At 64.8% G+C, this 56323-nt stretch carries 52 protein-coding genes (1 of these 52 running past the window's edge); 24 read left to right on the top strand and 28 right to left on the bottom strand.

Going from position 1 to position 56323, the window contains the following annotated elements:
- Nucleotides 1-337: 337 nt before the first annotated feature.
- Genes RA19_RS01520 through RA19_RS01550 form a run of 7 tightly spaced genes read left to right on the top strand, consistent with a single transcriptional unit; the run spans nt 338 to nt 6851 of the window.
- The gene (locus RA19_RS01520) at nt 338-1564 is read left to right on the top strand and encodes a glycosyltransferase family protein (RefSeq protein ID WP_241479003.1); all 1227 of its coding nucleotides are present in this window, start codon (nt 338-340) and stop codon (nt 1562-1564) included.
- On the top strand, nt 1561-2805 hold the full coding sequence (locus RA19_RS01525; RefSeq protein ID WP_039158906.1) for a glycosyltransferase family 4 protein: 1245 nt from the start codon (nt 1561-1563) through the stop codon (nt 2803-2805). The genes RA19_RS01520 and RA19_RS01525 overlap by 4 nt, the downstream gene beginning before the upstream one ends.
- 5 nt (nt 2806-2810) lie before the next feature.
- Complete coding sequence (locus RA19_RS01530; RefSeq protein WP_039158908.1) at nt 2811-3899, top strand: glycosyltransferase family 4 protein; 1089 nt, start codon at nt 2811-2813, stop codon at nt 3897-3899.
- Nucleotides 3896-4483: a histidine phosphatase family protein gene (locus RA19_RS01535; protein ID WP_039158910.1), complete on the top strand. Its 588-nt coding sequence runs from the start codon at nt 3896-3898 to the stop codon at nt 4481-4483. The genes RA19_RS01530 and RA19_RS01535 overlap by 4 nt, the downstream gene beginning before the upstream one ends.
- Nucleotides 4480-5616 carry a glycosyltransferase family protein gene (locus RA19_RS01540; RefSeq protein WP_039158912.1) on the top strand — a complete coding sequence of 379 codons (1137 nt, stop codon included), beginning with the start codon at nt 4480-4482 and terminating at the stop codon, nt 5614-5616. The genes RA19_RS01535 and RA19_RS01540 overlap by 4 nt, the downstream gene beginning before the upstream one ends.
- Entirely contained in the window at nt 5613-6371 is a 759-nt protein-coding gene (locus tag RA19_RS01545) for a polysaccharide deacetylase family protein (protein ID WP_039158914.1), read from the top strand. The genes RA19_RS01540 and RA19_RS01545 overlap by 4 nt, the downstream gene beginning before the upstream one ends.
- Nucleotides 6372-6851, top strand: coding sequence for a class I SAM-dependent methyltransferase (locus tag RA19_RS01550; protein ID WP_039158916.1), 480 nt, complete (start codon nt 6372-6374; stop codon nt 6849-6851).
- 222 nt (nt 6852-7073) lie between these two features.
- Here RA19_RS01550 and RA19_RS01555 read toward each other — a convergent pair whose 3' ends face one another.
- Complete coding sequence (locus RA19_RS01555; RefSeq protein WP_039158919.1) at nt 7074-8216, bottom strand: alpha-D-ribose 1-methylphosphonate 5-triphosphate diphosphatase; 1143 nt, start codon at nt 8214-8216, stop codon at nt 7074-7076.
- Nucleotides 8217-8266: 50 nt separating this feature from the next.
- Here RA19_RS01555 and RA19_RS01560 point away from each other — a divergent pair, with 50 nt between their 5' ends.
- Complete coding sequence (locus RA19_RS01560) at nt 8267-8950, top strand: DUF1045 domain-containing protein (protein WP_039158920.1); 684 nt, start codon at nt 8267-8269, stop codon at nt 8948-8950.
- On the opposite strand, the gene phnN is transcribed toward RA19_RS01560, so the two are convergent.
- The 4 genes from phnN to RA19_RS01580 are packed head-to-tail and all read right to left on the bottom strand — an operon-like array spanning nt 8932 to nt 11810.
- Nucleotides 8932-9492, bottom strand: a complete 561-nt coding sequence (phnN, locus tag RA19_RS01565; RefSeq protein WP_039158922.1) for a phosphonate metabolism protein/1,5-bisphosphokinase (PRPP-forming) PhnN — start codon at nt 9490-9492, stop codon at nt 8932-8934. The two genes, RA19_RS01560 and phnN, sit on opposite strands and share 19 nt — an antisense overlap.
- Nucleotides 9489-10172 carry a phosphonate C-P lyase system protein PhnL gene (gene phnL, locus RA19_RS01570; RefSeq protein WP_039158924.1) on the bottom strand — a complete coding sequence of 228 codons (684 nt, stop codon included), beginning with the start codon at nt 10170-10172 and terminating at the stop codon, nt 9489-9491. The genes phnN and phnL overlap by 4 nt, the downstream gene beginning before the upstream one ends.
- A 10-nt stretch (nt 10173-10182) precedes the next feature.
- Nucleotides 10183-10953, bottom strand: a complete 771-nt coding sequence (gene phnK / locus RA19_RS01575; RefSeq protein ID WP_039158926.1) for a phosphonate C-P lyase system protein PhnK — start codon at nt 10951-10953, stop codon at nt 10183-10185.
- Nucleotides 10953-11810: an alpha-D-ribose 1-methylphosphonate 5-phosphate C-P-lyase PhnJ gene (locus RA19_RS01580; protein ID WP_039158928.1), complete on the bottom strand. Its 858-nt coding sequence runs from the start codon at nt 11808-11810 to the stop codon at nt 10953-10955. Before RA19_RS01580 ends, phnK begins: the two co-directional genes overlap by 1 nt.
- A gap of 38 nt (nt 11811-11848) precedes the next feature.
- Between RA19_RS01580 and RA19_RS01585 the strand changes: the two genes are divergently transcribed.
- Nucleotides 11849-12088 carry a hypothetical protein gene (locus RA19_RS01585; protein WP_152615658.1) on the top strand — a complete coding sequence of 80 codons (240 nt, stop codon included), beginning with the start codon at nt 11849-11851 and terminating at the stop codon, nt 12086-12088.
- Nucleotides 12089-12090: 2 nt separating this feature from the next.
- On the opposite strand, the gene RA19_RS01590 is transcribed toward RA19_RS01585, so the two are convergent.
- The 3 genes from RA19_RS01590 to phnG are packed head-to-tail and all read right to left on the bottom strand — an operon-like array spanning nt 12091 to nt 14232.
- A complete protein-coding gene (locus RA19_RS01590) occupies nt 12091-13191 on the bottom strand; it encodes a carbon-phosphorus lyase complex subunit PhnI (RefSeq protein ID WP_039158931.1) in 1101 nt (366 codons plus the stop codon).
- 4 nt (nt 13192-13195) lie between these two features.
- Nucleotides 13196-13780 carry a phosphonate C-P lyase system protein PhnH gene (gene phnH / locus RA19_RS01595; protein ID WP_039158933.1) on the bottom strand — a complete coding sequence of 195 codons (585 nt, stop codon included), beginning with the start codon at nt 13778-13780 and terminating at the stop codon, nt 13196-13198.
- A complete protein-coding gene (gene phnG / locus RA19_RS01600) occupies nt 13780-14232 on the bottom strand; it encodes a phosphonate C-P lyase system protein PhnG (RefSeq protein WP_039158935.1) in 453 nt (150 codons plus the stop codon). The genes phnH and phnG overlap by 1 nt, the downstream gene beginning before the upstream one ends.
- 107 nt (nt 14233-14339) lie before the next feature.
- Between phnG and phnF the strand changes: the two genes are divergently transcribed.
- Complete coding sequence (phnF, locus tag RA19_RS01605) at nt 14340-15053, top strand: phosphonate metabolism transcriptional regulator PhnF (RefSeq protein ID WP_039158937.1); 714 nt, start codon at nt 14340-14342, stop codon at nt 15051-15053.
- 303 nt (nt 15054-15356) lie between these two features.
- Here the strand turns inward: phnF and RA19_RS01610 are convergent, their stop codons facing one another.
- Genes RA19_RS01610 through RA19_RS01620 form a run of 3 tightly spaced genes read right to left on the bottom strand, consistent with a single transcriptional unit; the run spans nt 15357 to nt 17571 of the window.
- Nucleotides 15357-16160, bottom strand: coding sequence for a substrate-binding domain-containing protein (locus RA19_RS01610; protein ID WP_039158939.1), 804 nt, complete (start codon nt 16158-16160; stop codon nt 15357-15359).
- Nucleotides 16157-16867: an ATP-binding cassette domain-containing protein gene (locus RA19_RS01615; protein WP_039158941.1), complete on the bottom strand. Its 711-nt coding sequence runs from the start codon at nt 16865-16867 to the stop codon at nt 16157-16159. The genes RA19_RS01610 and RA19_RS01615 overlap by 4 nt, the downstream gene beginning before the upstream one ends.
- Nucleotides 16867-17571 carry an ABC transporter permease gene (locus RA19_RS01620; RefSeq protein ID WP_039158943.1) on the bottom strand — a complete coding sequence of 235 codons (705 nt, stop codon included), beginning with the start codon at nt 17569-17571 and terminating at the stop codon, nt 16867-16869. Before RA19_RS01620 ends, RA19_RS01615 begins: the two co-directional genes overlap by 1 nt.
- A gap of 289 nt (nt 17572-17860) precedes the next feature.
- Here RA19_RS01620 and nadA point away from each other — a divergent pair, with 289 nt between their 5' ends.
- Genes nadA through nadC form a run of 3 tightly spaced genes read left to right on the top strand, consistent with a single transcriptional unit; the run spans nt 17861 to nt 21324 of the window.
- Nucleotides 17861-18913 (top strand): quinolinate synthase NadA, encoded by a 1053-nt coding sequence (gene nadA / locus RA19_RS01625; RefSeq protein ID WP_039158944.1) that lies wholly within the window; start codon nt 17861-17863, stop codon nt 18911-18913.
- Nucleotides 18914-18916: 3 nt separating this feature from the next.
- Nucleotides 18917-20473: an L-aspartate oxidase gene (locus RA19_RS01630; RefSeq protein WP_039158946.1), complete on the top strand. Its 1557-nt coding sequence runs from the start codon at nt 18917-18919 to the stop codon at nt 20471-20473.
- Nucleotides 20470-21324, top strand: a complete 855-nt coding sequence (gene nadC, locus RA19_RS01635) for a carboxylating nicotinate-nucleotide diphosphorylase (protein WP_039158948.1) — start codon at nt 20470-20472, stop codon at nt 21322-21324. Before RA19_RS01630 ends, nadC begins: the two co-directional genes overlap by 4 nt.
- A 16-nt stretch (nt 21325-21340) precedes the next feature.
- On the opposite strand, the gene RA19_RS01640 is transcribed toward nadC, so the two are convergent.
- From RA19_RS01640 to RA19_RS01660, 5 genes are all read right to left on the bottom strand, one after another.
- Complete coding sequence (locus tag RA19_RS01640; RefSeq protein WP_039158950.1) at nt 21341-22807, bottom strand: hypothetical protein; 1467 nt, start codon at nt 22805-22807, stop codon at nt 21341-21343.
- The gene (locus RA19_RS01645; protein WP_039158951.1) at nt 22804-23568 is read right to left on the bottom strand and encodes a class I SAM-dependent methyltransferase; all 765 of its coding nucleotides are present in this window, start codon (nt 23566-23568) and stop codon (nt 22804-22806) included. Before RA19_RS01645 ends, RA19_RS01640 begins: the two co-directional genes overlap by 4 nt.
- An 18-nt stretch (nt 23569-23586) precedes the next feature.
- The gene (locus RA19_RS01650) at nt 23587-23967 is read right to left on the bottom strand and encodes a GtrA family protein (RefSeq protein WP_039158952.1); all 381 of its coding nucleotides are present in this window, start codon (nt 23965-23967) and stop codon (nt 23587-23589) included.
- Between the two features lie 2 nt (nt 23968-23969).
- Nucleotides 23970-24950, bottom strand: coding sequence for a glycosyltransferase family 2 protein (locus tag RA19_RS01655; protein WP_039158954.1), 981 nt, complete (start codon nt 24948-24950; stop codon nt 23970-23972).
- A gap of 202 nt (nt 24951-25152) precedes the next feature.
- Nucleotides 25153-27138, bottom strand: coding sequence for a CocE/NonD family hydrolase (locus RA19_RS01660; protein WP_039158956.1), 1986 nt, complete (start codon nt 27136-27138; stop codon nt 25153-25155).
- Between the two features lie 144 nt (nt 27139-27282).
- Here RA19_RS01660 and RA19_RS01665 point away from each other — a divergent pair, with 144 nt between their 5' ends.
- Nucleotides 27283-28068, top strand: a complete 786-nt coding sequence (locus tag RA19_RS01665; protein ID WP_039158958.1) for a helix-turn-helix transcriptional regulator — start codon at nt 27283-27285, stop codon at nt 28066-28068.
- Nucleotides 28069-28152: 84 nt separating this feature from the next.
- Here the strand turns inward: RA19_RS01665 and RA19_RS01670 are convergent, their stop codons facing one another.
- Complete coding sequence (locus RA19_RS01670) at nt 28153-29256, bottom strand: CaiB/BaiF CoA transferase family protein (RefSeq protein WP_039158960.1); 1104 nt, start codon at nt 29254-29256, stop codon at nt 28153-28155.
- 568 nt (nt 29257-29824) lie between these two features.
- On the opposite strand from RA19_RS01670, the gene zwf reads away from it, so the two are divergent.
- From zwf to eda, 3 genes are all read left to right on the top strand, one after another.
- Nucleotides 29825-31273 carry a glucose-6-phosphate dehydrogenase gene (gene zwf, locus RA19_RS01675; RefSeq protein ID WP_039158963.1) on the top strand — a complete coding sequence of 483 codons (1449 nt, stop codon included), beginning with the start codon at nt 29825-29827 and terminating at the stop codon, nt 31271-31273.
- Between the two features lie 330 nt (nt 31274-31603).
- On the top strand, nt 31604-33412 hold the full coding sequence (edd, locus tag RA19_RS01680; RefSeq protein ID WP_039158964.1) for a phosphogluconate dehydratase: 1809 nt from the start codon (nt 31604-31606) through the stop codon (nt 33410-33412).
- Nucleotides 33413-33415: 3 nt separating this feature from the next.
- A complete protein-coding gene (gene eda, locus RA19_RS01685; protein WP_039158966.1) occupies nt 33416-34066 on the top strand; it encodes a bifunctional 4-hydroxy-2-oxoglutarate aldolase/2-dehydro-3-deoxy-phosphogluconate aldolase in 651 nt (216 codons plus the stop codon).
- A 12-nt stretch (nt 34067-34078) separates the two neighbouring features.
- Here eda and RA19_RS01690 read toward each other — a convergent pair whose 3' ends face one another.
- From RA19_RS01690 to RA19_RS01710, 5 genes are all read right to left on the bottom strand, one after another.
- Nucleotides 34079-35008, bottom strand: coding sequence for a carbohydrate kinase family protein (locus RA19_RS01690; protein ID WP_039158969.1), 930 nt, complete (start codon nt 35006-35008; stop codon nt 34079-34081).
- Nucleotides 35005-36030: a D-cysteine desulfhydrase family protein gene (locus tag RA19_RS01695; protein ID WP_039158971.1), complete on the bottom strand. Its 1026-nt coding sequence runs from the start codon at nt 36028-36030 to the stop codon at nt 35005-35007. Before RA19_RS01695 ends, RA19_RS01690 begins: the two co-directional genes overlap by 4 nt.
- 16 nt (nt 36031-36046) lie before the next feature.
- Complete coding sequence (locus RA19_RS01700) at nt 36047-36907, bottom strand: D-amino acid aminotransferase (protein WP_052261602.1); 861 nt, start codon at nt 36905-36907, stop codon at nt 36047-36049.
- Complete coding sequence (locus RA19_RS01705) at nt 36892-38031, bottom strand: amidohydrolase/deacetylase family metallohydrolase (RefSeq protein WP_039158973.1); 1140 nt, start codon at nt 38029-38031, stop codon at nt 36892-36894. Before RA19_RS01705 ends, RA19_RS01700 begins: the two co-directional genes overlap by 16 nt.
- A 314-nt stretch (nt 38032-38345) precedes the next feature.
- Nucleotides 38346-39980, bottom strand: coding sequence for a N,N-dimethylformamidase beta subunit family domain-containing protein (locus tag RA19_RS01710; protein ID WP_039158974.1), 1635 nt, complete (start codon nt 39978-39980; stop codon nt 38346-38348).
- A 137-nt stretch (nt 39981-40117) separates the two neighbouring features.
- On the opposite strand from RA19_RS01710, the gene RA19_RS01715 reads away from it, so the two are divergent.
- Entirely contained in the window at nt 40118-40783 is a 666-nt protein-coding gene (locus RA19_RS01715; RefSeq protein WP_039158976.1) for a DsbA family oxidoreductase, read from the top strand.
- 189 nt (nt 40784-40972) lie between these two features.
- On the opposite strand, the gene RA19_RS01720 is transcribed toward RA19_RS01715, so the two are convergent.
- Both RA19_RS01720 and RA19_RS01725 read right to left on the bottom strand, forming a co-directional pair.
- Complete coding sequence (locus RA19_RS01720) at nt 40973-42301, bottom strand: aspartate aminotransferase family protein (protein WP_039158977.1); 1329 nt, start codon at nt 42299-42301, stop codon at nt 40973-40975.
- Between the two features lie 2 nt (nt 42302-42303).
- Nucleotides 42304-43080, bottom strand: a complete 777-nt coding sequence (locus tag RA19_RS01725; protein ID WP_241479004.1) for a 3-keto-5-aminohexanoate cleavage protein — start codon at nt 43078-43080, stop codon at nt 42304-42306.
- 284 nt (nt 43081-43364) lie between these two features.
- Here RA19_RS01725 and RA19_RS01730 point away from each other — a divergent pair, with 284 nt between their 5' ends.
- Complete coding sequence (locus RA19_RS01730) at nt 43365-44762, top strand: aminotransferase family protein (RefSeq protein ID WP_039158979.1); 1398 nt, start codon at nt 43365-43367, stop codon at nt 44760-44762.
- A gap of 76 nt (nt 44763-44838) precedes the next feature.
- Here RA19_RS01730 and RA19_RS01735 read toward each other — a convergent pair whose 3' ends face one another.
- From RA19_RS01735 to RA19_RS01750, 4 genes are all read right to left on the bottom strand, one after another.
- A complete protein-coding gene (locus tag RA19_RS01735) occupies nt 44839-45594 on the bottom strand; it encodes an SDR family oxidoreductase (protein WP_039159017.1) in 756 nt (251 codons plus the stop codon).
- Nucleotides 45595-45850: 256 nt separating this feature from the next.
- The gene (locus tag RA19_RS01740) at nt 45851-46882 is read right to left on the bottom strand and encodes a permease (RefSeq protein ID WP_039158981.1); all 1032 of its coding nucleotides are present in this window, start codon (nt 46880-46882) and stop codon (nt 45851-45853) included.
- Nucleotides 46875-47186: an ArsR/SmtB family transcription factor gene (locus tag RA19_RS01745; protein ID WP_039158982.1), complete on the bottom strand. Its 312-nt coding sequence runs from the start codon at nt 47184-47186 to the stop codon at nt 46875-46877. The genes RA19_RS01740 and RA19_RS01745 overlap by 8 nt, the downstream gene beginning before the upstream one ends.
- A 93-nt stretch (nt 47187-47279) precedes the next feature.
- Complete coding sequence (locus RA19_RS01750; RefSeq protein WP_039159019.1) at nt 47280-48023, bottom strand: hypothetical protein; 744 nt, start codon at nt 48021-48023, stop codon at nt 47280-47282.
- A 106-nt stretch (nt 48024-48129) separates the two neighbouring features.
- Here RA19_RS01750 and pdxR point away from each other — a divergent pair, with 106 nt between their 5' ends.
- The 5 genes from pdxR to RA19_RS01775 form a co-directional block, all read left to right on the top strand.
- The gene (gene pdxR, locus RA19_RS01755) at nt 48130-49590 is read left to right on the top strand and encodes a MocR-like pyridoxine biosynthesis transcription factor PdxR (protein ID WP_039158984.1); all 1461 of its coding nucleotides are present in this window, start codon (nt 48130-48132) and stop codon (nt 49588-49590) included.
- A gap of 261 nt (nt 49591-49851) precedes the next feature.
- Complete coding sequence (xsc, locus tag RA19_RS01760; protein ID WP_019297253.1) at nt 49852-51624, top strand: sulfoacetaldehyde acetyltransferase; 1773 nt, start codon at nt 49852-49854, stop codon at nt 51622-51624.
- A 4-nt stretch (nt 51625-51628) separates the two neighbouring features.
- Nucleotides 51629-52375: a TSUP family transporter gene (locus RA19_RS01765; protein ID WP_039158985.1), complete on the top strand. Its 747-nt coding sequence runs from the start codon at nt 51629-51631 to the stop codon at nt 52373-52375.
- A gap of 44 nt (nt 52376-52419) precedes the next feature.
- Nucleotides 52420-53433, top strand: coding sequence for a phosphate acetyltransferase (gene pta, locus RA19_RS01770; protein WP_039158986.1), 1014 nt, complete (start codon nt 52420-52422; stop codon nt 53431-53433).
- A 111-nt stretch (nt 53434-53544) separates the two neighbouring features.
- Nucleotides 53545-56323 carry the 5' portion of a molybdopterin oxidoreductase family protein gene (locus tag RA19_RS01775; RefSeq protein ID WP_039158988.1) on the top strand. It continues 44 nt past the right edge of the window, so 2779 of the gene's 2823 nt are visible here — the first part of the coding sequence; its start codon is at nt 53545-53547; its stop codon lies beyond the right edge, outside the window.

The raw sequence follows: 56323 nt of genomic DNA on the forward strand, positions 1-56323 counted from the left end.
AAATAGCGCGGAGGCAAATTCCTGTGCGCTTTGCAACAAAGGCGCATGATTGCATGCACAGGGTCTCCGGGCTATACAATTTCAGACATCCGCCCCTTGGGCGGAGCGCCGCAATGCCCCGGCCCGGCACAGCCTGCCATGCCCCGAATGCGGCACAAGCAAAAACTGACCGCGCCTCCGCCGCAGCTGGCTGCGGGGCGCGCAAACTGAGGCGGAAGATGGCGGAGCACAAGAGCACGCGCCCGGAGACGAGCGACAGCAGCGGCTGGCCTGGTCCCGGCACTGCTGGAAATCTCCCTCTGCCAGGCTCAGCCCAGCACCCCAATCAGGCATCCCTATGACGGACACAGGCACCACACAGACAGCTGCGGACACCGGCACGCGCGGACCGCGGATCATGTTCTACAGCCACGACACCTTCGGGCTGGGGCATCTGCGCCGTTCGCGGGCGCTGGCCGGCGCCATCACCGCCGCCAATCCGGACGCCTCGGCACTGATCCTGACCGGCTCGCCGGTGGCCGGCCGTTTCTCCTTCCCGTCCCGGGTCGACCATGTCCGCCTGCCCGGCGTAATCAAGCGCTCGGATGGCTCCTATGCTTCGCGCACCATGGGCATGAGCATCGAGGAAACCGCCGAGCTGCGCGCCGCGCTGATCCGCTCCACGGTGGAGCAATACGAGCCGGATGTTCTGATCGCTGACAAAGAGCCGACAGGTTTTCGCGGCGAGCTGATGCCGGCGCTGGACCTGCTGAAATCCGAGGGGCGCTGCAAGATGGTGCTGGGCCTGCGCGACGTGCTGGACGATCCCGACGTGCTGGCCGCCGAATGGGAGCGCAAGCACGCGGTCGAGGCAACCCGCGATTTCTATGACGAGATCTGGGTCTACGGGCCCCGCTCGGTTTATGACCCCACCGCCGGGCTGCCCTTCACGCCAGAGATGCAGGCGCGGATGCATTGGACCGGCTATCTGCGCCGCGATCTCGGCCAGGTCGGCGAGCCGCCCGAGCAGCCTTACCTGCTGATCACCCCCGGCGGCGGCGGCGATGGCGAGATGATGGTGGACCTGGCGCTTGCCGCCTATGAGGCCGACCCGGAACTCACCCCGCGCGCGGTGCTGGTCTACGGGCCCTTCCTGTCCGGCGAAACCCGTGACGATTTTGAGGAACGCGTCGCCCGCCTCAATGGCCGCGTCACCGCTGTCGGCTTTGAATCGCAGATTGAGACCCTGTTTGCCGGCGCTCAGGGCGTCGTCTGCATGGGCGGCTACAACACCTTTTGCGAGGTTCTGTCCTTTGACAAACCCGCGGTGATCGTGCCCCGCACCACGCCGCGGCTGGAGCAGTGGATCCGTGCCAGCCGGGCCGAGGAGATCGGCCTCACCACCATGCTGGACGAGACCCGCGACGGCTGGAATGCCCCGGCCCTGGCTCAGGCCATCCGCGCGCTGGCCAAACAGAAACCGCCCTCCGCGGCCGGTTCTGAGGGCCTGCTGGACGGGCTCGACTATGTCACCCGCCGGATCGACGCCCTGCTGCAGAATACCCATCAAGAGGCCGCTGAATGAACACGCCCCGCCCGCCGCTGGCGGTGGTGGTCAAGGGCTGGCCGCGGCTGTCCGAGACTTTCATCGCGCAAGAACTGGTTGCCCTTGAGGCGGCCGGCCATGCGTTTGAGATCTGGTCGCTGCGCCACCCCACCGACGTCAAGCGCCACCCGCTGCACGCGCAACTCAAGGCCCGGGTAAACTACCTGCCCGAATACCTCTATGAGGAGCCGGAGCGGGTCTGGCGTGCCCGCAGCATTGCGCAATCCCTGCCCGGCTACGCCGAGGCCTACCGGATCTGGCGCGCCGATCTGCGCCGCGACCGCACCCCCAACCGCATCCGCCGCTTTGGCCAGGCCTGCGTGCTGGCCGCCGAAATGCCGGACGAGGTACTGGGGCTTTACGCGCATTTCCTGCACACGCCTTCTTCAGTGGCCCGCTACGCCGCCATCATGCGCGGCCTGCCCTGGAGCTTTTCGGCCCACGCCAAGGACATCTGGACCTCGCCGGAATGGGAGCTGGAAGAGAAACTCTCCGCGGCTCACCATGGGGCCGCCTTCGGCGCCACCTGCACCGGTTTTGGTGCCAAGCACCTGCAGGAAATGGCAGATACGCCAGAACAGGTCGACCTGGTCTATCATGGCCTTGACCTATCGCGTTTCCCGGAACCGCCGAAGCGCAGCCTGCGCCAGCCGCAGGATCCGGTGCATTTCATGTCCGTCGGCCGCCTGGTCGAAAAGAAAGGCTTCGATCGGCTGATCGCCGCGCTGGCGCTGCTGCCCGCTAGCCTGGACTGGCACTGGACCCATATCGGCGGCGGCGGGTTGGGAGATCTCTTGCAAGGCATCGCCGAGGACGCAGGCATCGCCGGCCGCATCACCTGGCGCGGGGCCTGCGATCAGCCCGAAGTGATCGAGGCGATGCGCAACTCAGATCTGTTTGTCCTGCCCAGCCGCGTGGCTGCAGACGGCGACCGCGACGGGCTGCCCAACGTGCTGATGGAGGCCGCCTCGCAATCCCTGCCGATCTTGTCGACCCCGGTCTCGGCAATCCCCGAGTTCATCGACCACGGCACCCATGGCCTGCTCAGCGAAGACAGCCCCGAGGCGCTGGCCGAAACCCTGCTTTACGCCGCCCGCCACCCGCAAAAGCTGGCAGCGATGGCGGACTCAGCCCTCACCCGTCTGCGCACCGACTTCGGTATGGACCCCGGCATCGCCCAGCTCTCCAAGCGGCTGAACGCGATGCTGCAGGGCGGCTGAGGCCGATGGCACCCGGAGCCGGAAAGCGGGTCGCCTTCTACGCGCCGATGAAGCCGCCGCATCACTCGGTGCCCTCCGGCGACCGTGAGATTGCCCGCAACCTGATGGGCCTGCTGAGCGGCAGCGGCGCGAACGTTCAACTGGCCTCAGATCTGCGGATCTATGACAAAGCGGGGGATGCCGGCTTTCAGGCCGGTCTGCGGCAGCAAGCAAAGACTGCCGCCGAACGGCTGATCCGCGAAATGCCCGAAACGGACCTCTGGGTCACATACCACAACTACTACAAGGCCCCCGACCTGATCGGCCCGGCTGTGGCCCGCGCCCGCGGCATTCCCTATGTGCAAATCGAATCCACCCGCGCCAAGAAGCGCTTGACCGGGCCGTGGAGCGGCTTTGCCGAAGCGGCCCACGCTGCCGCAGATGCCGCCGACGCAATTTTCTATTTCACCGAACAGGACCATTTCGCCTTGAACCGCGACCGCTGCGGCAGCCAGGTCCTGGCCCATCTGCCGCCCTTCCTGCCGCTGGACACCCTGCCTGCCGCATCCTCGCTGGACGGCCCGATGCTGGCCGCAGGCATGATGCGGGAAGGCGACAAGCTCAATTCTTACCGCTTCATCACCGAAACGTTGGCGCATCTGCCCGGCGGCTGGCGGCTGGATGTCGCGGGCGACGGCCCCGCGCGGCCCAAGGTCGAGGCGCTCATGGCACCGTTTGGCAGCAAAATCCGTTTCCTTGGCCAACTGTCCCGCCCGGAGCTGGCGGCAGCCTATGCCAAAGCCAGCCTGTTCCTATGGCCCGGCGTCAATGAGGCCTTCGGCATGGTCTACCTGGAAGCCCAGGCACACGGCCTGCCGGTGGTGGCCCAGAACCGCCCCGGCGTGCGCGATGTGCTGCAGCCCGGAACATACCCCTCGCCTGAAGACGGCCCGGAAGCTCTCGCAGCCTTTACCGCCCATCTGCTTGCAAATCCTGCGCTGCGCACCGAAGCTGGCCGCAATGCCCGGAACTATATCTCTTCCCGCCACCTTGCGCCCGCTGCAGCCCGGACCTTCTGGGAAACCGTTTTGCCGTTGATGGAGGCCTCCGCATGATCCGCCTCGCCCTGCTGCGCCACGGCCACACCGCCTGGAACCGCGCCGGCCGCATCCAGGGCCGCAGCGACATCCCGCTGGACGATCAGGCCCGCGAGGAACTGCGTGGCTATTCTCTCCCTGCCGAGTGGTGTCAGGCAGAGCTCTGGTCCAGCCCGCTGCTGCGAGCAGCAGAGACCGCGGAACTAGTGGCAGGCCGCAAACCCCGCACCGCGGCTGAGCTGACCGAAATGAACTGGGGTGATTGGGAAGGCCTGCACGGCCTGGACCTCAAGGCCGATCCGGACAGCGGCTTCCGCGATATCGAGGACTGGGGCTGGGACTACCGGCCGCCTGGCGGCGAGAGCCCGGCCGAGGTCTGGAACCGCATCGCGCCCTGGCTTCACAGCCTGACACAGGACAGCATTGCCGTCTGCCATATCGGCATCATGCGGATGATCCTGGCACGCGCCCATGGCTGGAACTTCGTCGGCACCGCTCCGTTCCGCATAAAACGCAACCGGTTGTTTGTGGTGGAGATTGAAGGGGCCTCCCTCTCACCCTGGCTCGAGCCCGTCCGTCTCATCCGCAAGGACGCAGCATGAAAGTCCTGATCGCCGTCACCCATCTGCTTGGCACCGGCCATCTGTCCCGCGCGCTGACCCTGGCCCGCGCCTTCACCGCGGCCGGACATCAGGCGCAAGTGGCCTCCGGCGGCTTCCCCGCCCCGCAGCTCAATGCCGATAGAATAGACCTGGTCCAACTGCCGCCGCTGCGCTCAGACGGGGTGGATTTCACCCGGCTGCTGGCGCAAGACGGGACCTTGGCCGATGACCCCTGTCTGAGCCGCCGCCGGGACACCCTCTGCAGAACGTTGCAGGTCCTGCAGCCGGATGTGCTGATCACCGAGCTTTACCCCTTTGGCCGCCGCTCCCTGCGCAAGGAGTTCCTGGCGCTGCTCGAAGCCGCCCATGCGATGCCTCAAAGGCCAGTGATCCTGTCTTCGGTCCGCGACATCCTCGCTCCGCCCTCCAAGCCGGAGAAGGCGGAAAAAGCCGATGCAGTCATTGCCAAATTCTATGACGCGGTGCTGGTGCATTCCGACCCCGCCGCCACCACGCTGGACGCAAGCTGGCCGGTCTCTGACATGTTGGCGGCCAAGCTGCGCTATACCGGTTACGTCGCCCCGCCCGCCGCCGGGCCGCACCCGCAGCAGGCGGGCGCCGGCGAGGTACTGGTCAGCGCCGGCGGCGGCAGCGTCGGCACCCCGCTATTTGAAACCGCGCTGGAAGCCGCCAAGCTGATGCCCGAGACCCCCTGGCGCCTGCTGGTCGGCGGCTCCGACGCGGCCGCGCGAATCGAGGCCTTTGCCAAGGCTGGCTCCCCTGCCCTGCTCGAGCCCGCCCGCAAGGACTTCCGGCAGATGCTCTCCCACGCCGCCGCCTCGGTCAGCATGTGCGGCTACAACACCGCACTGGATTTGCTGCAAGCCGGAACGCCCGCCGTCCTGGTGCCTTTTGACGCCGGAAACGAAACGGAACAAGGGCTTCGCGCCGCCAGCCTGGCGCCCTTGGACGGCATCCAGGTTGTGAAGACCGCAGACCTTTCCCCCGCCATGCTATGCACTGCGGTCAATTCGGCTTTGCGCGCATCCAGGCGGGTTGCAGGCGGTTTCAGGTTTGACGGAGCCGCCCGGTCTGTGGAAATTGCCGCAGAACTGGCGGGGGAGCGCGGATGATACCGGACTGGAGCGAGCTGGACAGGGAACTGGCCCATTGGCAGGAGGCGGGCATGACCCTGCCGCTGTGGTGGCGGGATGATGACGCGATGTCCCATTCAACCGAGCTGGAGCGGCTGGCCACGCTCGCCGCAGAGCTGGATCTGCCTGTGCATCTGGCGGTTATCCCGCAGGGTGTGACCCCGGACCTCAGCCGCTTTGTGGCGGACCATCCGTTGCTGATCCCGGTGGTGCACGGCTGGGCGCATCAGAACCACGCGCCCGCCGGCGAGAAAAAGGCCGAGTTCGGCGCCCACCGCCCGCTGGAAGAGCTTCTGGATGACGCCGAACGTGCCTTTTCCGCCCTGAAGGAAACCTTCGGCGCCAGCCTGCGGCCGATGTTCGTGCCGCCCTGGAACCGGATCTCGCCGGAAATGCTGACCTGGCTGGCAGGCGCCGGCTATACCGCTGTTTCCACCTTTACCCCGCGCAAAGCCGCTAAACCTGCTTCGGGCCTCTTGCGGGTGAACACCCACCTCGATCCGATCGACTGGAAGGGCAGCCGCAGCCTGCTGGCGCCAGAGCAGCTGATCGCGCAAGTTGCCCGCCAGATGCGCGACCGCCGCCTGGGCGAAGCGGACAATACCGAACCCTACGGCCTGCTCACCCACCACCTGGTGCATGACGAGGCCATCTGGGCCTTCACTGCTGCCCTCGCGCGACGCCTGCTTGATGGCCCGGGCGAAGCCTGGATCTATGACGAAAGGATGTCGTGAATGAGCCGCCTTGACTCGATGCTCCGCCGCCTCACTGCCCAGCGCGACGGGCTGAATTGGGCCGCGGACCAGATCAGCGCGATGGACGGCGATGTGCTCGACATGGGGCTGGGCAACGGCCGCACCTACGACCACCTGCGCGAGATCCTCGCCAGCCGCCGGATCTGGGTGATCGACCGGGTGCTGCAGTGCCACCCCTCATGCGTGCCGCCGGAACAGGACTTTCTGCAAGGCGAGGCCAAGCCGATGCTGGAGAAACTGGCAGCGGAGGGCCGCAGGATCGCCCTGGCGCATTATGATTTCGGCTTTGGGATCAAAGAAAAAGACGTCGCCGAAGCAGCTGCCCTGTCGCCGGTGATAGCCACGGTCATGACGCCGGGCGGCATCATCGTCTCCGGCCAGCCCTTGGCTGGCTTCGAGGAACTGGCCGGCCCCGAAGGCATCCCGCCCGGCCGCTACATGTTCTACCGGGCCGGCTGATCCCAGCCCCAAGCCAGCGGAGCCACCCGGCCCCGCGCCTGAACGCCCTGAGCGGTTCCAGGTTATGAGCCTGGCGGCAGCATTCCCCGGCGCAGCCTATCGCACGGTTATGAAAAATAGAACCGCATTGCAGGCCGAACCGCCCGGCCCCAGGCCGGGCAGCGCGGGGCTGCCCTCGATGGGCAGGTCCGCGCTGCGCCCCCCCCTCCGGCAGAATGCGGCTCAAGCCACCCGCGACCCGCGCGACCAGACGCCGCGCAGGGCCGGCGTGTCTGCCTTGATGCCAAACCGGATCAGATCGGCGCGCTTGCCAGCCTCTAGCCGCCCCCGGTCGCTCAACTCTACTGCATCGGCCGGTGCATGGGTCACAGTGCCGAGCCCGCGTGCCATATCGCCCCACAGCTCGCCAAGCTTCACCGCCGCCATCAGCAGCGCCGCAGGCACATAGTCCGACGAGACGATGTCCAGCAGCTCCAGCTCCGCCAGGTCATGCGCCGCTACATTGCCCGAATGCGAGCCGCCGCGGATCAGGTTCGGCGCACCCATCATCACCTTGATGCCATGGGCATGGCAGGCCTGCGCCGCCTCCACCGTGGTCGGAAACTCTGCCAGCCGGATGCCGTGGCCCGCAGAAACCGCCACCTGCTCCGCAGTGGTATCGTCATGGCTCGCCAGCACCGCTCCAAAGCGCCTGGCCGCCTTCACAGCCTCGCCCTCGTGCAGCACGCCATAAGTCTCCTGCAGTTCCAGCAGATGCGCGACATGCGCCTGAAAGGCTGCATCGTCAAACCCGTGCTTGCCCTTCACATATTCTTCCAGCTTCGAGACATCCCGGAACTGCCGCTGCCCCGGCGTGTGATCCATCAGCGATACCAGCCCGACCCGGTCCTCTTCGCCAAAGGCGTTCAGCTCTTCGACCAGCGTATCTGTGCAAATCTCGGCCCGCAGGTGCAGGAAATGCGAGATCTTCAACGCCCCGGCTTCCCGCAGCTCCAGCAGTTCCGTCGCCAGCCCGCGGGCATAGGCGCCATAGCGGCTGTCGCGGCGGCTGATCGAGCCCACCCGCATCGCGTCAAACACCGTGGTGATCCCGGTCCCGGCCAGTTCCGCATCATGGGCGATGATCGCACTGGCATGCGGCCAGTCGACCTTGGGACGGGGCTGGATGTGGCGCTCCAAATTGTCCGTGTGCAACTCCACCAGCCCAGGGCTGACATAATCGCCGCCGCAGTCCACCGCGCCCGCCGGAACCGAAATGCCATCGGCAATATCCGCAATTTCGCCGCCTTCAATCTTCACGCTGCCCGCCCGGATCTCGCCCGGAAGCACCAGCATGGCATTGGCAAGGATCAATTCATCTGTCATCTGAACTTCACATCTTTCGAGCTATGTGAGGCCACGTTTAGGAGGCCAATGTGACATTCACGCGATACGCGATCTATTACGCCCCGCCCGCGGACGCGGAGTGGAGCCGGTTCGGCGCCAGCTGGCTTGGCTGGGACATGGAAACGGGCCGGGAGCTGCCCCATCCGGACACATCCGGCCTGGACGTGGCGGCAATCACAGATGTGCCGCGCAAGTACGGGCTGCACGCGACCCTGAAGCCGCCGATGCGCCTCGCCGAGGGCCAGACCCAAGCTGCGCTTGAAGACGCCTGCGCGGCGCTGGCCGCGGCCCAGAAAGCGGTCACATTGGACGGTCTGCACCTGGCCCGCCTGGGCCGTTTCCTGGCTTTGCGCCCCACCGGGGATCAAACCGCGCTGAATGCGCTGGCCGCGGCCTGTGTGACGGAACTTGATGCTTTCCGCGCCCCGGCCTCCCAGGCTGAATTGGAGCGCCGCCGCGCCGCGGGGCTGACGCCAGAGCAGAACGAGAATCTTACCCTCTGGGGCTATCCTTACGTACTGGATCAGTTCCGCTTCCACATCACGCTCACCGGCAAACTGCCCAAGCCGGAGCTGCCCGCCGTCGAGGCCGCGCTGGAGGAGCACTTGATCCCGCTGCTGCCCGCGCCCTTTGTGATCCGCGACCTGGCACTGATGGGCGAAGCGCCGGACGGAAGGTTCCATCTGATCCACCGCTACGCCCTTTCCGGTTGAATGGCTTCCAGCGCGGCCTTCACCGCCGCGCTGAGCGCACCGCTGTTGTCGATCTCAAAAACACGGACCAGCCCCTCCTGCAGCGGATTGACTGCGCGGGCCAGCCGCCGCTGAACCTCTTCGGCATCCTCGCGCCCGCGCGATGACAGCCGTTCCGCCAGCACCTCGGGCCGCGCAGTCACCGACAGCACAATGAAATCGCCAAAGACGTCCTGCGCCTCCAACAGCACGGCACGGGAAAGGTTCACCAGCACCCCACTGGATCCCTCGCGCAGCTTTTCGATATCGCGCGGGATGCCGTAGTGCAGCCCATGCGCCTGCCAGTGCAGCGCAAAGACACCGCTTTCGGCCAGTGCCGAAAACTCCGCTTCGCTGACCGCCTGGTAGTCTTCCCCCCCGGCCTCCGGGGCGCGGGTGATCACCCGGCGCATCAGCCGCAGCTGGGGACAAGAGACCGCCAAGGCGGACATCAAACTGTCCTTGCCAACCCCGGACGGCCCAACCACGGCAATGACCGGACCTTTTTCAGCAGCGCCAGTCATGCCGCGGCCTTTGGCGAAAACCCCGAGACATCCACAAACCGGTCGCAGACCTGCGCCCGGGCAGCCTCGTCATGGAAAATGCCTATGATCGCCGCACCGCGCGCCTTGGCGCCTTCGATCAGCCCCAGCACGGTGGCGCGGTTCTGCGCATCCAGGCTCGCCGTCGGCTCATCCAGCAGCAGCGCCGGATAGTGGTGGGCAAAGCCGCGCGCGATGTTCACCCGCTGCTGCTCGCCGCCCGAGAAGGTGGTGGGGCTGAGCCCCCACAGCCGTTCCGGGATATTAAGCTGCGCCAGCAGAGAGGCCGCCTTGTCGCGGGCCTGCTCCTCCGGCGTGCCGACCGCCAGCAGCGGCTCCGCCACCACGTCCAGGCTGGGCACCCGCGGCACCACCCGCAGGAACTGGCTGACATAACCCAGGGTCTCGCGGCGCAGCGCCAGGATCTCGCGCGGCGCCGCCTTGGCCACATCCACGCCGCCCACCACCACACTGCCCGAAGCCGCCAGATAGTTGCCATAGATCACCCGCATCAGGGTGGACTTGCCCGCACCGGACGCCCCGGTCAGGCCGACGCATTCGCCAGGCTTTACGCTCAGGCTCGCGTTTTCCATCACCGGGATCACGGCGCTGCCCTGGTTATGCAGGGTGAAGCTCTTGCTCACGTTGTTCAGTTCAATCATGTCACGGCCCTCAAACTTGCAGCACACTGGAGACCAGCAGCTGCGTATAGGCATGCTGGGGATCATCCAGCACCTGGTCGGTCAGCCCGGTTTCCACCACATGGCCGTCTTTCATCACCATCAGCCGGTCCGCCAGCAGGCGCACCACAGCCAGGTCGTGGGTGACAATGATGGCGCTCAGCCCCATCTCGCGCACCAGCCCGCGCAGCAGATCCAGCAGCCGCGCCTGGACCGAGACATCCAGCCCCCCGGTCGGCTCGTCCATGAACACCAGCCGCGGGCCGGTCACCAGGTTGCGGGCGATCTGCAGACGCTGCTGCATACCGCCGGAAAAGGCCGAGGGGCGGTCGTCAATCCGGCTTTCGCTGATCTCCACCCGGCCGAGCCAATCGGCAGCTCGCTCCCGGATCGAGCCATAATGGCGGTCGCCCACGGCCATCAGCCGCTCGCCGATATTGCCGCCGGCAGACACCGGCATCCGCAGCCCGTCGCGGGCATGCTGATGGACAAAGGCCCAATCGGTGCGGCTCAGCATCCGGCGTTCCGGCTCGGACATGGTGACGGTATCCACCGGCCCCTCCGTACGGGTGTCAAAGATCACCTCGCCCCGGTCGGGGGGCAGATGGCCCGCCAGGCTGTTCAGCAAGGTTGACTTGCCCGACCCGCTTTCGCCGACGATTCCCATCACTTCGCCGGGATAAAGATCAAAGTTCACATCCGTGCAGCCGATCCGCGCGCCGTACATTTTGGCGACGTTTTTCACTTGCAGCAAAGGGGTCATCACGCTGCCTCCTCACCCAGACGGCCGGAGTGGCCCGCCTCGCGCCGCGAACGGCAATAATCGGTGTCCGAGCAGACAAACATCCGGTTGCCCGCATCATCCAGGATCACTTCATCCAGATAGCTGTCCTCTGCCCCGCACAGGTCGCAGGCATGGTCCGCCTTGCCGGCTTCAAAGGGGTAGTCCTCGAAATCCAGCGGCACGACCTGCGTATAGGGCGGCACCGCATAAATCCGCTGCTCTCGGCCTGCACCGAACAGCTGGATCGCCGCCATCTCCATCTTGGGGTTGTCGAACTTCGGGATCGGCGACGGATCCATCACATAGCGCCCCTCCACCTTGACCGGGTAGGCATAGGCGGTGGCAATAGCGCCGTGCTGGCTGATGTCCTCGTAGAGTTTCACGTGCATCAGCCCGTATTCCTGCAGGGCATGCATCTTGCGGGTCTCGGTCTCGCGCGGTTCCAGAAAACGCAGCGGCTCCGGGATCGGCACCTGGTAGACCAGGATCTGGTCCTCGGTCAGCTCGGCTTCGGGGATCCGGTGGCGGGTCTGGATGACGCTGGCCTTCTCCGTTTCCTCGGTGGTTTCCACGCCAGCCGTCTTTTCAAAGAACTTGCGGATCGACACTGCATTGGTGGTGTCGTCAGCCCCCTGGTCGATCACTTTCAGCGTATCGTCCGGCGTCAGTGCTGCGGCTGAGACCTGCACCCCGCCGGTGCCCCAGCCATAAGGCATCGGCATCTCACGGCTGGCAAAGGGCACCTGGTAGCCCGGCACCGCAAGGCCTTTGAGGATCGCCCGGCGGATCATCCGCTTGGTCTGTTCGTCGAGATATGCAAAGTTGTAGTCGTTCATGACTTATCCTTTACAGCCCATTTGAGGGAGCATTGGTTTTGGAGCACATCACCTTTGAAAAGGTCATTATTGTGGTTGTGGCCATTTGGGCCTTTTACAAATTCGTAAACCGCCCCAACCACATGACCGGCACCCAGAGCCGGGGCTACACGAATGTCAGCCCGAACGCCCTGAGTGACAGCGAACCCCGCGAAACGGTCAAAAAACATTCTTCCGGCGATGAGAGTACGCTTGGCGGCTTCAGTGCAGACGTTGGGGCCGGAGGCGGAGGCGACTAAACTCATTCCGCAGCCTCCCGTGCCGCCAGCGTCTCTGCCAGCTCTGCCGCTTCACGGCGCAACTTGCGGACCAGTTCCAGCTCGGACTGGAAGTCCACGTAATGCGGCAGCTTGATGTGCTCCAGAAAGCCGGTGGCCTGGATGTTGTCAGCGTGGCTCAGGACAAATTCCTCGTCCTGCGCAGGCGCGCCCAGATTGTCCTCGCCCAGCTCCTCCCAGCGCAGTGCGCGGTCGACCAGCGCCATGGCGATAGACTTGCGCTCTGACTGACCGAACACCAGCCCGTAACCTCGCGTGAACTGCGGCGGCACCGTTTTGGAGCCCTTGAACTGGTTCACGGTCTCGCATTCGGTCAGCTCCACCTCGCCGATCTCAATGGCAAAGCCCAGCTCCGGGATCTCCATCTCCACCGGCACGCTGCCGATGCGCAGCTCGCCCACAAAAGCGTGGTTGCGCGCATAGCCGCGCTGGGTCGAATAGGCCATGCCGAGGATGAACCCCTCGTCGCCGCGGGTCAGCGATTGCAGCCGCACAGCCCGGTCCGCCGGGAAGGCCATCGGCTCACGCGTCAGATCGCCTGGCACCGCGTCCGAAACCGGTTCGCGCTCGATAATGTCCTCGTCCTGCAGGAAGCCGGTGATATGCGGCGTCGGGTCCTGGCGCGGCTCGGCAGCCGGGGCCGCGGGCACCTCGCCTTCAGCGGCCAGTTTGAAATCCAGCAGCCGGTGGGTGTAGTCGAAGGTCGGCCCCAGCACCTGGCCGCCCGGCGCATCTTTGAAGGTGGCTGAAATCCGGCGGTCACAGGCCATCGCGCCAGTTTCTACCGGCTGGGTGTAGCCGAACCGCGGCAACGTGGTGCGGTAAGCGCGTATCAGGAAGATCGCTTCAATCAGATCGCCGCGCGACTGCTTGATCGCCAGCGCCGCAAGATCGGGATCAAAAAGCGAACCCTCGGCCATCACCCGGTTCACTGCGAGGCTCAGCTGCTCGCGGATCTGGGCGAGGCTCAGCTCGGCCACATCCGTGTCGCCACGGCGTTCCTCGGCCAGCCAGGCATGGGCATTTTCAATGGCGCGCTCGCCGCCTTTGACTGCAACATACATGGGCTCAGACCTCCGCTGCGACCTGGGAAGAGCGTGGCAATGCAGCCAGCTGCGAACCCGCGGTAAAAAAGAAATCAACGCCCAGCGGATAAAGCACCGCGTTATTCTGGAACGCCGCCAGCTCCGGCAGCTGCATCCGGGCGGTATCCTTGATGCCAGGGCCGCTCAGCACCGCGTTCGGCGCCTCAAAGCTCGGCACTTCGACGATCAGCGTCGCCGAACGGTCAGGGTATTCCGGGGTGCCGGTGCGGAAGCAGTCAAGCGGCATCAGCGCATCCCAGCCGCCCAGGGCGAAATCGGCCTGCTCCGCCGCAGAAATGGGCGCGCCGGTGTGGAAGGCCAGCCAGCCGCGCAGAGCCTCGCTGTTTACGTCCGGCGCCAGATAGACACCGGTTTCCGGGTCGCAAAGGGTGAGCAAAAGGCTGGCGGCAGCAACTGAGATCCCTTCGGGCGGGGTGGCCCCAGAGATGTCCTGAACCTGCCCAGGCCGCGCCATTGCGTTCATCGCCGCGCGGAACGCATGCGCTGCGGCCACCGGAGGGTTGCTGAAACCGCCGGCATAGACGGAACTTTGAGTTTGCAGGCTCATCAGTCCTCTCCCCGCACCATCGTGAAAAACTCGACCTTCGTTGCCGCGGCCTTGGCGGCGCGCGCGTCTTTCTGCGCCTGCCGCTCCGCCGCCAGCGGGACCAGCACCGCAGCACGCAGAGCCTCTGCCTCAGCCGTTTGCATCAGCGCGTCGATCTTGGCGGCGATCTCGGCCTTGGCCATGCTGCGCCCCTGCACGTAGCCGTGTCCAACCGTGCCGTCTTCCAGCGACAAAGCACAACGGGTGACAGTCATCTCACCCAGATTGAAGGGGGCCCCGCTGCCGCCCATGCGGCCGCGCACCATGACGCCGCCCGCCTCAGGTGCACGCAGAAATTCGCAAACGGGATTGGCGCCATAGCCCTGCCACAGCTCAGTCAGCCGGGCCTCGTCAGCAGGGGCCAGAAGGCTCATCCAGCCTTTGCGGTCCTCTGCAGAAATAGTGGTGTTCATTTGTCTAAGCCTCTTGGCCGGGTTGTCTACATTAGCTATACAACTAGACAAATGTTATCTGAGTCGCCTCGGATGGCGCAATCCTCATCTTGTGAAAGTTCCGTGACATGGCCCGCACCCCCGTCTGGAAATCCATCGCCATCGCCCTGACCGATGATATCGCCCACGGCAGGTATGAAACCGGCGGCAAGCTGCCCGCCGAGGCGCAATTGTCGGCAAGGTTCGGAGTGAACCGGCACACCGTGCGCCGGGCGCTGGCGGAAATGGCCGCCCAGGGACTGGTGCATTCCCGCCGCGGCGCGGGCGTGTTTGTGGCTGCCAAACCAACCGACTACCCGATCGGCAAACGGGTTCGGTTCCACCAGAACCTGGCGCGCGAAGGCCGCAGCCCCGCCAAGCAGATCCTGACCCTGGAGACCCGCGCTGCTGCCGCCCCGGAGGCCAATGCGCTGCAGCTGGACCCTGGCAGTTCGGTGCATGTCTACGACGGGCTGTCCTTGGCCGACGGCCAGCCCATCGCCCTGTTTCAGAGCATCTTTCCGGCCGAGCGCTTCCCAGGCATTCTGGATGCCCTGCAGGACCGGCGCTCGGTCACTTCAGCGCTGCAGCATTTCGGGGTGGAAGATTACACAAGGATCGAGACCCGGATCACGGCCAAGCTGGCCACGGCAACCCAAGCCTTGCATCTCAAGATCGCTGAAGGCAGCCCGATCCTGCGCACCACTGGCATCAATGCGGATCCGGAAGGCCGGCCGGTGGAGTTCGGCCGCACCTGGTTCGCCGGCGACCGGGTAACCCTGACAGTGGGCGGAGAGAGCTGACAGCGGGCGCTCCCGCCTGCTCAAGCGCAATTGAAATTGCACCTCGCAGTTGGGCGTGGCGCCGCGCTGCGCGCGGCGCGGCAGCTCTCCGGCGAATCCGTGTCCGGAACCGCCGGGGAGGCCGCGGGTCAGGACGCCCCTCTTGACATGCAGGAGGCGGAACAAAGAAAGCGGTGCGCTGCAAGGCTCTTCGCTTCCTTCAGCACCTATCAACGGGAGCCCGCACCGTGCGCAGCGCGGTGCCACGCCCAACCTTGCAGGGTATCTTTGATATCCGGAATGGGCGGGAGCACCTCCTCCGCGCTACCGTTTGGCGTTGAAGACAAACAGCGCCTCGCCATTGATCTGATAACCATTGATCAGCGCCGCCGCCTTGTCCGAGACCAGCCACTCCTCCAGCTGCATCGCCAGACCGTGTTTCACATGGCCGTGCATCTCCGGATTCACCGGGATATAGGCGTATTGGTTGAACAGCACCGGGTCCCCTGCAAACAGCAGTGCCAGCCCGCCCTTGTTGCCGAAGTTCAGCCAGCTCGCCCGGTCCGACATGATATAGGCATCCATGCCGGAGGCCGTGTTGAGCGCCGCGCCCATGCCTGCGCCAACGGCACGGTACCACGGGCCGAACGCCTCTGCGTCCAGTCCGGCGGAGGCCCACAGGCTCAGCTCCTTTTTGTGCGTGCCGCTGTCGTCGCCGCGGCTGACAAAGGCCGCACCAGCGTCGGCAATCTGTTGCAGCGCCTCCGCTGCATCCTCAGCACCAGCAATCCCAGCGGCATCGCCTTCAGGGCCGATGAAGACAAAGTCGTTGTACATAATTTCGCGGCGGCGGGTGCCATGACCGCCGGCCAGAAAAGCCTCCTCGGCTTTTTTCGAATGCACCAGGATCGCGTCCACATCGCCCGCTTCACCCAGCCGGATCGCCTGACCGGTGCCAACGACCAGCAATTGGACATCCAGGTCCAGGTCTTTTTTGATCTCCGGCAGCAGCACCTCGGCCAGGCCGGAATTGTGGAAGGAGGTGGTCACCGCCAGCCTCATCTCTTCCGCCAGCGCCGCCGAGGCAAGCACAAGCGAAGCCGCTGCACCCAATACAAGACGTTTCATTCGACAATATCTCCGTTCAGAAATGCGCGTCCCTGAGAGGTTCCGGGCCCAGCGAAGAATTCCTCTGCCGGGCTGAATTCGTGAATGCGGCCACCAAGGACAAAAATCACCTCATCTGCCAACCGCCGGGCCTGACCCATGTTGTGGGTGGACATGATCAGCCTTGTGCCGCTGTCCGAGGCGTGGGCCAGTATTTCTTCGATCTCCCGCGTCGCGCGGCCGTCCAGCGCGGCGCAGGGCTCGTCCAGAAACAGGACCTCCGGCTCCCGCACCAATGCGCGCGCCAGTGCCAGCTTCTGCCGCTCGCCCCCCGACAGCATGGTGGCTTGCCGCTGCAGGATCTCCCCCAGACCCACACGGGAAGCCCAATCCGCCGCCCGCTCTCGCGCATCCTTGCGCCCCATCCCGGCCAGCCGCAACGGGTAGGCGATATTGTCGATCACCGTGCGCCGCATCATCACCGGGGTCTGGAACACAAAGGCCTGCCGCTTCTGCGCCTCTTCCAGCGGGCAGGCCCAATCCAGGCTGCCGCCGTTCATCCGCACAATCCCGTGCAGCATCTTCAGCAGCGTGGTCTTGCCCGCACCGTTGGGGCCAATCACAATCGACGTCCCCTGCCCGCCCAAAGTCAGGTCAACCGGACCAACCAGCACCTTGCCGCGGCGGCGCACCTGCGCGCCCTTGGCTACCAGCGGGAACATCTGCATCACCAGCGCCCCTCGCTCTCAGTGCGGCCCAGCCAGTGGATGCACAGGTTCACCGCAATGGCCAAGGCAATCAGTACAAAGCCCAGACCCAGCGCCATGGCAAACTCGCCCTTGCCGGTCTCCAGCGCAATCGCCGTGGTCAGCACCCGGGTGGCATGGTCAATGTTGCCGCCCACCACCATGATCGCGCCGACCTCGCCGATGGCGCGGCCAAAGCCCGCCAGCGCCGCCGTCAGCAGCGCCCGCCGCCCGTCCCACAGCAGCGCCTTGATGCGCTGCAGCTGAGTGGCATTCATCGAGATCAGCAGGTCGTGGTAATCGCTCCACAGCTCCCGCAAGCTTTGATGCGCAATCGAGGCCACCAGCGGCACCACAATGATCACCTGCGCGATGATCATGGCCGTGGGTGTGAACAGCAAGCCAAACACCCCGAACGGCCCGGCGCGGGAGAGAAACACATAAACGATCAGGCCAACCACCACCGGCGGCAGCCCCATCAGCGCGTTCAGTACAGCAATCGTCGCCCGGCGGGCCCGGAACCGGCGCACCGCCAGAAAGGCCGCCAGCGGCAGCGCGATGGCACAGGCAATCGCCAGCGCCGTCAGCGTCACCCGCAAGGAGCGCAGGGTGATCTCCACCAGATCCGCGTCCAGCGTCACCAGCAGCCAAAAGGCCTGGCTCAATCCTGCCCACAGATCAGTCATCGCGCTCCGCTGCTCTCCCAAAGGCCGCATCCCGGCCCGGTCTACCATGTCCTGCCGCGGCTCCAAATCACAGGAGAGGACTCCAGGACAGCCAAAAACGGCATGCCGCCTGGAAAATGCTGCCGCGGATACCCATCTGGAAAACAACGGCTTCCCGAAGATGCCGCCTGTTAGCGCCAAATCACCGCATTTGGCTCCAAATCCGCTTCCGCGCGCTTGCGTGCGCGTATTGAACGTGAAACAACCCCCGCCCAAAGTGTCACCCCGGACGCAACCTTGAGGAAATGCCATGTTCGACCTGCAATCCATGCGGGATCAGCTCGCCAACCACTATGATCTGGCGCCGAATCCGGCTTTGGCCGAGAAGATGGCAGACGTTTACGCGCGGATGGACCGCGTGGTGAACCCCGTCGAATGGGTCACCCATGCGCCCTATGTCGCCGCGATTTTGGAGCTGAAGAAGCAGCGCAATGCTGTGATTCTGGCGCATAATTACATGACGCCCGAGATTTACCACGGCATCTCGGATGTGGTCGGCGACAGCCTGCAGCTGGCAATCGAAGCCACCAAGGTCGAGGCCGATGTGATCGTGCAGTGCGGCGTGCACTTTATGGCCGAAACTTCCAAGATCCTAAGCCCCGGCAAGACCGTGCTGATTCCGGACATGGAAGCGGGCTGCTCGCTGGCAGAATCGATCACAGCCGAAGGCGTCGAAGAAATGCGCCGCCGCTACCCGGGCGCGCCGGTGGTCACCTACGTGAACACCACCGCCGAGGTGAAGGCCGCGTCCGACATTTGCTGCACCTCCTCCAACGCGGCCCAGATCGTGGCGGCGATGGAAGAAGACACCATCATCATGACCCCGGACCAGTATCTGGCGCAGAACATCGCCAACCAGGTGCCGGAAAAGAACATTGTCTGGTGGGAAGGCTCCTGCATTGTGCACGAGCAGTACACCGCCCAGGACCTGCGCGACTTCCGCGAATGGAACCCCGGCACCCGGCTGATCGCCCACCCGGAATGCCCGCCGGATGTGGTGGCCGAGGCTGATTTCTCCGGCTCCACCAGCGGCATCGTCAAATATGTGACCGACGAGAAGCCCGAGAAGGCGCTGCTGATCACCGAATGCTCGATGGCCTCGAACATTGCCGATCAGCTGCCCGAGGTCGATTTTGTCGGCCCCTGCAATATGTGCCCCTACATGAAGAAGATCACCCTGGAGAAGATCCTGTGGTCGCTGCACACCATGTCCGAGCCTGTCGAGGTTGACCCGGAGGTCGCAGGCAAGGCCCGCGTTGCGGTGCAGCGGATGATCGATCTTTCACAAAAACTGGGCATCTGATCCGTGCTCGAAACCGGCCGTATCGTCATTGCCGGCGCAGGCTTGGGCGCGCTTTACGCCGCGCTTGAGCTGGCACCGCGGCCGGTTCTGGTGATTTCGCCCGAACCTCTGGGCGAAGGCGCAAGCTCTGCCTGGGCGCAGGGCGGCGTGGCAGCGGCCATGGCCGCCCATGATACGCCCGAAGCACATGCGGATGACACTCTGCTTGCCGGGGCTGGCACCGTCGACCCCGAAGTTGCGGCAATGGTCACTCGGGTGGCACGCGAGCACATCATCGACCTGACGGAACTTGGCACCCCCTTCGACCGCGACGCCGACGGCAACTATGTGATGAGCCGCGAGGCCGCGCATTCCGCCGCCCGCGTGGTGCGGGTGAAGGGCGACCAGGCCGGCGACCAGATCATGCAGACGCTGATTGCCGCGGTGCGCGCGGCGCCGTCCGTGCAAGTGCTGGAAAACACCCAAGCCCTGCGGCTGGAAACAGACGGCGAAGCAGTCACAGGCATCTGGATCACCCGCGCTGATGCCCCCTCTGCCCCGGTGCTGATCAAATGCCCCGGCGTGCTGCTGGCAGGCGGCGGTTCCGGCGGGCTTTATGCCCACACCACCAACCCGCCCCGCATCCGCGGTCAGGTGATCGGCTTTGCCGCCCGCGCAGGCGCCCGCATCGCAGACCCCGAGTTCGTGCAATTCCACCCCACCGCCTTCGACATCGGCGAGGACCCCGCCCCGCTCGCCACCGAAGCGCTGCGCGGCGAAGGTGCGGTGCTGATCAACGCTGATAGCGAGCGTTTCATGGTCCCGGCACACCCGGACGCCGAACTCGCCCCCCGCGACATTGTTGCCCGTGCGATCTTTGCCGAAACCCAGGCAGGCCGCCGCCCGATGCTGGACACACGTGAAGCATTGGGCTTCGAGGTGCAGACCCGCTTCCCCACCGTTGCCGAAACCTGCGCCCGCGCCGGCATCGACCCGGTAACGCAGCCGATCCCCGTCGCCGTCGCTGCCCACTACCACATGGGCGGGGTTGAAGCAGACATGCAGGGCCGCACCAGTCTGGCAAACCTCTGGGTCTGCGGCGAGGCTTCGTCCACAGGCCTGCACGGCGCCAACCGGCTTGCTTCCAACGGCCTGCTGGAAGCGCTGGTCTATGCCCGCAATGCGGCTCAGGATATCGACCGATTGGCCCTCTCCAAAGATGCTGCCGAAGTCCGCCTGGAGTTTCCGGAAGGCGGCCAGGAACTTGACCCCGCAGCAGTGAAAGCCTTGCGCGAGGCCATGACCGCCCACGCAGGTGTCCGCCGCACCGCTGCAGGCCTGAAACAGGCGCTTGCCGCCATCGCCCGGCTCGAAGATGACCAGGCCGCAGACGAAAACTTCACCAACATGTGCGCCACCGCCACGCTGATAGCCGCTGCAGCACTCCGGCGCGAAGAAAGCCGCGGCGGCCATTTCCGCGACGACTTCCCCGAAGCCGACCCCGCGCAGGCGCACCGCACCCGCATCACCCTGGACGAGGCCCTGGCCATCCGTGCCAAGGTTCAAGAGGAGCTGACATGAGCACCCAATTCGCCACCCTGCCCGACCTGATCCTGGAGCCGATGGTGCGTGCCGCGCTGATGGAAGACCTGGGCCAGAACGGCGACATCACCACCCGCGCGGTGATCCCGGCAGATGCCACCTACTCCGCCCGTCTGAACGCCCGCGAGGATGGCGTGGTCTCCGGCATGCAGATCGCCCGCATCGCCTTTCATCTGGTTGACGCTGGCCTCAAGGTCGAAACCCTGCTGCCCGACGGCTCAGCCTGCAAAAAGGGCGACACTCTGATGACCATCGAAGGCTCCGCCGCCTCGATCCTGTCAGGAGAGCGTGTGGCGCTGAATTATGCCGGCCGCCTCACCGGCATTGCCACCCTGACTTCCGCCTTTGCGGCTGAAACCAAGGGCACCGCCACCCGCATCACCTGCACCCGCAAGACCACCCCGGGCCTGCGCATTGCCGAGAAACAGGCGGTACTGCACGGCGGCGGCTACAATCACCGTTTCGGCCTGTCGGATGCGATCCTGATCAAGGACAACCACATCGCCGCTGCGGGGGGCGTCAAAGCGGTGCTGGAGGCCGCCAAGGCCAGCGTCAGCCACATGATGAAGGTGGAGATCGAGGTCGACACCCTGGACCAGCTGTCTGAGGTCATCGCCACCGGCGGCGCCGATGTTGTTCTGCTCGACAACATGGATACGCCCACTCTGGCCAAGGCGGTGGAGATGGCCAAAGGCCATGTGGTGACCGAAGCCTCCGGCAATATGCGTCTTGAACGCATCGCCGAAGTGGCCGCCACCGGGGTTGATTACATCTCCTCCGGCGCGCTGACCCACTCAGCCCGCACCCTGGACCTCGGTCTTGATTTCTGAAGACAGCCTGGCTTGATCAGTTCTGCTGACGCTGCTTGCGGGCGGCGTCCAGTTTCGCGTCCCGCAGCGCCACCGGCGACAGCATCAGCACTGAGCCGTCCTCAATGGTGCGCACTTCGAATCCGCTTCCCTGCAGACCGCCGCGCAGCGCCTCAGGCAAGGCTGCGCAGGCCTCGGGCGTGCGTTCGCACATGATGACGTCGCGCCCGGTCAGCAGCTCCAGCCGGGCCTCCATTGCATAGGTCTCCTGCAAGTCCGCCTTCACCGCGGCCTCCAGCGACAGGTAAGTGCCGGTCACATAGACAGGGCCTTCAGTAGCTTGCAGCTCCGCTGCCATGGCCCGGCTCAGCTCCGGCCAGCGAGCGTAGGACTGCTGCAGCATCAGCGCAAACATCACATAGACCGCCGCCGTCAGCGCTAGCAGGTAGCGGCCCAGCCGCGCCCGGCCGCTTTCCTGCAAGGATATGGCAAACAGTCCCAGGAAGACTGCAAAGAAGATCCACAGAAAACCGCCGGAGCGGACCGGCATGTCGATACCGGTACGGATCACCTGCAGGCAGATCAGACCCAGCCCCAGCGCCGCGCCAGAGAGCATATAAAGCGCCCGCCATCTGTCCTGCCGCAGCAGGCTCCAGACTGCCGCCGCCAGCACCGCGCCCTGCAACAGCATCAGCGGCGTATTGGCATAAGAGCCCTTAACCGCCAGGCCGCTCAGAAACTCCCAGGCCAGTTGGGCATTTTCCAGTGCCGAAGCCAGATCATGCGCCGGGCTTGGGTTGCGCCATTCGGCCATTGGCACACCGAAGATGCCATGCTCGAAATAGTTCAGCGAGTAGATCGCCAGCATCCCCAAAGCAAAACTGACAATGAACAGCGCCAGCAGCCCGGCCAGATCGCGGGCCGAACGGGCCACGCCTGCACGGGTCAGGCTCAACGCCAGGATCAGAAAGGGAAATGTGGTATAGGCCATGAGCGACACCGGCACGAACACCAGCATCAGCCAGCGGCAGGCACGCTCGCTCAGCCGGGTGGCCAGCCAGCCGTAAAACGCCAGCACCGCCATCCCGGGGATCAGCGTGTTGAACCACAGGGAAATCAGGATCCAAGGGAAGCAGAGCCCGGCGATCAGAGCCACCGCCACCCGCTGCCAGGTCTCCGCCTCGCGGCCAAAGGCATTGTGCACCAGGCAAGCCAGGTAGATGGCCCACAACAACTGATACGCCAGATAATTCACCCAGGCCGGCGTCACCACACCGCGCAGATGCCACAGGTAGTTGAGCCAGCGCCCCTCGGAGAGGGTCTTGGTGTAAAACAGCCCGGGCTCCGCCAGTAACGCCGGGTAATCGTCATGGCGGATCATAGGGTCCGGCAGCAAGAACACCGCCGACAGCAACAAGCCGCCAAAGACCGCCGCAACCAGAACCCAGAGCCGCGGCACGGCCTGGGACCGGGCTACAGGCGGCTCTGCCGCGGCAAATGTCATCCTGCGGCCCCCTGCAGGCGGCGGGCGCGGCGGGCCAGCACGGCGGCGCGGCCCTGGGCGATTTTGGTCACCATCGGCTGCGGCATCAGCGATACGATCCCGCGCCGCATCCGCCAGCCGAGGCTGCCTGCCAGCGGCACCTTCCGCCCGGCTGGGATCTCCGCCGCCAGCACTTCCTGCGGCAGGCCCTCGCGGCCTGCGGCATTGGCGTAAAGCACGGTATTGTAGCGGTACCAGGGCTCGACGCCCTGCATGTCCTTAAGCCTGGGCCGGGCAAAGTCAATGGCGGTGAACCCACGGGCCGCAAACATCTCCTGCCAGAAGGACAGCGGTTTTTCGTTGATGTGGAATTCGCCCCCCTGCCCCGGCACCGCTGCCGAAAACAGCACCCGGTCGGAATGGCGGGTGAGGCTGTCCACCAGCTTCTCCGAGGCTGCCTCGGGCAGATGCTCGCCCACTTCCAGGCTCTGCGCCAGATCGAACTTGCGGCCCAGATCAAATGGCTTGGTCAAATCGGCTGCGTGAAACTGCGCCCGCGGGATCGCCAGCCGGTCGCGGTCAACATAGTCGCCGTCAACCCCTGCCACGTCCTGAACGCCCGCCTTGATCCATTCGCTCAGCCACACGCCGCGGCCGCTGCCCAGATCCAGCACGCTGCCCGCCTGCAACTGCGGCTGCACAACCGAGATCATCGCCTGCGCCGAGGAGCGCGCGCCCTGGTCGATGTAATCATAGAACTCGTTGGAGTAGATATGGGACATGGTCGCTCCGTTTGTTCCTCAGCCAGCCGCGGCATAGACCCAGAGGCGGAAAATGATGAAATTCTGAATGGGCAGGATCACGGTGACCGCCGCAGCGGACAGCCAGTCCGCCCAGCCCAGCGCCGGGCCGATCGCACCGGTGATCAGCGCCGAAACGGCAAAGCCCGCCGCAATGGTGCAGGCAAACCGCGCCATCTGATCCGGCAGCGCCAGCGGGCGGCGGAAGGTCCAGGCGGTTTGCAGCACATACTGCACCGCAACCGCCGCGGCAAAGGCCAGCGCGTTGGCCGCGGCCTGCACCAGCCCTGCCGCCAGCAGCGCCGAATAGCCCAGCACATAGAGCCCCGCCACCGTGGCGCCCACGATGGAAAACCGCAGGATTTGCCCCGCATCGCGCATGATCAGGAGGCTTCCTTGCGCAAAGGATCCGGCCCAGCATTCACCGGGCTACCCGGGTCCTGCGTTGCATCGGTCTCCTCCGACAGGAAATACATCGGCCGCTGCTTGCTCTCCATATACAGCCGCCCGATGTACTCGCCCATGATCCCCAGCGTCAGCAGCTGAATGCCCGAGAAGAAGGAAATTGCCAGCAGCATTGAGGCCCAGCCCGGCGCGGTGCTGTAAAGCGCCAGCGACAGGAACACATAGACCGCCATCAGGAAGGTCACGTAAAGGCTCAGGAAGGCCAGCCGTGTCGCCATTTTCAGCGGCTTGGTGGAAAACCCGGTCAGCGCATCGGTGGCAAACCGCAGCATCGCCCGGAACGGGTACTTGGTGACCCCCGCCACCCGCGCATCCCGTACATATTCCAACCCGATTTGCTTGAAGCCGGCCCAGGCGAACATGCCGCGGATGAACCGCGCCCGCTCCGGCATCGCCAGCACCGCATCCAGCGAGCGGCGGCTGACCAGGCGGAAATCGCCGGTATCCTTGGGGATGTCCACATCCGACAGCGTGTTCAGGAAGCGGTAGAACAGATAGGCCGTGGCCTTCTTGAACAGGGTCTCCCCCTGCCGTTCCGCCCGGCGGCCGTAGACCACGTCATAGCCCCGGTCCATCATCAGCATCATATCAGGCAGAATTTCAGGCGGGTCCTGCAGATCAGCATCCAGCATGAAGATCCGGTCGCCGCGCGCAGCCTCCAGCCCGGCGGTCAGCGCCACCTGATGGCCGCGGTTCGCCGACAGACGGATGCCCCGCACCACAGGATGCTTGGCATGCGCCGCTTCGATCGCCGCCCAGGTCGCGTCGCTGGAGCCGTCATCCGCCAGAATGATCTCGGCCTCATGCGCCCATGGTTCAATTGCCTGCACCAGCCGCTCCACCAGCATGGGGACCGACTCTTCTTCATTGTAGCAGGGCACAACAACGGAAAGTTGCACTTTCTCGCCCTCAAGTCTGTTTGTTAACTGCTCGTTAACCACGATACTGGCCGATCGGACGCAGCAAGGGCAACGGCAGCCCGCTGAGAGCTGAATTTGCAATCAAATGGTTAAGGGCCTGTGTGCTTTGGGTAACGCACTATGTCAAAACCAAGGCAAATGCGGACGAATTGCCGAAAATCCGCCCGCATCCTGCCCGGGTTTACAGCACGCCGCGGGGAATCGTCTCTTTCCACTCCTTGGCCAGAACGACTTCCTTGTTCGCACCCTCATAGGCCGTCACCCGGCGCCACAGATAGAAGTTCTCCCGGTCGCAGGTCACCTTGTTCTCGGTGCCGATGGCCACCTGCCAGCCACCGCGCTCGAACTCGAAATTCCAGTCGCTGGCAAAGACGGCGGTGGCCGGGTCGTCGGGGTGTACCTCGTAATGCATGGTCACATGGCTGCCCACACAGATGCCGTGATAGGGATCCACAGCCTTGCCGTAGTCATCCATAGTATCAAGCACCAGCGCGCCATCGTCGCGGGTCCAAGTCTTGGATGTGCCGCCCGCCGCGCGCAGCTGCTCCGCCTGCAGCACCGGATAATCCCGCGGCGCGCCGGGCTGTTGCGGGTCGATCTCCTCAGCCACACGGCGTTCCGGCAGCACCAGCGAGCAGCCTTCCAGGTGCAGCGTCACTTCCGCCGCCTCCGGCGCGGGCCAGACAATCGGCCAGTAAGACGTCGACAGAGCCAGCCGCAGCACATGCCCCGACTTCAGATGGTGCGCGCACTCGTTGAGCTCAATCTCCGCCTCATAACGCTCCCCCGGCACCAGTGTCTCCGGCGCCTCAAACCCACTACGGCAGGTCAGGTTCAGCGGCCGGAAAGTGATCCGCTGCGACACGCCCTCGGGCGAGACATCGCACAGCCGCGCCACCAGCTGCGCCACCGGTTTGTCGACAGAAAACGCCACCTTCACCCGCGGCCGGCCCAGCACTTCCAACGGCTCCGCCAAGGGCGCGGTGTCGAAACAGGCCGACAGCTTGTCATCTTCCGCCTGATCGCCTGCCAGCTCATTGTCAAACCGCATACCCGGGCAGAAATAGCCACCCGCCTGCCCCACGGTCGCCGGGCTTCTGACCGCCAGAGTGCCGCCTGCAGCCGTCTCCACCAGCACGCCCGCCCCCAGGTGCATCACCCGCTCCTGCACGTTGGGCGACGGCCAAGCGGCCTCTGCCACCCAGCGGCCCTGCCGCGGTTTGTTCTGCATGGTCGGGTTGAAGTGCTCCTGCATATAGACGCGGTAGTCCGGCAGGTCTTCCGCCCCGGTCTCCTCGCCCTTCAGCCATTTGCCGAACCAGGCCAGCACCTCGCCATGAAAATCCGCCGGGTCCAGCTTGGCGATATGGGCATAGCGGTGTTCCCACGGGCCGATCATCGCCTTGGCCGGGACGGTCAGATTGGCCGCCAAAGCGGGCGGCGCGTTCACATAGGCATCCGCCCAGCCGGTGATCGCCAGCACCGGAGCCTGGATTGCAGACCAGTCCTCGCAGACGGAACCATGTTTCCACTGCCCGTCCCGGGTCTGATGCCGCAGCCAGTCGGCGGGCATAAAGGGCATCTCCTCAATTCGTTTGATCCAGTCTTCCCGCCAATCGGCCCGCAGTTCCGGGTCCGCGGGGCGCGACTGATAGGCGAACATCTGGCTGCCCCAGTTGGCGTTATCGCTCAGCAGGCAGCCGCCCATGTAGTGAATGTCATCCGCATAGCGGTCCACGGTCGAGGCCACGGACACCACCGCCTTCAATGCCTCAGGCCGCCGGTACGCCAATTGCAGCCCGTTGAAGCCGCCCCAGCTAATGCCGATCATGCCGATGCTGCCGGTGCACCAGGGCTGCGATGCGATCCATTCCAGCACCGCCTCGCCGTCGCTCAGCTCCTGCTCGGAGTATTCGTCGTCAAACACCCCCTCGCTGTCGCCAGTGCCCGCAATATCCACCCGCACGCAAGCATAACCCTCAGCCGCGAAAACCGGATGCGTGGTCTCATCCCGCGGCGCAGTGCCGTCGCGCTTGCGGTAGGGAAGATACTCCAGGATCGCCGGAAACGGCCCCCCGCCCTCGGGCATCCACATCCGCGCCGACAGCTTGCGCCCGTCCGGCAGGGTGATCCAGGTGTTTTCAATGATGGTGAATGCGCCGGGCATTTGCTATTCCTTGTCTTGTGGTCCGGGCCGCGCCCCTTGGCCCCACCTTCCCCAAACTTGCCCGCCAAGAAAAGGCAGCACTTGTCCGCAGGTGTAAGCGGATGTACGCAGTTTGCCAGCCAAACCGCGAAGAGGGCCGCGCCGATGCAAGAAGATTTCGCCCGCAACCTGCGCAGGCTCTGCGCCGAGACCGGCAGCATTGCCCAGGTCTGCCGCGGCATCGGCATCAACCGCCAGCAATTCAACCGCTACCTCAACGGCCACGGCCTGCCCTCAGCCCACAACCTGCGCCGCATTGCGCAGTTCTTCGGGCTGGAAGAGGAGCAGCTGTTTGCCCCGCACCACGACTTCCGCCAAGCGCAAAACGTGCAACGGGCCGGGATCGCTGCGCCGGCCCAGCACTTCGGCGCCCAATTTGCAGGCCAGGCCCGGCACATGCGCCGGTTTTTGGGCTTCTACCACGGCTACTACCGCACCCCGACCTGGCCCGGACAGGTCATGCGCACCCTGATCCGGCTGCGTGAAGAAGACGGCCATGTGGTCACCGACACCTTTGAGCGCGCCGCTGCCAGCGACGGCAGCATCCGCCAGCGCGGCCGCTACCGCGGCATGGCGGTGTTCCACAACAACCGGATCTGCATGTACGAAAGCCCGCGCCTGGCGCATGGGTTCCTGTCGGAAACGGTGCTGATGCCCGCCCATCCGCAGCAGACCTCCTATTTGCAAGGCCTGGTCCTGGGCATCTCCGCCCGCTCAGACCAGCCGCCTTATGCCGCCCGCACCGTCTGGGTCCGGATCAGCGAACGGGTGACTGCGCGCGAGGCCCTTACCGCCACCGGAGCCTGCCGCGAGGACAGCCCCCGCTTGGACCCCAAGGTCCGCCGCCTGCTGGGAGACGAGCTGCCGCTGAGCGTGGATGTAAACGTCTAAAGGACAGTTTCGCCCGGCGGCACGCCGGGCAGCGCCCGTCCCGCGCGGGGCGGACGCTGCCCTTAACTCACGGCATCAACCAGTTCACTTCGGCAGCTTCGGTGCCGACTTCTCCAGCGCCAGCGCCGCTTCCGAGAACTTCCAAGGCCCCCGCACCCCCGGCACGCCTTCCGGTTCAATCTGCATCCCCCGGTGCTTGATCTGCGGATCCTCAAAGGCCTGGCCAATGGTGTTGATCGGCCCCGCAGGCACCGTCGCCGCCTCCAGCGCCGCCAGCAGATCGCTTTGCGTCCAACCGGCCAGCACCTCCTCCAGGATCGCGGTCAGCGCCTTGCGGTTGGCAACCCGTAGCTGGTTGGTCTGGAAACGGTCATCCGCCTTAGGCTCTGCCAGCCCCAGCACATCGCACAGCCGCTGAAACTGCCCGTCATTGCCTACCGCCAGGATCACATGGCCGTCGCTGACGGCCATCACCTGATACGGCGCAATATTCGGGTGGTCATTGCCCAGCCGCACCGGGCTGTCTCCGGTCGCCAGATAGTTCATCGCCTGGTTCGCCAGGAGCGCAGTGGCGCAATCCATCAGCGACATGTCCAGATGCTGACCGCGCCCGGTGGTGTGGCGCTGCTCCACCGCGGCCAGAATGCCGATGGTGCCATAGAGCCCGGTGACAATATCGGTGATCGCCACGCCCACTTTCTGCGGCTGGCCATTCTGCTCGCCGGTGATCGACATCAGCCCCGACATGCCTTGCAGCAGAAAGTCATACCCCGCCCGCGCCGCATACGGCCCGTCCTGCCCGAAGCCGGTGACCGAGCAATAGATCAGCCGCGGGTTGATCGCAGCCAGGCTGTCGTAGTCCAACCCGTATTTCTTGAGACCGCCAACCTTGAAGTTCTCAATCAGGATGTCTGCATCCTTGATCAGCTCAATCACCGCCTGCTTGCCTTCCTCGGTACGGAAGTCAGCGGTCACGCAGTCCTTGCCCCGGTTGGCAGCATAGTAATAGGCGGCGGTCTTGTCGCCATCCCTCTCGATGAACGGCGGCCCCCACTTGCGGGTGTCGTCGCCATCGGGGCTTTCCACCTTGATCACCTCGGCGCCCAGGTCCGCCAGCGACTGGCCAATCCAGGGCCCCGCAAGAATACGGGCAAGTTCGACCACTTTCAGGCCTGCTAGCGGGGTCATGGGCACTCCTCCCTGATGGCGCCATTGTCTCTGCCGGACATGCTTAGCCGCTGCAACTGCACCCCGCAAGATTTGATCAAATCATCACCGCGGCTGCCTCCTTTGCAAACCCGGAGCAAACAGCAGAGGAGCGCGATTCGAATTCCAGCCGCCCCAATGTAATCCCGATGCCCGGCTGCACCAGAGGTTTTACCAGCCGGGAACGCTCTGCTTTGAACACTCCTCCTGTCTTACCGGGCAGTCCACAGCCTCTGGAAACATGGCAGTTCCGAAAGGCGAGCCGCCACTACGGGCGCCGGAATTCGACCCGAACTCCGGCTTGGGAAACGGCTTCCCCGCCAAAAGCGGGTCACCCTATCCAGGCGGCCACGCGCGCTGCATGCCTCCGGTGCCGAAAAGCCACTGGTATGTTCAATTTCCCATGGCCACTGGCGCAGCATCATGTTAGCGATAACTCAACTTTAACCGGCGGCGTGCCAGCACGGGGAATTGAATTGCTCCGGCTAAGGCTGCACAATGGCCCGGCCTCCGGGTTTCCTCCGCCCCAATGGAACAGCGATGTAAATCAATGGTTTCCCGCGTCATCCCAGTTGACCCCTTCGATCTCGTGCTGTTTGGCGCGACAGGCGACCTGGCCCGGCGCAAGATCCTGCCGGCGCTGTTTCACCGTTTCCAGATCGGCCAGTTCAGCAGCAATTGCCGCATCATCGGCGCCTCGCGCAGCGATCTGACAGCCGAGGCGTTCCGCGCCCAGACCGCCGATGCCATCCGCAGGTTCGGCCAGGATGTAGAAACCACGCCCGAGGAAATCACCGCCTTTACCGCTCTGCTGGACTATGTCGCAGTAGACGCCCGCGGCGAGGCCGGCTGGGACGTGATTCACGGGAAACTCCGCGAGGATTGCGTGCGGGCCTTCTACCTGTCTGTCGGGCCCCCGCTGTTCCCCGGCATCGCCCGCCGCCTCAGCGAGACCGGCATCGCCACTCCCGACAGCCGCATTGTGCTGGAGAAACCTTTCGGCCACGACCTCGCCTCGGCGCAGGAGCTGAACGCCGCCCTGCGCGAACATTTTGAAGAACAGCAGATCTACCGGATCGACCACTACCTGGGCAAAGAGACGGTGCAGAACCTGATGGCGCTGCGCTTTGCCAATTCGCTGTTCGAACCGCTGTGGAACTCCTCCCACATCGACCACGTGCAGATCACCGTCGCCGAAAGCATCGGCATCGAGGGGCGCGAGGAGTATTACGACAAATCCGGCGCCATGCGGGACATGGTGCAGAACCACCTGATGCAGCTTCTCTGCCTCACTGCGATGGAGCCGCCCGCGCAGTTCACCCCCAACGCGGTGCGCGACGAGAAGGTCAAGGTGATCGAGGCCCTGCGCCCTGTGCCGCAGGAAAACATCGCCCGCGGTCAGTACCGGGGCAAAAACGGCGATGGCTACCGCGACCATGCGGGCAATGCCGCCAGCCGCACCGAAAGCTATATCGCGCTGAAGGCGGAGGTCGCGAACTGGCGATGGGCCGGCACCCCCTTCTACTTGCGCACCGGCAAGCGCCTGCGTGAACGGGTCAGCGAAATTGCTGTCTACTTCCGCGACCCGCCGCACAACATCTTCGAAGGCTTCGGGCCGGTGCACGGCAATGTGCTGGTGATCCGCCTGCAGCCCGACGAAGGCATCACTCTCAAGACCACAATCAAGGACCCCGGCCCCGGCGGCATGCGCCTGACCGGCGCCAATCTGGATATGACCTTTGCCGACGAGCTGCCAGAATCGGGCCGCCCCCAGGACGCTTATGAGCGGCTGATCATGGATGTGATCCGCGGCAACCAGACCCTGTTCATGCGCGGCGACGAAGTCGAGGCCGCCTGGGCCTGGGCCGACCCGATCATCGCCGCCTGGCAGGACACCGGCGACGCGCCGCAGCCCTATGACAGCGGCAGCGCAGGCCCCGACGACTCGCTGCTGCTGATCCACCGCGACGGCCGCCGCTGGCGCAGCATCGGAGAATGAGATGAACTCGAAAGCTCATTTTGAACTTCCGCTTTCCGGCCATAACTGCGCAACCGGCGTTGCACTGCAGTCTCACTGGTACGCTTTGCCGCTTCGCCCGCACACTGGCCCGCCCGGCGGCACCGCCGGGCAGCGCCCGTCCGCCCCCATGGGCGGGCGCTACGCTTCCGCCCGCGGACGGGCACTGCCCTCAGAGATGAATTTCTGCTTGGCATCACACTGCAACGTGAAGCCCGCAGACTTCAGTCGGCCACGCCACGCCCACCCAGGGCCAGGCGCTGCCCTCGTGGCTCTGTCTCTTGCCCCCGCAGTTTGCTACAAAGGCATCCCATGAGCTTGAACTCCACCCTCGCCGCCGTCACCGGCCGCATCATCGCCCGCAGCGAGACCACCCGCTCGGCCTATCTGGAACGGATGCGCGCCTCCCGCGGCAAGGGGCCTGCGCGGGCGCATCTGTCCTGTTCGGGCCAGGCCCATGCCTATGCCGCCACCGGCGCCGATCAGCAGCAACTGGCCGAAGGCAGCAAAGGCCACCTCGGCATTGTCACCGCATACAACGACATGCTCTCGGCGCATCAGCCGTTTGAGACTTACCCCGCATTGATCCGCGACTCCGTCCGCGCCGCAGGCGGCACCGCGCAGGTGGCGGGCGGCGTGCCCGCCATGTGCGACGGCATCACTCAAAGCGAACCGGGCATGGAGCTTAGCCTATTTTCCCGCGACGCCATCGCCATGGCCGCAGGCATCGCCCTCAGCCACAATGTCTTTGACGCGGCGGTTTTTCTCGGCGTCTGCGACAAGATCGTGCCGGGCCTGGTGATCGGCGCCCAGGCGTTTGGCCACATCCCGGCGGTGTTCCTGCCCGCAGGCCCGATGACCAGCGGCCTCGCCAATGACGAAAAAGCCAAGATCCGCCAGCAGTTCGCCGCCGGGGAGATCTCCCGCGAGGAGCTGCTCAAGGCCGAAATGGCCGCCTACCACGGTCCCGGCACCTGCACCTTCTACGGCACCGCCAACACCAACCAGATGCTAATGGAATTCATGGGGCTGCACCTGCCCGGCTCCTCCTTTGTCACCCCCGGCACGCCGCTGCGCGAGGCGCTCACGGTGGAGGGCGCCAAACGCGCCCTGTCGCTCAGCGCGCTTGGCAACAGCTATACCCCCGTCTGCGATGTGCTGGACGAAAAGGCCTATGCCAACGGCATCGTCGGGCTGATGGCCACCGGCGGCTCCACCAATCTGCTGATCCACCTGATCGCCATGGCCCGCGCCGGCGGCATCATTCTCGACTGGCAGGACTTCGCGGACCTTTCCGACGCGGTGCCGCTGCTGGCCCGTGTCTACCCGAACGGCCTCGCCGACGTGAACCATTTCCACGCCGCCGGCGGCCTTGGCTATCTGATCGGCGAGCTGCTGAAATCCGGCCATCTGCACCCGGACACCAAGACCGTCGCGGGCGAAGGGCTGGAGCATTACGTGATGGAGCCGTTCCTGTCTGAGGACGGCCTCACCTTCCGCGAGGGCCCGGGCCAAAGCCTGAACGACGCAGTACTGCGCCCGGCGGAGGCACCGTTCCAGGAAACCGGCGGGCTGAAACGGCTGACCGGCAATCTCGGCACCGCCGTCATCAAGGTCTCAGCGGTCGCCAAAGAACACCAAGTAATCCAGGCCCCGGCCCGCGTTTTCCACGACCAGGCGGACGCCAAGGCTGCCTTCAAGTCAGGCGAGCTGACCGGCGACGTGATCGTGGTGGTGCGTTTCCAGGGACCCAAGGCCAACGGCATGCCCGAGCTGCACAGCCTGACCCCGTTCCTCGGCATCATGCAGGGCCGCGGCCAGAAGGTGGCGCTGGTCACCGACGGGCGCATGTCCGGCGCCTCCGGCAAGATCCCAGCCGCAATCCACGTGGTGCCCGAAGCCCTGGACGGCGGCCCGATTGCCAAAATCCAGGATGGCGACATGCTGCGGCTGGATGCGGTCAAGGGCCGTCTCGAGGTCCTCACCGAGGGCGCACTGGAGCGCGAGGCCGCCACGGCGGATCTGTCCGCCTATCAGCACGGCACCGGCCGCGAACTGTTTTCCCTTTTCCGCCGCTCGGTCGCTTCGGCTGACGAAGGCGCCAGCGTGTTCGGAGACTGAGACATGCCAATCACCCCCGCTGAGGCCAGCCGCCGCGCCCGCGAGATCTGCAGCCTGGCGCCGATTGTTCCGGTGCTGGTGGTCGAAGACGCCGCTTTGGCCCGCCCGCTTGCCCAAGCGCTGGTGGCCGGCGGCCTGCCTGCACTCGAAGTCACCCTGCGCACCCCAGCAGCCCTGGACGCGATCCGCGAAATGGCCCAGGTGCCTGGCGGCGTGGTGGGTGCTGGAACGCTGATCACTCCTGAAGATGTCACCGCCGCCGTCGAGGCCGGCGCGCAATTCGGTGTCTCCCCCGGAGCCACGGACGAACTGCTGGACGCCTGCGAAGCGGCCGACCTGCCGCTGCTGCCCGGTGCCGCCACCGCGTCTGAGGCCATGCGGCTGCTGGCGCGCGACTATGATATGCTGAAGTTCTTTCCGGCCGAGGCCTCAGGCGGTGCCCCCGCCTTGAAAGCCATCGGCGCCCCGCTGCCGCAAATATCCTTCTGCCCCACCGGTGGAGTCAGCCCGGCCAATGCCGAAAGCTACCTCAGCCTGTCGAACGTCGTCTGCGCCGGCGGCAGCTGGGTGGCCCCTAAGGATCTGGTCAAGGCCGGCGACTGGGCCGGGATCGAAACCCTGGCCCGCAACGCGAGCCAACTCGGCCAACGTTAAACCACCGCAAAGTCACCTGGGCAGCTCGCTCCGCCACGGCGGGTTCGCTCCGGCGCGCGACACCGTGACCGCAGCGGCCCGTACCGCGAAGTGGAGACAGGCCGCCAGATCGGCTTCTGACACCGTTCCAGCCGCGGCCTCCCGCAGCACGCCCAGTTCCTGCGCCTTGGCCAGAAAGCCCGCGTTGAACGTGTCGCCGGCGCCCACCGTATCGGCGACCTCAACCGGCCGAGCCGCCACGCTGACACAGCGGCCGTCCCGCAGATGCGCCTCAGCGCCTCGCGCGGCCTTTGTCAGCAGGATCAATTTCGCACCGCCCTCCCGCAGCGCCCGCAGTTTTTCCGCGGTGTCCCCGCGGGGACAGAGCCAGGAAAGATCCTCCTCCGAGACTTTCACGATGTCCGCCAGGCCCAGCATTTCCTGCAGCCGCCGCCGGTAGCCCGTTTCATCTGCAGCAAAACCCGGGCGGATGTTCGGATCCAGCATCATAACCCGGCGCCCGGCCTCGCGCCGGGCCAACTCGGCATAGGCCTCGGCTGCCGGCGGGTTGCACAGGCTGATGCCGCCCAGCAGCAGCAGTTGCGCACGTGCAGGCAGCTCCGGCAAAACCTCAGGCGACAAGGCGCTGCTGGCGGTCCCAGTGTCATAAAAACAATAGGCCGCGTCGCCGCCGGTCAGATGCACAAAGGCCAGCGGTGTCGGCAGCGGGCTGATCAGTGCGCAAGAGACATCTGCACCGGCCTCGGTCAACGCCGTCGCAAGCCGCTGGCCGAACGCATCTGACGATAACCCGGAAAACAGCCCGGCATCCGCACCAAGCCGGCCCAAGGCCACCGCCGTGTTATGCGCCGCGCCGCCGCAGTGCGGCACAAAAGCGCTATGCCCGCCGGCGGTCCAGCCAGGGATCATGTCGATCAGCGCCTCGCCGCAGCATAGGATCATGGCGTCACGCTGCCAAAGCCGAGTTCATTCTGATAGGCAAACAGCGCGGGCAGCCCGCCGGTATGCAGCAACAGCACCTTTTGCCCTTTGCGGATGGTACCCTCTGCCAGCAGCCCCAAGAGGCCGGCAAAAGTCTTGGCCGAATAAACCGGATCCAGCAGGATACCCTCTGCTGCTGCCATGCGCTGGAGGGCTTCGCGGGTGGCAGGACCTGCCCGCCCATAGCCCGGAGCCAGCGCGCCGTCCCAGGTCAGGATGTCTGCACCTGCAAAGGGACGCGGGATGTTCATCAGCTTGGCCAGCTCCGCCGTCACCTGCTCCAGCCGCGCTTTCTGCTGATCCGCAACGCGGCGCACGCAGATGCCGTAGACCGGCGCGGTGATCCCTGCAAGCCGCACCCCGGTCAGGAAGCCGCCATGGGTGGCACCGCTGCCCGAGGGCACCACGGCGGCATCAAAGCCGCCGATTTGCGATGCCAGTTCCGCCCCGCCCTGCACATAGCCCAGCGCGCCCAGCGGCGGGTGGCCAAGCCCCAGCGGGATGATGTAAGGCCTGCGCCCAGCCGCGCGCAGCTCTTCGGCGCGGGCCTCAAGGGCGGCATCGGCGCCAGCCTCGTCCTCTCCCTCCGGGTAGCTCATGGCCTCGGCGCCCAGGATATCCGACAGGAAGACATTGCCGTTGCTGTAATAAAGCGGGTCCATGCCTGGCACCCGCTCCTCGCGCTGCAACACCGCCTGCATGCCGTATTTTGCAGCCGCCACGGCCGCGGTGCGGGCAAAGTTCGACTGCACCGCGCCGGTGATCAGGATGGCATCCGCCTCAGCCGCCCGCGCGGCGCCGACGTAGAACTCCAGCTGCCTTGTCTTGTTGCCGCCAAAGCTGAGGCCGGTGAGGTCATCGCGCTTGATCCAGAGATCGACATCCAGCTCTTCCGACAAGCGATCCAAGCGTTCCAGCGGCGTTGGCTGAGACAGCAATGGGGCACGGGGGAAACTGGACAGGAGGGTGTCGATACGGGGCATGGCGGTTCCTTCGGGATCAGGCAGAACGGACGGCTTGCAGATAGGCGGAGCGCAAACGCAGCGTGAAATCACCGGGCACTCCGGCACCGATGGGCTGGCCGTCTATTTCTATCACCGGCTCGACATAGCTGGAGGCGCCGGTGAGGAAAGCCTCATCCGCAGCCTGCGCCTCCTCCAGGGTAAAGCGCCGGATTTCAATGGCATAGCCCAGCTCTTCCACCACCCGCAGCATGGTCTGGCGGGTAATGCCGTGCAGGATCTCATTGGTTACGGGCCGTGCCAGCAGGGTCTTGCCGCGGATGATGAAGAAACTGGTGGCACCGCCTTCGGTCACATAGCCCTCGTCATCCACCATCAGCGCCTCATAGGCGCCAGCCTGGGACGCGGCGGTCTTGGCGATCACCTGGCCCAAGAGGTTCGACGTCTTGATATCCCGCCGCTTCCAGCGCAGGTCGGGGTGGGACTTCATGGAGACGCCGGAGACCGGCGCATCCGCTTTGCCCGAAACAGTCTCCTGGCTGAAGGCAAAGGCATTGGGTTTCAGAGCATCACTGTAGACATAGTCCCGGTCGGCCTCGCCGCGGGTGATGTGGAGATAGATGAAGCCCTCAGTCAGATTGTTTTCTGAAATCAGATGATTGCAGATCTCCAGGATCTCCTCCGGCCCCAGCGGAACCGGAAAATTCAGCTTGGCCATCGAGGCCTGCAGGCGGCCCATGTGCATGGCAAAATCAATCACCTTGCCATCGAGCACGCCAAGCCCCTCATAAACCGCATCGGCAAACAGCAGACCGCGGTCGAAGATCGACAGCTTCGCCTCCCCGCCGGGCATGTAGCTGCCGTTCAGATAGACGGTCTGCGTCAGGTGAGTTGCCATATTCTGCCTCCTAGAACAGTGCCTGCGGCGGTGAGTTTCTGCGTGCCTTCAAATGTTTCCTTGTCACCGTCCTCAAAGGTGAACTTGCCCTCCTGCAGCCGCAGGATCGAGGCGTCGCCCACCGTGCCCGGCGCCAGCGTGCCCAGCTCCGGGCGCTGCACGGCGGCGGCGGCGTTCTGGGTGGCGGCGCGGATCACTTCCGGCAAAGGCATCCCAAGGCTGAGGAACTTGGACAGGGTGGTGAGCAGATCGAATGCCGGGCCTTCGATGCAAAGCGTATGCACATCCGAGGAGATCGTGTCGGGCCAGAAGCCGTTGGCCAGCATCTGCCGCGCCACCTCAACCGAGAAGGAGGACATGCCGTGGCCGATGTCAAAGATCACTCCGCAGCGCCGGGCCTCCAGCACGGCCGGGCGCACATCCCCTGTGCCGGTGAGCGGCGTGTTCGGGAAGGGGCGGAAGCAATGGGTGAGCACGTCGCCGGGGCGCAGGCGGCTGACAACTTCGTCATAGGACGGCGGCGGGTCGTCGATATGCACCATCAGCGGTAGGCCGGCCTGTTCCGCCACCTGCATGGCGAATTCAAGCGGTGCCAGCCCATGGATGCCGGAGGTCCAGGCGCCGAGGCGGACCTTAATGCCGATGATGGTCTCAGGGTTCGCTTTTGCGACCTCCAGCGCGGTGAGCGGGTCCATCAGCCGCATCTCCTCGCTTTCACCCACCATGACGCGGTTGGAAAAGGCAAAGATGCCCGCGTGGGAGATATGCAAGTAGACCAGAATGCGGGCCTCGGCCTGATTGATCACGTGATGCTGGAAGCCTGCGAAATTGCCGGGGCCGGTGGAGCCGGTGTCGACCAGCGTCGTGACCGCGCTGGACCTGGCGTAGTCATCGGCTGCGATGCCGATCGAGGTGCCGCCCCAATAGACATGGGTGTGCAGGTCAATGAGCCCGGGGGTGATCAGGCAGCCGGAGACATCCTCGGTCCGCTCCGCGGTGCCGCTGATGCTTGCGGCCACTTCGGCCACCTTGCCATCGGCAAAGGCGACCTCGCTCTTGCCATCGACGCCCTGCCCCGGGTCGATCACATGCCCGCCACGCAGGATCAGATCGTAATCTGCCATGTCTATTGCCTCCCAGCCCGCGCCCTCCCAAGCGCAGACCGACTTTGGCGCAGCCTGCTGACGGGTCAACAGAAATCTGACTGAACAGCAGTTACCCCCCAGCCTCGGCGACCAAGTTTTGAGAATGCAACAGCAGGTTCGCGCCCGGCCCCAAGGGTGGGCGCCTCGCCTCACGGCGAACCGGCGAAGTATGCCTCCCCCTCGCAACTTGCGGCACGTTAGCAGCATATCGCGCCCGCCCTGGGTGGCGGGGCCGGGAGCGAACCGGATCGCTTGGCGATCCGGAGGCAGTTTGCAGCCGCGTTAGGTGTCAGTCACGCCCTGAACCGGTCCAGCACATTGCGGGTGACGCGCTCCACCTGCCAGTCACGGCGGGTGAGGCCCATGACCCATTCGCAGGTGGCGGCGTTGAAGACCTCTCCCTGACCGCGTTGCCAATGCACGATCACCCCGTTGCCGCGGGCGGAACGGTCGATGGTCTCCGGTGTGACCTCGCCATGCATTGCTTCGGCTTTGAACACCACGTCGCCGTCGCCAATATAGATGGTCTCGCCCCAGACGCCGTGATCGGGCTCTATGTTGGTGGCCAGGCCCAGCGCCAGGATCTGCATCTGCGGGTCGGCACCGTCGCTGCCGGTGGCATAGGGCAGGCCGTCCTCCATCCGGTAATCGACGCCATCGACCTCATAGCCGAAGATCCGTGACATGGCGCCAAGCTGGTCGCCATAGCCCAGCTGCGCGCCCTCAAAAGCCCAATGCTGCGGCCGGTAGACGGTGTAGCCGCCGCTGCCCTGGCCAGCGCAGCGGCCAAAGCCGGTGTACATGCCCTGCAGCCCGTTGGCGCCGAATGTTTTCGTTCCCGGCCAGTTGACCGGCGCCACTTCCCAGGCAGCGGTGGTCAGATGCTCTTGATCCGTGCCCAGCAGCGGATCCTGCGCAGCGTTGTACTTGTAGCAGACCTGCGCGCGCCCCTCGTCCTCGATCCGTGTCTGCCACAGAAAGTTGCCGGCAAAGCGCGCCACCCTTCCGCCGTTTTCGGTGAACCGGTCAACGGCGTGGCGCATGTTGGCGCTCCAGTATTCGTCATGGCCCACGAAGATCGCGCACTTGTGGCGGCTGAGCAGGTCCGGGTCCGCCTCGAGGTCGTGCTGGGTGGCAAAATCGAGCTCATAGCCCTGCATCTCGGCCCAGCGGGCGAAGTGGCGCTCGTAGCTGGCCCAGCCGGAGGAGGCGTATTTCTTGGAGTAGCCATAGGCATAGGCCCATTCCATGTAAGGATAGCGCACCATGCCGCCGGGCACATGCGGGGTTTCCGGCACTGCGCGGGGGGCGCCTTCGGGCAGTTTGCAGAAGCCGCGGGTCCAGGGCCGCTGGGTCGAGACCACGGGGGCGAATTCGTTGCCTTCGGGGCCGGTGATGCCCTGATAGTGGTTCGAGCCGCCCCAGCAGTTATAGGCCAGCCAGGTGCCGGTGGCGCAGACCAGGAGGTAGGGCGCCGCCGGAAGGTCCGGGGCACGGCGGACCAGGATCAGATGGTGTTCTTCGACGCGATCACCGCCGCGTTCGGCGGTCAGGGTGAGCAGATAGCCGCCCTCCTGCCAGTCATCGGGGATGGTGAATTCGTAGGACACTGCCCAGTCACAGCCTTTGACCGAACAGTCTGCGGGGGTGGGCTGGTACGTGCCTCGCAGGCCGGTTTCGCGCAGCACCTGATGGTAGTCCGCACCGTCCCGGCCAATCTCCAGATCCCAGGCGGCGGCAGTCGTGGAGACGTGCAGCGCCACGGTGTCGCCCGGCGCATAGGTGAAGCGCGGGGTGTAGCCCCAGATCTCCAGCACGGCCTCATCGCGGGCTGGACCGATGTAGTAATTGTCCAGAATATGCCGCGCCTTGGCACGGGTGCGCGGGGTATTGGCCGGGGCGGCGCTTTCGGATCGGGGCGTGGTCATCGGGGCCTCAGGTCTTGGTTGCTGGGCGCCACGTTGGGAGAGTTTCGGAACGCACGCAAGCCTGTCTGCGACAGTTGTTTTTTGCCGCGCCCGCTCCCATTTCCAGTGCAGCAACAGTACAGCGCAAAGGACCCGCAATGGCAGAGACCTCAAACAGCCCCGCTCTGAGGGTCGATATCATCTCGGACGTGGTCTGCCCTTGGTGCGCGGTGGGCTACAATCAGCTGGCGTTTGCCGCCCGCCGGGCCGGCGTGGCGCTGGACATCCATTGGCAGCCGTTTGAGCTGAACCCGGATATGGCGTCCGAAGGCGAGGACCTGCGGGAGCATCTGGCGGCGAAATACGGCAGCACGGCAGAACAGTCGGCGCAGGTGCGGGCGCAGCTGACGGAACTGGGCGAAGCGCTGGGGTTCACCTTCCGCTTCAATGACGGGATGCGGATCTACAACACGTTCCAGGCGCATCAGCTGATCGAATGGGCGGAAGAGCGCGGCAAGGGCCATGCGATGAAACAGGCGCTGCTGGCTGCCTATTTCACTGAAGGCAAGGATGTCTCGGACCTGGCGGTGCTGGTGGAAGCAGCCGAAAGCCTCGGCCTGGACGGTGCAGAGGCACACGCGGCCTTGGAGAGCGGCAAACATGCCGACAGCGTGCGCCAGCGCGAGGCATTCTGGGTGCAGCAAGGTATCCGCGGGGTGCCTGCGATGGTGTTCAACGGCCGCCATTTGGTGACCGGGGCGCAAGGCGTGGAAAACTATGCCAGCATCCTGGAGCAGCTGGGCTCTGCTGCAAAGGCGTTTTGACCACACAGAAAAGCTGAACCAGCGCTTTGGGTCCGGTTAAAGCACTAAGCGTTCGCCCGGGCGGGTGCGGAACGCGCCCGCCGTGGGGCGGGCGGACGCGTGCCTGCCGCTGGCGCGACAGGCGTAACAAAGAATGCCCGTTCAGTTTTCCCGGCTTTTGGCCAAATAACCTGGTCGGAGAACCGTGACTTACCCTTGCGGCAGGCACTGGGTGATGGCTGTTTCCAGCTTGTCCACCACCTCGGTGATTTGATCGTCGGTGATGATGAAGGGCGGGGCCAGCAGGATGTGGTCGCCGTTCTGGCCATCGCGGGTGCCGGACATCGGGTAGCAGATCAGACCAGCCTGGAACGCTGCCTTCTTGATGTTTTTGGCCAGCGCCAGCGCCGGATCAAAGGGCTCTTTGGTTTCACGGTCGGCAACCAGCTCCACGCCGCGGAACAGCCCGCGGCCGCGGATGTCGCCGACGTTGGGGTGCTGGCCGAAACGTTCCCCTAGAGCCGCCTGCAGCTTTTCGCCCATTTCCGCGCAGCGCTGCACCAGCCCGCGCTCCAGCATCGCTTTAACCACCGCCAGGCCCGCCGCGGTGGCCACCGGGTGGCCGATGTAGGTGTGGCCGTGCTGGAAGAAGCCGGAGCCGTGCTCGATGGCCTCGTAGATCTGCTTGGTGCAGAGCATCGCGCCGATTGGCTGGTAGCCGGCGCCCAGCCCTTTGGCGATGCAGAGGATGTCGGGCGCCACGCCGTCGGCCTCGCAGGCAAACAAATGGCCGGTGCGGCCCATGCCGCACATAACCTCATCAAGGATCAGAAGCACGCCATACTGGTCGCAGATCTCGCGGATGCGCTTGAAGTAACCCTCAACCGCCGGCACCGCGCCGGAGGTGGCGCCAACCACCGGCTCCGCCATGAAGGCCATCACGGTGTCGGGGCCGAGGCGGAGGATTTCCTCCTCCAGCTCATTGGCCACCCGCTGGCCGTAATCATAGCTGCTCTCACCCTCAGCCCGGCCCACGTATTCGTAGCAGGGCGAGATGTGGGAGATCTCGATGAGGAGCGGGGCGAACTGGGTGCGGCGCCATTCGTTGCCGCCAGCGGCCAGCGCGCCAAGGGTGTTGCCGTGGTAGCTTTGCTTGCGGGCGATGATGTGGCGGCGCTGCGGCTCGCCTCGCTCCAGGTGGTACTGGCGGGCCAGTTTGATGGCCGCCTCAGTCGCCTCGGAGCCGCCGGAGACAAAATAGACCCGGTCGATATCGCCCGGTGCATTGGCCACCAGCAGGTCTGCCAGCTCCTCGGCCGGTTCCGAGGTGAGGAAACCGGTGTGGGCAAAGGCCAGTTTGCCAACCTGGTCCTGCACCGCCTTGATGACTTCGGCATCCGAGTGGCCCAGGCAGGATACCGCGGCACCGCCAGAGCCGTCAAAATAGCGCTTGCCGTTTGCGTCGATCAGATAGCAGCCGTCGCCGGAAACGGCGGTGGGCAGCTCGGCTTTGGTGTGGCGGGGGAAAACATGGCTCATGATCAATGCTCCTTTAGGGTATGGCCCTGGGCCTTTGCGGCCTGAACGAAGGCGGCAACCGAGGCTGCATTGTCTGCCAGCAGCCCGCCCTCAGGTGTTTCGATGTTATTCTCAAATCCGATTCGCACATCCCCGCCCGCGGCAACGGCGGCCAGCAGGCAAGCGTGCTCGTGGCGGCCGAAGGCGCAGACGGTCCAGTTCAGGCGCATTTCTGCCGTTGCGTCACGGAAAGCAGCCAGGCCGTCGGGCTGCGCCAGCACCGGCGGAGTGTATTTGCCCAAAACAAAGATCGCATCGCGCATGGCGCCCGGCACGGTGCCGTCCTGATACCAGGCGCTGAGCTGGGCGATGCAGTCGGAACCGTAAAGGATGTGCTGCACCTGAGTGCCCGCTTCAGCGCTCAGCGCATAGGCGCGTGCGGCGAGTTGCGGGTCCCGGGCCATTTCCCGCACTGAGACAGAAGCCGCCGCCGGGCGCAGTGCCTCCAAACAGGCAAGCTGGGCGGCCACATCGTAGATGCCCGCGCTTTCGGTGGTGATCTGCACAGCCATGCCCGGCGCGCTTTCCCGCACCGCATCAAGGGCTTCGCGGTAGCGGCCGGCTTCCAGCGAGTGGCGCCCCGCATCATCGCGCACATGCAGGTGCAGCGCCTGGGCGCCCGCCGCGAAACAGGCCGCCGCGGTCTGCGCCGTCTGCTCCGGCGTCACCGGCAGCTGCGCATGATCCCCGCGGGTGCGCCGGGCACCGTTTGGCGCCACCATCAGATTGTATTCCGCCACCGGTCTCCTCCTTTGCGGCCTGCCCTGCGGCGACTCGCGTCCAGGGTTTGGTGCAGCCTGACCCGGCGGCACATCCGCTCTCAAGGGGACGATTTCAAAACATCTGTTTTATTCCGTTTCATACCAGACAACCCGCCGGAACCGCCCACCTCTGGACTTAAGCAAGCACATGCTCTGGCCCTAACGAATTACATGAAACTGACGTTTCTGGTACATAATACGCCTCAAAGCCCGTGTAGGCTGGCGGGCAGCCTGATTCACTTCCAACGCCGAAAGGACATGTCATGGACGGCACGTTCAACGAAAACGATCTCTCCCGCGTAGTCGAGGCCGACAAGGCCCACATGTGGCACCACCTGTTCCAGCACAAGGCGCTGGAAACCTCTGACCCGCGCATCATTGTCGAGGGCAAGGGCATGCGCGTCTGGGATCAGAACGGCAAGGAGTTCCTGGATGCGGTCTCCGGCGGCGTGTGGACCGTCAATGTCGGCTATGGCCGCGAGTCCGTGTGCAAAGCGGTCTATGACCAGCTGATGAAAGTCTGCTACTTCGCCAACTCCGCGGGCTCCATCCCCGGCGCGCTGTTTGCCGAAAAGCTGATCGAAAAGATGCCGGGCATGACCCGCGTCTACTACACCAACTCCGGATCGGAGGCCAACGAGAAGGCCTTCAAGATGATCCGCCAGATCGCCCACAAGAAATACGGCGGCAAGAAAACCAAGATCCTGTACCGCGACCGCGACTATCACGGCTCCACCCTGGCAACCATGTCGGCAGGCGGCCAGGACGAGCGCAACGCGCAGTACGGCCCGTTTGCGCCGGACTTTGTCCGCGTGCCCCACTGCATGGAATACCGCAAGCATGAGCTGGGCCTCGAGCACCTGTCCGGCCGCGAGTTCGGCATCGCTGCTGCGGACGCCATCGAAGAAGTGATCCTCCGCGAAGGCCCGGAAACCGTTGGCGCCCTTTGCCTGGAGCCGGTGACCGCAGGCGGCGGCGTGATCGAGGCGCCGGAAGGCTACTGGGAGCGTGTGCAGAAAATCTGCAAGAAGTACGACGTGCTGCTGCATATCGACGAAGTGGTCTGCGGCGTCGGCCGTACCGGCAAATGGTTCGGCTACCAGCAGTACGGCATCAAGCCCGACTTCGTGACCATGGCCAAAGGCGTGGCTTCCGGCTACGCAGCGATTGCCTGCATGGTCACCACCGAGGAAGTCTTTGAACTATTCAAGGACGACAGCGCCGACCCGATGAACTACTTCCGCGACATCTCCACCTTCGGCGGCTGCACCGCAGGCCCGGCGGCAGCGCTGGAAAACATGCGCATCATCGAGGAAGAAAACCTGCTGGAAAACACCGTCGCCATGGGCGAGCGGATGCTGAACAACCTGCGCGCGCTGCAGGAAAAGCACGCCGTGATCGGCGATGTGCGCGGCAAAGGCCTGTTCCTGGGTGTTGAGCTGGTTCAGGACCGCGAAACCAAGGAGCCGGTGGATGAGAAGCTGGCCCAGCAGGTTGTCGCGGACTGCGGCGCGCAGGGCGTGATCATCGGCGTCACCAACCGCTCGCTGCCCGGCCGCAACAACACCCTGTGCTTCAGCCCGGCGCTGATCGCCACCGCGGACGACATCGACGCGATCTGCGACGCGGTCGACAAAGCGCTGACCAAAGTCTTCGGCTGACAACCTCTCCCTGTTGGACGAAACACTGCGCCCCGGATTTTCCGGGGCGTTTTTCTTTGCGCCGGTTGCAGGCGGCTCACATAAGCCGCACGCCGATGCCGCCATCCGCAGCCAGTTGCGCGCCGGTCACAAAACTGGACCGGTCCGACAGCAGAAACAGCGCCGCCTGGGCAATTTCTTCCGGCCCGGCCATCCGTTTCATGGGATGCAGCCCGGCAATGAAGCTGTGCACCTCGGGATCCTCTCCGGCCATCGCCGTCATCGTCCCGCCGGGCAGCAGTGTATTCACCCGGATCCCCTCTGCCGCCAGATCAGAGGCAAGCGATTGAACCAGCCCGGCCAGCCCGGCCTTGGAAGCCGCATAGGCTCCCATTCCCGGCATGCCGCCGTTGCTGACCCCGACAAAGGACCCGGTGAAAACCAGTGCCCCGCCACCGCTTGCTCTCAGCGCCGGGATCTGCGCCTTGGCCGAGAAAAATGCTCCGGTCAGATTGGCGGCGATCACGGCGTTCCAATTGGCCGCCTCCATCTGATCCGCCGGCCCCGTGTCTCCCATCATGCCGGCATTGTTAAAGGCGCCGTCCAGCCCGCCAAAGGTTTCCTGGGCCAGCTTAACCAGCGCAGAAGAATACGCTTCTTCAGTGACATCCCCTGCCAGCCAGGCCGTCTTGCCGCCGCCGCGGCTGATGTCAGCTGCCAAGCCTTCAAGTTCCGCCTGCCGCCGCGCGCCCAGCACGACGTTCGCACCTTCTGCCGCAAACAGCCGTGCCGCTGCGGCGCCGATGCCGCTGCTGGCACCGGTGATGATAAGTGTCTTGCCCATAAGTTCCATGATCAAAGCCTCCATAGGTTGAATGGATTGACCTAACCGCGGCGTTTGCTTTCTCTCGACCCGGTTCTTGCGGTTGCAGCCGGGGCTGCCCCATTCCCGCAAGAAACGGGTCAAAAGAACCAAAGGCTCTGTCTGCCTGGGCCTTTTCAGCAATACGCAACGGCGCCGCGCGTCAGCGCGGCGCTGGGCCCAACGGAAGCAAGGCATCTTTGATGCCGAAGCAACGGGCGGGATTGCCCGGCCCGCCGCAGGCGGCTCAGACCAGTTGGAACAGGATGCCCGAAACAATCGCGCCGCTCACCCCTAGGCCAAGATAGGTGGCAAAGACCTTGGGCTTCACCAGCGACCAGACCGCCGCCATGGCAGGCACCGAACTGACAGCACCGGCCACCATAAAGGCCATGGCGGCTCCTGCGCTCATCCCCTGCTCCATCAGACCGGCCAGCAAGGGCGGCGCCACATAGGAGTTCAGGTAAGCCGGCATCCCGACCAGCGCTGCGATAGCAATCGGCAGCACGCCTTCGCCGCCCACCAGCCCAGCAATCACACCGGCTGGAACATAGTGGACCAGCAGCGATTCCAGCACATAGGCCAGCGCCAGCCATTTCAGCAGGAAAACGCCGTTTGAGACAAACTCTTCGCGGAACTTCACCTTGCGCTCCGCCTCGGTCCAGAACCGCCAGTTCGGCTTGGCGTCCAGCTTCGGTCCGCCGCAGCTGCTGCAACCGGCGGCGGGCTGTTTGCGCAGCGGGCTGGCAAAGACGCCTTGCCCCCGCAGAAGCTTGACGGCAAAGCCGCCGAACAGCCCCAGCGCCACCGCTGCAACCGCTTTGCCGATGGCAAAGAGCCAGCCCAGCGCACCCGCGGTGATCAGCAGCGTCGGCGGGTCGATCAGCGGCGAGGACAGCCAGAAGGCCATCACCGCTGACAAGGGAGCACCCAAGGCCAGAAGCCCGGCAATGAAGGGAATAACTTCGCACGAGCAGAACGGCGCCAGCCCGCCAAACAGTGCCGCCAGGAAGATCATCCGGGTCTCGCGGCCCTCAAAGGCACGGGCCACCATGGCTTCGGCGCCGGTCGCCTTGAGATAGGCCAGCAGCAGCACCGCAAACAGGATGTACTTTGCCGTGCTCACCAGCGCGGTGGCGGCGAATTCAGCGACGGAGCTGAAATTGCCCGGGTCCAGCACCGCGGCAGCCGCGAGCAGCGCAACACTCAGGGTCCATGGTGTTTTCAGCCACCTGCCCAGAGTTTTCGCGGGCCGGGGATTCTGTGTCAGATCAGCCATCGTTTGCCGCCTTTCCGGCTGCATCTGCGCAGCACTCGTTGAGGATGAACCCGGCCAGCGCCTCCAGCCGGGTGAAATCGGCGCAGCTGATGGTCGAACGCCCAATGCGTTCCTGTTCGACCACGCCCGCGCCGGTGAGGAATTTCAGGTGGTGCGCCAGGGTCGAGGGAGCAATGCCGGTGCGGCTCTGGATCTCTCCCACGGTCAGCCCGGCCCCGCCGGCCCGGATCAGGCAGCGCAGCACCTGCAGCCGTGCCTCGGACCCCATCGCGGCAAAGCCCTGTGCGGCTTCTTCCCACTCCATTTCGCGAGGCATGATGTCAGCTCCATTTGATTCGTTAAAACTAGTTTTATGGTTTTATCTGACGGAATTCAAGTCAGCGGCTTATCGAACCTTTCAGAGCTGCAAGTGGATGTGATCGTCATGCCGCGCTGCGCGGCAGCCCTGGAAGCGGATTTTGGCGGAGTGCAGCCCCAGCCGGTCCTGCAAATGCGGCTCCAGAAAGATTTTACCAGCCCGGCTGTCCGCAGCCAGTACCCGCAGCAGATTGCGGGTGCGCGGTGCATCCACCTCCAGACCCCGCCACAACGGTTGCAGAAGTGCCAAATCCCAGCGCAGAGTCAGCCAGGTGCCGGGGCAATCCGAAGGCCCTGGTTCAAAGGCGAAATAGCCGAAAGGAGAACGGGTTGCCCCTGGCTCATACTTCCCGGCATCCGCGTAATAGAAAGCCAGATCCGCCTTGCGGCCATCGTGATGGGACAGATGCGGCAGAAGCGGAAAACCGGTGAGGAACGGGAAGCTGGCATCCAGCACCTGAGTGACAGTCCCAGGATACGCCTGATCCACGGCCGCAGCGGTGTCCTGCAGCAGCACCGCCAGCTCTGGCGTCACATAATTCCGGTTCAGGGCGCAGTAAAACCAGGAATGCATCTGCAGCGGCCCGCGCTCCCAGCAGTTGAGAGCCACCCGCCCGGACAGCGGCGCCACCCAAATGACCGCCAGGCTGAGACCCGCATAGAGAATCAGGAACGCCGCCAGCTTTCGCCGAAACAACTGCGCCACCAGCCAGGCGATTCCGCCGAGCTGAGAGAGAAGCGTCAAAACAATAACGAGCGCCAGGTGGCCAACGATCTTGAACATGGCGGCACGCTGGCACTCCATCCTGTCCAGAGCAAGCCGCAGATTTCCGCAAACTGGCCCTAAGGCCAGATTGCACCGCGTTTAAGTCCACCCTAAGGTGGCGCGCATGGCCATTTCTGTCGACACCTTCTTTCTCAACCCGGATGCCCAGGGCACTCTGCAGGCGCAGATCCAAGAAATGATCGCCGAGGGCATTCTCTCGGGCCGCTTCCGGGTCGGGGAGAAGCTGCCGTCCTCACGCAAGCTGGCGGCCCATCTGGGCATCAGCCGGATCACGGTGACGCTGGCCTATACCGAGCTGCTGGCCAATGACTACCTCACCTCGCGCGGGCGGTCGGGGTATTTCGTGTCGGACAATGCGCCAGTGCCGCCGTCCTATACGCCGCAGCAGAAATCCGGAGATTCCGTGGACTGGGGCAAGGCTCTGGCGCGCAGCTTTACCGGCGGCGACACGCCGCGGAAGCCCGAGGGCTGGCGCGACTACCGTTACCCTTTCATCTACGGCCAGGCGGATGCCTCGCTGTTTGATCATGCCAACTGGCGGCTCTGTGCTCTGCGGGCGCTGGGGCAGAAGGATTTTGCGGCCCTGGCCAATGACTATTTCGACCAGGACGACCCGCTGCTGCTGGAATATATCGCCCGCCACACACTGCCCCGCCGCGGCATCACCGCGCGGCCCGAGGAGATCCTGATCACGCTGGGCGCCCAGAACGCGCTGTGGATCACCTGCCAGCTGCTTCTGAACCGCGGACGGCGGGCGGCAGTCGAAGATCCCGCCTATTACACCCTGCGCGATCAGGTGGTGCAGACCCGCTGCCAAGTCGACTGCATCCCCGTTGATGAGGGCGGGCTGCCGCCGGAGCGGATTTCAGAAGACACAGATGTGATCTTCTGCACCCCCAGCCACCAGAGCCCGACCACCTTCACCATGCCGATGGAACGCCGCAAGGAGCTGCTGCAGCGGGCCAGCGACATTGATGCGGTGATTGTCGAGGATGATTACGAATTCGAAATGTCCTTCCTCGGCGCCCCCTCACCCTCGCTGAAGTCGCTCGATACCGAGGGGCGGGTGATCTATGCCGGCAGTTTCTCCAAATCGCTGTTTCCGGGGCTGCGGCTGGGGTACATGGTGGGCTCGGAGCCGTTCATCCGCCAGGCCCGGGCGTTGCGGGCGAGCGTTCTGCGGCATCCGCCGGGCCATGTGCAGCGCACTGTCGCCTACTTCCTGTCGCTGGGACACTATGATGCCCAGATCCGCCGCACCGCAAAAGTGCTGCACGACCGCCGCGCGGTGATCGAGGATGCGATCCGCAAGCATGGTTTGACAATTGCCGGTGTTGGCAGCTTCGGCGGCTCAGCCCTGTGGATGGAGGCGCCCGAGAATGTGGACGCCACGGCGGTTGCCGAGCGGCTGAAGGAAAAGAGCGTGATTATCGAGCCCGGCGCGCCCTTCTTTGCTGCCGAACATCGCAAGCAAAACTATTACCGGCTGGGCTATTCCTCGATTCCCGCCACCCGAATCGAGCCCGGCCTGGCCTTGCTGGCCAAGGCCTTGAAACAAGGCTGAAACAGAACCCCCTCACGGCAAGGCGCGACAAATGATACCAATCGTATCATTTATTGAGTCATCGCGTTTTATGGCGCTGTAACGCCGCGACTCGCTGATGCTTATGTGAAAATCCGGCGGTACTATTTTCATGGATCCAGTTTTGGACCTATCCGGGTTTCAGAACTGGCCCTAACCCGGTCTGCACCCGCCCCCTAAACCAGAGTCAATTCCCGGCAGTGCGCCCGGGGGAATTCCGCGTCTCATTCAGGAGAACCCGCCATGAAAATGACCACCGAAGAAGCCTTCGTCAAAGTCCTGCAGATGCACGGCATCGAGCATGCCTTTGGCATCATCGGCTCGGCAATGATGCCGATCTCGGATATCTTCGAGCCTGCAGGCATCACCTTCTGGGACTGCGCCCACGAAGGCTCCGGCGGCATGATGGCCGACGGCTACACCCGCGCCACCGGCAAGATGTCGATGATGATCGCCCAGAACGGCCCCGGCATCACCAACTTTGTGACCGCCGTCAAAACCGCCTACTGGAACCACACCCCGCTGCTGCTGGTCACCCCGCAGGCCGCGAACAAGACCATGGGTCAGGGCGGCTTCCAGGAAATGGAACAGATGCGCATGTTCGCCGACTGCGTCTGCTACCAGGAAGAAGTGCGCGACCCGTCCCGTATGGCCGAGGTTCTGAACCGCGTGATCATGCAGGCCAAGCGCAACTCCGCTCCGGCCCAGATCAACGTGCCGCGCGACTACTTCACCCAGGTTGTCGACATCGAGCTTCCGGCCGTTGTTGACTTTGAGCGCCCCGCAGGCGGCACCGACGCGGTGAATGAGGCAGCCGAGCTGCTGTCGAACGCCAAATTCCCGGTCATCCTGAACGGTGCCGGCGTTGTCATCGGCGGCGCAATCCCGTCCTCGATGGCCCTGGCTGAGCGCCTGGACGCCCCGGTCTGCGTTGGCTACCAGCACAACGACGCCTTCCCCGGCTCGCACCCGCTGTTCGCCGGCCCGCTGGGCTACAACGGCTCCAAGGCCGGCATGGAACTGATCTCCAAAGCCGACGTCGTTCTGGCCCTGGGTACCCGCCTGAACCCGTTCTCGACCCTGCCCGGCTACGGCATCGACTACTGGCCGACCGACGCGAAAATCATCCAGGTTGACATCAACCCGGACCGCATCGGCCTGACCAAGAAAGTCACCGTCGGCATCGTCGGCGACGCCAAGCAGGTTGCAGACACCATCCTGGGCAAACTGTCCGGCACCGCAGGCGACGAGGGCCGCGACGAGCGCAAGGCGCTGATCGCGCACACCAAATCCTCCTGGGCGCAGGAACTGTCCTCGATGGACAGCGAGCAGGACGATCCCGGCACCACCTGGAACGAGCGTGCCCGCGCTGCCAAGCCGGACTGGCTCAGCCCGCGCCGTGCATGGCGTGCGATCCAGGCCGGCCTGCCGAAGGATGCGATCATCTCCTCCGACATCGGCAACAACTGCGCCATCGGCAACGCCTACCCGTCCTTCGAGGAAGGCCGCAAGTACCTGGCCCCCGGCCTGTTCGGCCCCTGCGGCTATGGCCTGCCGGCGGTTGTCGGCGCGAAAATCGGCTGCCCGGACGTTCCGGTTGTCGGCTTCTCCGGCGACGGCGCCTTCGGCATCGCAGTGACCGAGCTGACCGCAATCGGCCGCGAAGAATGGCCCGCCGTGACCCAGGTTGTCTTCCGCAACTACCAGTGGGGCGCGGAAAAGCGTAACTCCACCCTGTGGTTCGACGACAACTTTGTCGGCACCGAGCTCGACACCCAGGTGTCTTATGCCGGTATCGCCAATGCTTGCGGCCTGAAAGGTGTTGTTGCCCGCACTCAGGAAGAGCTGACCGACGCCCTGCGCCAGGCCTGCGAAGACCAGAAGAAAGGCATCACCACCCTGATCGAAGCGATGATCAACCAGGAACTGGGTGAGCCCTTCCGCCGCGACGCGATGAAGAAGCCGGTTCAGGTTGCAGGCATCAGCAAGGACGACATGCGTCCGCAGAAAGTCTGAGACCATGGAATTGCCCTTTGACCTGTCCACCGGCCAGGGGGCATTTCTGGCCGCCGCGTTATTCGCGGCGGCCGTTATCCGGGGCTTTTCCGGCTTCGGATTCTCCGCGATTTTCATCATTCTAGCGGCTTTGACGACCAATCCTCTGCCGCTGATCCCGGTGGTGTTTTCCTGCGAAATCGCCATGACCGTCTTTCAGGCCCGCGACATCCGCCCGCATATCGACTGGCACCGTGCCTTTGCCCTGCTGGCAGGCGCCGCCGTCGCCACCGTCCCCGCGATCGCCATTATGGCCCGGCTGGGCGAGTTTGAAGCGCGGCTGGCAGTATCGAGCCTGATCCTGTGCCTGAGCCTGGTGCTGCTGAGCGGCTGGCAAATCAGCCGCCCCATCGGGCGCAATGGCACTGCAGGCGCCGGCGCCCTGGCCGGCATTGCCAACAGCGCCGGGGTCGGAGGCCTGGTTACCGCGGCCTTCCTGACCGCGCAGCCGATTGCCCCGGCGGTGTTCCGGGCCACGATGATCGTGTTTCTGACCGGCATCGACATCATGGCGCTGCCGGTGATGGCCGCAAACGGGCTGGTGGGGCCGCAAACCCTGACCGGCATCCTGCTGGCCTTTCCCATTCTGGGCCTCGGCATCTGGGCCGGGTCCCGGACCTTTCATGTGGTCTCGCAGTCGCTGTTCCGCCGCGCGGTGGTGCTGATGCTGACCACGCTGTCGCTGATCAATATCGCGCGGCTGGCGTTCTGACCGTCCCGCCCTGCCCCGAAACCGCTGTTACAGGACCGCATTCCGTGACCCATACTTTGTCCCCGCTCGAACTGCTGAAGGCCGAAGCCCCGGCCACCCGCCCCGTTGTTGCGCTAAGCGAGGGCACGGATCCCCGCGTGGTGGCGGGCGCCCTGGCGGCGCATCGTGCGGGGATCGCCGACGTGATCCTGGTCGGTCCGCAGGCTGAAGTCGAAGCCGCGCTGCAAGCGGAGGGCGCCGAAGCCAGTGAAGGCGTTGCGGTTCATGATCCGGCCACCTCGGAGTTGACCGCCAGCTTTGCAGCCGAGTATTATGAGCTGCGCAAGCACAAGGGCGTGGATGAGGCCAAAGCCCGTGCCGCCGCCGAGACGCCGCTGGTTTATGCCGCCATGCTTGTGCGCCTGGGCCATGCCACCGGCACCGTCGGCGGCGCCGTCCACACCACCGGCGACGTGGTGCGCAGCGCCATCCAGGTGATCGGCATGGCACCGGAGGCCGGCATGGTCTCCTCCTTCTTCCTGATGTACCCGCCGGAAGGCGCACCCGAGGGCGCCCGCGCGATGCTCTATTCCGACTGCGGCCTGGTGATTGATCCCAAGCCTGCTGAGACGGTCTCCATCGCTGCTGCCTCGGCCCAATCGGCCAGCGCGCTGTTGCGGGTGGATCCGAAATTGGCCTTCCTCAGCTTCTCGACCAAGGGCAGCGCCAAGCACCCGGCGGTGGACAAGGTGACCGAAGCCCTGGGCCTGTTCCAGGAAGCGCACCCGGAGCTGCCCGCCGATGGCGAGCTGCAGTTCGACGCCGCCTTTGTGCCCTCGGTGGGTGAGCGTAAGTCCCCCGGCTCCGCTGTCGCCGGTCAGGCCAACGTGATGATTTTCCCGAACCTGGACGCCGGCAACATCGGCTACAAGATCACCCAGCGGCTGGGCGGTTACGCGGCCATCGGGCCGGTGCTGCAGGGGCTGGCCAAACCCGCAAACGATCTTTCCCGCGGCTGCAGTGCCGAGGATGTGACCCAGATCATCGCCGTCACCATCCTGCAGGCCGCAGACAACTAAGGGACAAAAATTTGAACGATGGTTCCAAAAACCTAAACCCGCTTAGAACACTATTCCCTTTTTGAGGCTTTCCGTCATACGGTCGCCCAAAACACCCAACAGGACCCGCCAATGACCCACCAGCAGCCAATCCTAGACACCTCGCCGAAGGTCTCGGACGAGATACGGAAGACCACATGCTACATGTGTGCCTGCCGCTGCGGCATCAACGTGCATATGAAAGAGGGCAAGGTTGCCTATATCGAGGGCAACCGCGACCACCCGGTGAACAAGGGCGTGCTCTGCGCCAAAGGCTCGGCGGGGATCATGCAGGTCAACGCACCGTCACGGCTGAAAGCGCCAATGCTGCGCACCGGGCCGCGCGGCTCCGGCCAGTTCAAGGAGATCACCTGGGACGAGGCGCTGGCGATTGCCGTGGGCTGGCTGGAACCTGTCCGCCACGAGGCGCCTGAGCAGCTGGCCTTCTTCACCGGCCGCGACCAGTCGCAAAGCTTCACCAGTTTCTGGGCGCAAAGCTATGGCACGCCGAACTATGCGGCGCACGGCGGCTTCTGTTCGGTCAACATGGCGACCGCGGGCATCTACACCATGGGCGGCGCCTTCTGGGAGTTTGGTCAGCCCGACTGGGACCACACCAAGCTGTTCCTGCTGTTCGGCGTCGCTGAGGACCACGATTCCAACCCTATCAAGATGGGCATCGGCAAGATCAAGAAGCGCGGCGCGCGGGTGATCGGCGTCAACCCGATCCGCTCCGGCTACAACGCTGTTGCGGACGATTGGGTCGGCATCACCCCGGGCACCGACGGGCTGTTCATCCTGTCGATGATCCATGTGCTGATGAAGGCCGGCAAGATCGACCTCGACTACCTCAGCCGCTTCACCAACGCACCGGTGCTGGTGAACGCCTCGGAAGGGCCTGAAAAGGGCCTGCTGATGCGTGACGCGGACGGCAAGATGCTGGTCATCGACCGCAACACCGGCAAGCTGACTCCGTTCGACCAGCCTGGCGTACGCCCGGATCTGTCGGCAGTCTACGAAAAGGACGGCGTCACCCACCGCCCGGTCTTCCACCAGATGGCCGAGCGCTATCTGGCGGACGAATACGCCCCCGAAGCGGTTGCGGACAAATGCGGCATCCCGGCCAAGCGCATCCGCGCCATCGCAGGCGAGCTGGCCCGTGTCGCCTTTGACGAGGCGTTTGAGCTGGACCACGAGTGGACCGACTTCCGCGGCGAGAAACACTCCAAGATGATCGGCCGTCCGGTGGCCATGCACTCGATGCGCGGTGTCTCGGCGCATGCCAACGGCTTCCAGACCTGCCGCGCGCTGCATGTTCTGCAGATCCTTCTGGGCACGGTCGAGGTTCCCGGCGGCTTCCGCTTCAAGCCGCCCTACCCCAAGCCGGTCGAGGCGCACCCGACCCCGCACTGCAAGGCCACACCCGACACCCCGCTGGACGGCCCGCACCTGGGCTTTGTGCGCGGACCCGAGCATCTGGCGCTGAAAGAAGACGGCAGCCCGGCGCGGATCGACAAGGCCTTCACCTGGGAAAACCCGATGTCGGCGCATGGCCTCATGCATATGGTGATCTCCAACGCCCATGCAGGCGACCCGTATAAGATCGACACGCTGTTCATGTATATGGCCAACATGTCGTGGAACTCCTCCATGAACACCAAAGGTGTGATGGAGATGCTGACCGACAAGGATGAGAACGGCGACTACAAGATCCCGCATATCATCTATTCGGACGCCTATAGCTCCGAGATGGTGGCCTTTGCCGACCTGATCCTGCCGGACACCACCTATCTGGAGCGTCACGACTGCATCTCGCTGCTGGACCGCCCGATCTGCGAGGCAGAGGCGGCGGCCGATGCAATCCGCTGGCCGGTGATCGAGCCGGACCGCGACGTGCGCGGTTTCCAGACGGTGCTGATCCAGCTGGCCAACCGCATGAAGCTGCCGGGCTTCACCAATGAGGACCGCTCGCCCAAGTGGAAGGACTATGCCGACTACATCGTCAACCACGAGCGCAAGCCAGGCATCGGCCCGCTGTCGGGCTTCCGCGGCGAGGACGGCAGCAAGACCGGCCGCGGCGAGGTGAACCCGGAGCAGCTGGATAAATACATCGAAAACGGCGGCTTCCACGTCGCCCACATCCCGGAGGGCGCGGATTACTACAAACCCTGGAACGCCGCCTATCAGGACTGGGCCGTGGGCATGGGCCTGTATGACAGCCCGCAGCCCTATCTGTTCCAGCTCTATGTCGAGCCAATGCGCAAGTTCCAGCTGGCCGCCGAAGGCCACGGTGAACGCCAGCCGCCCGAGCATCTGCGCCAGCGGGTGAAGGACGTGATGGACCCGCTGCCGATCTGGTACGAGACCGACCAGCAGGGCAATGAGGGCTTCACCGTCAACGCGCTGACCCAGCGTCCGATGGCGATGTACCACTCCTGGGGCACCCAGAACGCCTGGCTGCGCCAGCTGCACGGCCGCAACCCGCTTTATGTCCCGACCAAGCTGATGCGCGAGAACGGGCTGCAGGACGGCGACTGGGCCAAGGTCACCTCGCCGCATGGGGAAATCACCGTGCCGGTGATGGAGATGGCGGCACTCAACGACAATACTGTTTGGACCTGGAACGCCATCGGCAAACGCAAGGGCGCCTGGGCGCTGGAGGAGGATGCGCCGGAGGCCACCAAGGGCTTCCTCTTGAACCACCTGATCCACGAGCTTCTGCCCGCCAAGGGCGATGGCATGCGGTGGGCCAACTCCGACCCGATCACCGGCCAGGCGGCCTGGTTCGATCTCAAAGTCAAAATCGAGAAGGCCGCGGCACCGGCGGATCTGCAGGAAAGCCAGCCTGCTTTCCCGGCGCAGGATTCCCCGG

Source organism: Leisingera sp. ANG-M1, from assembly GCF_000813745.1.
Classification (GTDB): domain Bacteria; phylum Pseudomonadota; class Alphaproteobacteria; order Rhodobacterales; family Rhodobacteraceae; genus Leisingera.

Excerpts from the sequence above, each read along its gene's own strand:
- RA19_RS01520 (WP_241479003.1), top strand. The coding sequence starts at position 338 with ATGACGGACACAGGCACCACACAGACAGCTGCGGACACCGGCACGCGC.
- RA19_RS01525 (WP_039158906.1), top strand. The coding sequence starts at position 1,561 with ATGAACACGCCCCGCCCGCCGCTGGCGGTGGTGGTCAAGGGCTGGCCG.
- RA19_RS01530 (WP_039158908.1), top strand. The coding sequence starts at position 2,811 with ATGGCACCCGGAGCCGGAAAGCGGGTCGCCTTCTACGCGCCGATGAAG.
- RA19_RS01535 (WP_039158910.1), top strand. The coding sequence starts at position 3,896 with ATGATCCGCCTCGCCCTGCTGCGCCACGGCCACACCGCCTGGAACCGC.
- RA19_RS01540 (WP_039158912.1), top strand. The coding sequence starts at position 4,480 with ATGAAAGTCCTGATCGCCGTCACCCATCTGCTTGGCACCGGCCATCTG.
- RA19_RS01545 (WP_039158914.1), top strand. The coding sequence starts at position 5,613 with ATGATACCGGACTGGAGCGAGCTGGACAGGGAACTGGCCCATTGGCAG.
- RA19_RS01550 (WP_039158916.1), top strand. The coding sequence starts at position 6,372 with ATGAGCCGCCTTGACTCGATGCTCCGCCGCCTCACTGCCCAGCGCGAC.
- RA19_RS01555 (WP_039158919.1), bottom strand. The coding sequence starts at position 8,216 with ATGACAGATGAATTGATCCTTGCCAATGCCATGCTGGTGCTTCCGGGC.
- phnN (WP_039158922.1), bottom strand. The coding sequence starts at position 9,492 with ATGACTGGCGCTGCTGAAAAAGGTCCGGTCATTGCCGTGGTTGGGCCG.
- phnL (WP_039158924.1), bottom strand. The coding sequence starts at position 10,172 with ATGATTGAACTGAACAACGTGAGCAAGAGCTTCACCCTGCATAACCAG.
- phnK (WP_039158926.1), bottom strand. The coding sequence starts at position 10,953 with ATGACCCCTTTGCTGCAAGTGAAAAACGTCGCCAAAATGTACGGCGCG.
- RA19_RS01580 (WP_039158928.1), bottom strand. The coding sequence starts at position 11,810 with ATGAACGACTACAACTTTGCATATCTCGACGAACAGACCAAGCGGATG.
- RA19_RS01590 (WP_039158931.1), bottom strand. The coding sequence starts at position 13,191 with ATGTATGTTGCAGTCAAAGGCGGCGAGCGCGCCATTGAAAATGCCCAT.
- phnH (WP_039158933.1), bottom strand. The coding sequence starts at position 13,780 with ATGAGCCTGCAAACTCAAAGTTCCGTCTATGCCGGCGGTTTCAGCAAC.
- phnG (WP_039158935.1), bottom strand. The coding sequence starts at position 14,232 with ATGAACACCACTATTTCTGCAGAGGACCGCAAAGGCTGGATGAGCCTT.
- phnF (WP_039158937.1), top strand. The coding sequence starts at position 14,340 with ATGGCCCGCACCCCCGTCTGGAAATCCATCGCCATCGCCCTGACCGAT.
- RA19_RS01610 (WP_039158939.1), bottom strand. The coding sequence starts at position 16,160 with ATGAAACGTCTTGTATTGGGTGCAGCGGCTTCGCTTGTGCTTGCCTCG.
- RA19_RS01615 (WP_039158941.1), bottom strand. The coding sequence starts at position 16,867 with ATGCAGATGTTCCCGCTGGTAGCCAAGGGCGCGCAGGTGCGCCGCCGC.
- RA19_RS01620 (WP_039158943.1), bottom strand. The coding sequence starts at position 17,571 with ATGACTGATCTGTGGGCAGGATTGAGCCAGGCCTTTTGGCTGCTGGTG.
- nadA (WP_039158944.1), top strand. The coding sequence starts at position 17,861 with ATGTTCGACCTGCAATCCATGCGGGATCAGCTCGCCAACCACTATGAT.
- nadC (WP_039158948.1), top strand. The coding sequence starts at position 20,470 with ATGAGCACCCAATTCGCCACCCTGCCCGACCTGATCCTGGAGCCGATG.
- RA19_RS01640 (WP_039158950.1), bottom strand. The coding sequence starts at position 22,807 with ATGACATTTGCCGCGGCAGAGCCGCCTGTAGCCCGGTCCCAGGCCGTG.
- RA19_RS01645 (WP_039158951.1), bottom strand. The coding sequence starts at position 23,568 with ATGTCCCATATCTACTCCAACGAGTTCTATGATTACATCGACCAGGGC.
- RA19_RS01650 (WP_039158952.1), bottom strand. The coding sequence starts at position 23,967 with ATGCGCGATGCGGGGCAAATCCTGCGGTTTTCCATCGTGGGCGCCACG.
- RA19_RS01660 (WP_039158956.1), bottom strand. The coding sequence starts at position 27,138 with ATGCCCGGCGCATTCACCATCATTGAAAACACCTGGATCACCCTGCCG.
- RA19_RS01665 (WP_039158958.1), top strand. The coding sequence starts at position 27,283 with ATGCAAGAAGATTTCGCCCGCAACCTGCGCAGGCTCTGCGCCGAGACC.
- RA19_RS01670 (WP_039158960.1), bottom strand. The coding sequence starts at position 29,256 with ATGACCCCGCTAGCAGGCCTGAAAGTGGTCGAACTTGCCCGTATTCTT.
- zwf (WP_039158963.1), top strand. The coding sequence starts at position 29,825 with ATGGTTTCCCGCGTCATCCCAGTTGACCCCTTCGATCTCGTGCTGTTT.
- edd (WP_039158964.1), top strand. The coding sequence starts at position 31,604 with ATGAGCTTGAACTCCACCCTCGCCGCCGTCACCGGCCGCATCATCGCC.
- eda (WP_039158966.1), top strand. The coding sequence starts at position 33,416 with ATGCCAATCACCCCCGCTGAGGCCAGCCGCCGCGCCCGCGAGATCTGC.
- RA19_RS01690 (WP_039158969.1), bottom strand. The coding sequence starts at position 35,008 with ATGATCCTATGCTGCGGCGAGGCGCTGATCGACATGATCCCTGGCTGG.
- RA19_RS01695 (WP_039158971.1), bottom strand. The coding sequence starts at position 36,030 with ATGCCCCGTATCGACACCCTCCTGTCCAGTTTCCCCCGTGCCCCATTG.
- RA19_RS01700 (WP_052261602.1), bottom strand. The coding sequence starts at position 36,907 with ATGGCAACTCACCTGACGCAGACCGTCTATCTGAACGGCAGCTACATG.
- RA19_RS01705 (WP_039158973.1), bottom strand. The coding sequence starts at position 38,031 with ATGGCAGATTACGATCTGATCCTGCGTGGCGGGCATGTGATCGACCCG.
- RA19_RS01710 (WP_039158974.1), bottom strand. The coding sequence starts at position 39,980 with ATGACCACGCCCCGATCCGAAAGCGCCGCCCCGGCCAATACCCCGCGC.
- RA19_RS01715 (WP_039158976.1), top strand. The coding sequence starts at position 40,118 with ATGGCAGAGACCTCAAACAGCCCCGCTCTGAGGGTCGATATCATCTCG.
- RA19_RS01720 (WP_039158977.1), bottom strand. The coding sequence starts at position 42,301 with ATGAGCCATGTTTTCCCCCGCCACACCAAAGCCGAGCTGCCCACCGCC.
- RA19_RS01730 (WP_039158979.1), top strand. The coding sequence starts at position 43,365 with ATGGACGGCACGTTCAACGAAAACGATCTCTCCCGCGTAGTCGAGGCC.
- RA19_RS01735 (WP_039159017.1), bottom strand. The coding sequence starts at position 45,594 with ATGGAACTTATGGGCAAGACACTTATCATCACCGGTGCCAGCAGCGGC.
- RA19_RS01740 (WP_039158981.1), bottom strand. The coding sequence starts at position 46,882 with ATGGCTGATCTGACACAGAATCCCCGGCCCGCGAAAACTCTGGGCAGG.
- RA19_RS01745 (WP_039158982.1), bottom strand. The coding sequence starts at position 47,186 with ATGGAGTGGGAAGAAGCCGCACAGGGCTTTGCCGCGATGGGGTCCGAG.
- RA19_RS01750 (WP_039159019.1), bottom strand. The coding sequence starts at position 48,023 with ATGTTCAAGATCGTTGGCCACCTGGCGCTCGTTATTGTTTTGACGCTT.
- pdxR (WP_039158984.1), top strand. The coding sequence starts at position 48,130 with ATGGCCATTTCTGTCGACACCTTCTTTCTCAACCCGGATGCCCAGGGC.
- xsc (WP_019297253.1), top strand. The coding sequence starts at position 49,852 with ATGAAAATGACCACCGAAGAAGCCTTCGTCAAAGTCCTGCAGATGCAC.
- RA19_RS01765 (WP_039158985.1), top strand. The coding sequence starts at position 51,629 with ATGGAATTGCCCTTTGACCTGTCCACCGGCCAGGGGGCATTTCTGGCC.